This is a genomic window from Streptomyces sp. NPDC021749, from assembly GCF_040640655.1.
In the GTDB taxonomy this organism is placed as follows: domain Bacteria; phylum Actinomycetota; class Actinomycetes; order Streptomycetales; family Streptomycetaceae; genus Streptomyces.
On the sequence record NZ_JBFACE010000044.1, the window covers coordinates 1 to 57,671 of the forward strand.

The following is a 57,671-nucleotide window of genomic DNA, read 5'->3' on the forward strand; positions in this document are numbered from 1 at the left end:
GTCTCCTGGCTCGCCGGATGCCGCCGCCTGCACCACCGCTATGAACGCAAGGCCGAACACTTCCTCGCCTTCGTCGGCATAGCAGCGACCCTCATCGGCTACCGCCGCCTCACCAAGTGAAACGACGTCTAAAGGTGGACGCCTCGCTTGTGCGGGGAAGGCCCGGGCTGCTGTTGATCACGGACAAGGGCTTCGGGTCCAAGCCGTTCGAGCAGTCACTGTCCGAAAGGGCCTCACTCTGCTACGGCCGTCGACGAAACGCGAGGCCGCCCGCCCCGGCGAGCCGATGCTGAAGAAGGCCCGCCGGCTGATCGGGTCGGTCAACGACGCCCTCAAAGGCCAGCTCGACCTGGAACAACGCGGCGGAGCACCGTTGAAGGCGTCCGTGTCGCCCAACGCGTCCTCGCGCTGACCGCAGCGATCTGGCACAACGTCCGCGCCGGTCAGGCGATCAGCCGCTCACTGACCGCTTACGACCACTGAACGCGTTCGGAAACGCTCGTCCAGGTGCGTTCACCGGGCGTCCGACTGCCATCCATTCGCCGTCACCTTGCGGAACCCCGAAGTTGCGCCCGATGCGCCCCGGCCAAGAACGCTTAGGTACAGTGCAGTCCAAGCAATGGCCATGTTTGCGTAAAGGCCTTGGATGGCGCTGGTATGGGGACCGGGGCAGACCACGGGGAGGACAGGAATATGGGCGGCACGGGCTACGACGTAGAGAGCAAGGCTCTCCGTCGCTATGCGACCGCGGCGGATCAGGCCGCGGACCAGGTGGAGAAGATCCGCACCCGGATCAACGGACTGAAGCTGTCCAGTGGCGTGTTCGGCCAGCTGTCGGAGTCCGACAGCCTCAAGGCCGACTACGACAAGCAGTCCGAGGAGGCGGTCGAGGACCTTCACGACGTCAAGGAGTCGCTGGGCAGCATCGCCGACGCGCTGCGGCTGACGGCAGAGGCGTACGACAACAACGAAGAGGCCCAGGTCCAGGCGTTCGGCGGGGAGGCATGAGCCAGGCGCTGGAACGCATCGGGTTCGACGTCGACTGGAGCAATCCGCTGGCCGGGGCGCTGGACTCCGTCATCCGCGGAGCCATCAAGGAACTCGGGCTCGACGAGTACCTGGAGAAGGTCAGCGGCGACAACGAGAAGATGTTGGAAACCGCCCGGGAGTGGCGGGCCGCGGCGCGTGACCTTCAGGGCGTGCTCGACGACCTTCAGGCCGAGCGCCGCGCGCTGCAGCACTCGTGGACCGGTGAGGCGTCCGAAGCCTTCGGCAAGACCATGTCCGAGTTCGAAACGGCCCTGCACGGCGAGGCCGAGGACATGATCACGGTCGCCGAACTCCTCGAAATGGCCGCCGAGTCGTGCGCCGAGGCCGAGGAGATGATGGTCGAGCTGATTACCGAGATCGTCGAGGCGCTGCTGGTCGCGGCCGCGACGGCGGCGATCGTCGCGATTCTGACCGCCGGTGTCGGCGCCGCGATCGGCCCGCTCATCGCCGCCGGCGGTGCGGCGCACCGCGCGATGAAGGCCGTGCGGATCACCGCCAGACTGGCGGACAAGCTCAAGGATCTCGCCGACCGGATGCGGGCGCTGCAGAAGCTGCGGCGGGCGCGCATCAGGGCCAAGGCGCTGTGGCGCAACAAGAACGCCCGCAAGAAGGTCAAGATGGGCGTCAAGCAGGTCGTCAAGAGGGCCGCGGGCGCCAAGGCGGCCGGTGCCGCCTTGGACGCGGCGCCGCTGGCCAACAGCGTCTTCGAGCACCACACCGGCATCGACGTCGCCCAAGAGGTCTCCGAGAGGACCGCCGGGGTCAGGGAGAAGGTCGGCGAAGCGGCCAACTCGGCCGAGCGTGCGATCCATGACGCCACCGGCCTCAAGGAGGTCCGCGTCGGCGACAAGCGCTGGGACGTCGAGCACCAGAGCCCCGTCGTTCCGGACGCCCCCAAGGAAAAGCCGCTGACCGAGCAGCAGAAGCAGTACGCCGATCGACCCGACTCCGAGCGCTTCACCGACCGCCTGGCCGATGGCGCGGCGCGGTCCAAGCCCGTCCGGGAGGTCTTCGGATGAGTCTGCGCGTTGCCTGGGGGAAGGTCCCGTACGAGGAGGCGCGGGAGCGCGCGGCGCAGGCGCTGCCGGCCGGGGAGCGGTTCGTCCAGAACGAAGTCGCTTTTCCCGCACGGAAGCTGCCCAAGCCGTGGCGGTGGAACCGCCCCCGCGTCCTGGTCGGCCACCGGCTCCCAGGCGACCGCTGGGAGGGCTTCAAACGCTCCTTCTGGCGCATCTACTGGCTGTACGACGCCATCGTCGCGCCGATCCTCGATCCCTTCGGGTGGAGCCGCAAGAAGGGCAAGCCGCTCAAGGGCGGCTGGGGGAGCCTGGCTGGCGGGCTGGCCACCGCGCTGTGGCCGCGCGTGCCGACCACGGACGCGCTGCCGGTGCTCCAGCTCACCGACCGTCATCTGCACGTCAGCTATGTCCAGCGTGGCCGCCGCCGCGGTGAGCTGGGCACGGTCGAGCCGGGCTGGAGCGTGGCGGCCGGGCAGGTGGCCTGGGTCCGGCACCGTGGCGACATCGACGCCGACACCTTCGAGTTCGGCTTCACGGACGACTCCTGGGCGCGGGTGCAGCTGCGCAGCCAGCACGCCGTGTACTTCACGGAGTGCTTCCCGAAGGGACCGTCCCGCACGTAACACGGTGCGCACGGCGGGCGCCCGGGGTCGTGGACCGGCCCAGACGCCCCGCCCCTCACCCGTTCGGCTGGGCTGTCGGCCCCGTAGCTGCGCCATATGCAGGTGGGCCCCGAACCGCGTGCCGGTTCGGGGCCTGTTGTGAGGTGGCGGAAACGGGTGCGTTCCGCGCACCGGGCGCAGGAGTGGGGCCCGTGGGTACCGCGGGTGGGGCGCATACGCGCATGGTGGGTTCGGGATCAGCAGGGCGCAGGCGTACCGGCTGATCGACATCGTGGAGTCGGCCGGGGCCCTGGAGCGGGCGTTTGGCGTGGACGGTCTTGTCTCCCGGGGCCGCCGGAGTCGGAACTCCGGCGGCCCAGACCGCACTATCGCTGGATGAAGTATCCGCCGTGCCCGCCGACGGCCGAGACGGCCGTAGCGATCAGAGCTCATTTCCCACCCGCCGCCAAGCCACAACAGCCCAGCCCATCAAGGCGGCACGTGGGGCGTCCAGCCGGCCGCAATTACCCCTTGCTGGTGCTGATGAATCTCGCGAACATCGCGCCCCGGACTCTGCCGGCTGTCTCTCTTACGGGGCTGCAGTCCGAACTGGTCCCTCAGTCAGGCCAATGCCCCCAGGCGGAAAAGAAGCGGCTCCAGCCCAAAGCGGGCTGGAGCCACCACCACAACTACCTCCGGTCACCATCCCGCCGGCCAACGAGCCCGCTCAACGCCACGCCTGCAGCAGCGACGCTGGCCGCACTGCCGGCTACCTGGAAGACCTGCACGAGCGACGGGAAGAGCAGTGACAGTCCCCCGCAGCCCACTGCTGCGACAGCCAGTGCCGCGGCAGTTGCTGGGCCCCGCGAGCGGCGCGCGGCCACGGCCGGCGCCGCCGTCGGCGGCACGGGGCCGGCCTCGCAGGGCGCTGTCGCACCGGGGGCGACCGCATAGGCGGTCGCTGCGCCCCCGTAGGCCACCGCGTAAGCCGTCACCGGCGACGACCTCGGCTGTGGTGGCCTGCCTGGTGGGCGGGTGGCTGCATCGCCGGGGCCGGCCGCGCCGGTGGACCATGGCAGCGCCGCGGCCGCTGCTCACCATCGGACTCGGCACAGTCGCCGCCGGAGCCGCGGGCCTTGCCGGAGTGCTGGTGTCGGACTGGCTGCCCTCCCACACCTCGGTGCCCGATGACTGGTGGCTGCGGCGGCTGAAGTTCGACCTGCCGCTGTCGGCCGCCCTCGCCGCCGCGATCGTCACCTGGCGCTGGCGCGGCACCACCCCCGGCAGCAGGCGTGCCCCCGCCGCCGGACAGAAGTGACCCGGTCGGGTCCCGCGTCCCCTGCACCCCTGCGCCCCTGCACCCCCTGCACCCCTCGACCAAGAAAGGCACACAATGATCACCATCATGGGCGCGACCGGCGCCACAGGCGGAGCGTTGCTCCGGCGACTGGTCGACATCGATGTCCCCTGCCGCGCCATCAGCCGCCATCCCGACACACTGCGCGCCACGCTCGGTGCGCAAGCACCGGTCGAGGTCGTGGGGGCAGACGCCGCGGATCCCCGCGCTCTCCGCACTGCCCTGGCCGGATCCACGCAACTGTTCCTCGCCATGGCCAACAGCCCGCGACAGGTCGAACTGGAGATCAACGCGGTGGACGCCGCGGCCGCGTGCGGAGTGCGACACGTCGTCAAACTTTCCGCCCCGGCAGCCGAGCCGAACTCACCGGTCACGGTCTCACGCGGACACGGGCGGATCGAGTCACACCTCAGAAGCACCGGCATGGTGGGCACAGTGCTTCGCCCATACGCGTTCATGCAGAAGCTGCTCCTGAACGCCCCGGCGATCGCGGAGGGCGTTCTCATCGGTGCACTGCGCGACGCGCCCTGCAACTACATCGACGTCCGGGACATCGCCGACGTCGCGCTGGAGACACTCCTCCGTCCGGGCCTTGCCGGCTCCACGTACGCGCTGACCGGCCCGCAGGCCTTCCGTCAGCCCGAACTGGCAGACACATTCACCGAGTTGACCGGCCACCCGGTCCGCTACATCGACCTGCCACCGGACGAGTTCCACGCCCACCTCGTCCGCACCGCGCACATGCCGGACTGGCTTGCCAGCCACGTCGTGGAGATCCAGCAACTGGCCATCACGCGTCCGGAAGCACCCAACGGCACCGTGGAGGCCATCCTCGGACGACCGGCCCGCACGCTCGACGCCTTCCTCCGCGAGCACCTCGACGCCTTCGCGACAGCCCCGTGACCGAGGTCCCCTGACGACCGGCGTCCGCGCCACCACCACCGGACCGGCCGCCACCACCGGAACGGCCGACACATCGGGTGGCCACACATCCGGTGCCGCACACCCGGTGGCCCCACATCCGGTTCGCGGTCTCAGCTTGTGGTGAAGGCGAATGCCTGGCTGGCGGCTCCGGTGCAGTTCGCCTGCACGGCTTCGGCGCCGTCTGTGGCCGGGGGCAGGAATCCCACGCACAGGCCGCTGTGCAGGGGCCGGAGCCGAAAGCCGCTGCCGGAGGCTTCCAGGCGGAACTTCTGGCTGTTGCCGCCCTCGCAGTCCCGGGGGGCGAGCAGCGCTCCGGGGGTGGTCGAGGCTCCGTCAACGGCCAGGCAGCCGATGCCCTTGCCCGGGTCGGGGTTGTGCCACTGGATGCGGTAGGTCTGCCCGCTCAGCTTTTCGAGGTAGACGCGGGGCACGGGAGCGTCCGCGCACGAGTGCTGAACAGCGATCTCCCGATCGGTGCGACCGTTGCGTTCGCGTCCCTCGGTGAGGCAGAGGGAGGGGGAGGATGCCGGGTGTATACGGGTCCAGCCGGCGGCCGGCATCCCAGCGGGGCCCCGCGTGGGGGTATGGCTGGGACGGGGATCGGCCGTCTTGTCCTGTCCGGCCGGCGAGACGGTGGGGGACGCTGAAGGCCTCGCGTCGGCCGTCCGGTGCTCGGTGGGCGCAGAAGACGACTCCTTGGCACGTGTGCTGGGCGAGGCCTTACCGTGCGGGGTGCTCGTCGGCGCGCCGCCGGCTCTGTCGTCCGAACCGTCGCCGGACGGCAACAGCGCCAGCGCCACTATCCCCACGACAGTGCACGCGGCGATGGCGACCAGCGGTCCTTGACGACGCCAATTCGACGGAGCGTTTGCAGGGTCGGTGGTGTCATCGGACGGGTCGCCGGAGGCCGGGTCGCCGGAGGCCGGGTCGCCGGAGGCCGGGTCGCCGGACGGGCCGCCGAAGGCCGGGTCGCCGGACGGGTCGCCGGAGGTCGGGTCCCCGGAGGGGCCGCCAGAGACCGGGCCGCCGGAGGCCGGGTTGCCGCACGAGTCGCCGGGCGGGTCGGTGGCCGGGTGGTGCTCTTGGGCGGCTGCTTCCGCGGGAACCGGCACCGTTTTCTGTGGCGCGTCGTCGTCTTCCCGGGCGGCGGTCCGCGCTGCGTTCTCGCCGGCGGACCCGGGTGAGGCGGTGTCGGATAGGGACAGGCGCCGTCGGGCGTCGAGCCATGCGGCCACCGTGTCGTCGTCGCCGCCGCACGCCTGGACGTAGGCGGCCAGGCGTGCGGCGCGGGGCAGTTCCTCGCGGCTCAGGGCGGCGGAGATGGTCGCGCGCGGCAGGACGTTGCCGGCGTCGGTGGCGTTGCGTTCCAGCTGCCGGTAACTCAGGTCCGCCCAGCGGCGTAACTGCCGCATCAGCTCCATGAATTGTGCAGGGCTTTCTGCCGCTGCCGGGTCGGGCCCCTGTCCCATCGCCACTCCCTTGGCTCGTGAGTACCAAGGGAGCCTAAAGGCAGTTGATCCGTACATCAGCGCTCTTTCCAGCATCCGTCTGCCACCTTCGGGGTTCGGGGTGGGCTGCTGCCCAGTACCTGCCATCCGCACCGATTGCGGATCATTCACCGGCGTATGTGGCGGTATGCGACGACGTGGGCCGGGTCCGGGAGGGGCGCGACGGTGACGACGGTGCCGGGCCGGGGGGCGTGGATGACCTGTCCGTCACCGATGTACAGGCCGACGTGCCCACCGCCGTAGGACAGGACGAGGTCACCGGGCACCAGGCGGCTTCGGGTGGTGGCGGTCCCCGCGTGGATCTGCCCCCACGTGGTGCGGGGCAACGTCACCCCGGCCGCCTGCCAGGCCCGCATCACCAGGCCGGAGCAGTCGAAGCCGCCAGGCCCGGCACCGCCCCACACATAGGGCTTGCCCAACTGCACCCGGGCGTAGGCCACGGCGCTCGCCGCGGACCTGGTCGGCTTGGCGGGCCTGGAGGTGGGCTTCGTGCTCGGCTGCCGGCCCGGCGCAGGCGCGGTCACCGACGGCGCGGTCACCGACGGCGTGGTCGCCTTGGGCCGGGTGGAGATGGAAGCGTCCGGCTTCACGGGAACGCGCAGCGGCTGCCCGGCGTAGATCAGGGTCGACGACCCCAGATCGTTGAGCCGCTGCAACTGCTTCACGGTCGTGCCGTGCGTGCGCGCCAGCTCCCACAGCGTGTCACCGGGCAGCAGCACGATCTTGTTGACCTTCGCGGGCTTGGCCTTGCCCTTGGCCTTGGCCTTGGCCGAGTCCGGCTCGGCGGGCTTGGCCGGGTGCGCCTTGGCGGGCCGGGGCACCGCCGGTGCTTCCGGCCGCAGCGTGAGCGACGGTCCGCCGGCCGCGGACGAGTCCGACGGGCCGTGCACGGCCAGCAGCACGCCCGCCAGCACCGAGAGCACGAACCCCACCGCCAGTCCCGCCACCGCGGCCATGCCGTTGCGGATCTTCTTCGCGCCCACGCCGGGGGTGCGCGGCCTGCGGTGCGACACCGGCGCCGACCGGCGCCCCTTCCTCGCGGTCTGCTTCTTCGGCACCTGCCGCCGGGGCAGGAGCGTGTGCTCTCCCATGACGCCTCCTCGAAAAGACCGCGGAGTTCGCGGCCCGGCAAGGAGGTTGTTTCGTCTGCCAGGTGTCCCGCTAGATCTTCGCCCGTCCGGGACAGTCCCGGTCTGTCCACGCTCAGAAAACCCCCTCAGCTCTGGCGTCCACACATCCTCGGGACCACCCCTGACCAGCGAAGACAGGCCCGGACTGTCCCAGACGCCGCAAGCTGTTGCCCAGCCCGCCCCGCCCGGCGACGCTTCTTGCACCGCCGGGCACCGCCGGGCGACGCCCCCAGTCGAAGGCGTTGCCGCGCCGCTGCCGGGCCCGCCCTGCCACCACCGGTGTCGACGACCGCGGGCAGCGCGACAGCAGCCGAGGTGCCCCTGAAGAAGGAACCCGGCCGCATCCCACTCAGTCCTCTTGAAGGAGCATCACCGTGCGCTTCACCCGAACCCGAAAGCCCCGCACGCTGGCGGTAGCCGCTGTCGCCACCGGTCTGCTGGCCGGCGGGATCACCGCCGGCACCACCGACCTTTTCCGCGGCGAGGCCCCGCCCACCACCGACACCATCACCCAGGCCGGAGCCGCCCGGTCGGCCAAGAAGTCCAAGGCTCAGGGCATGTCGTGCTCGACCGGCGCGGTGCAGATCAGGAACAAGAAGTACGTCAAGACGGTCTACGAGTGGCCCGACACCCCCGCCGCCCAGACCAGCATCCCCGGCCCGGGGAAGAAGATCTTCGAGTTCAAACTCGAAGTCTCCAGCAAAGTCAGCGCCACCTTCGGCGCAAGCTACGAGCAGGTCAGCGCCGGTCTGGGCTTCGAGGTCAACAGGACCCAGACCGTCACCGACAGGACCGAAATCGAGCTGCCGGAGAAGGTGCAGTACCGGGTCCGGGCAGGGATGATCTACAAGCAGTACCAGTTCGACGTCTACCAGGAGCGCGGCTTCTGGAACTGGCACGGCGACTACCTGGTCTGCTCGTCGAACGAGAAGCAGGAGTGGGTGAAGAAGGGCACAGGTACCGCCCTCAACCCCTGGATGGATACCTACAGGGTCACCAAGGCACCCAAGCGCAAGGCTCACTAGCCGCGGCTTCTGATGCCCGATAAGTGCACTTACCGGGCACCAGAAACGTGTGACCGCGCCCCCGCCGTCCGCCAGGGGCGGACGACGGGGGCGCATCGACGAGTGCGGATCCACGGGTGCGGATCGACGGCGAAATCCTAAGAGCTGCCCCGTAATTCACTGGGGACTGTGCGGAAGATCCTTCGCTCGCGCTGCGGCGAGGACGTCCCGTTTGCGGATGGAGCCGCCGAGGCCGGTTCCCCTGATTGCGGCAATGTCCACGCCATGCTCCTCAGCCAGCTTCCTCATCAGCGGAGTGGCGTAGGAGGGCGGTGGCTTCGCGCCCAGTTGTTCGTATCGAGCCTGCACCGCCGCCCGCCGGGTCTTGATGTCGCGGTAGCAGTACGCCGTGATGGTCAGGGAAATCACCACGAGGTAGGGCCACCCCTCGGAGAGGCCCCGAGGGAGATTTTCCCGGAACGCGAACATAAGCCCTGCGAGCTGCACAGCGAGGGCTGCCACGGCCGCGTACCCCGTCCCGCGCGTCAGGCTTCTGGAGTCCGGCCTGAGTACCGCCGTCAACGCCCAGGCGACCACCAGGTCGACCAGGGTCCCGGTCTGCGACCGTGCGGCCAGAGAGGCGAGGAGGAGCGCCCACAGGCATACCGGGAGGACGAACCGTCTCGCGCGGCCACGGCGTGACAGGGCATACGCCGATGCAGTGTCCGGCGGGGGGAGGCTGCTTGCTCTGCGACGGTTGGGGGCCACGGGCGAGAGCGGATCCGTCGCTGTCAGGGTGGGGGGTTGGGTGGCCCCTCCTGCTGGTGGCGTGGGGCCTGCGTCCGGCTCGGATGTGCGGTCGAGGTGTCGTATCGCCTGGGAGAGGTCGGCGGCGTTCGGGTACCGCTGGGCGGGATCCTTGTGCAGCAACCTCAGCACGAGGTCATCCCATGCGGAGGGGATGCCCGTGGACACCGAGCTGGGGGCGGGCGGCTCCTGGGTGAGGTGTGCGGTGAGATACCCCACAGCGTCGGGGGCCTGGAACGGTAGACGACCCGTGACCAGCTCGAAGAGCACGCAGCCGAGCGCGTACAGGTCGCTGCGCGGTTCCGGGAAGCCACGCGCTTGTTCGGGTGCCATGTACGGGGGCGTGCCCACGATGAAGCCGGTCTGGGTGAGGCGGTCCGCAGTCGCGTAGGGGTCGGCCGCCCGCGCGATGCCGAAGTCGAGGACTTTCACGGTGCCGGAAGGCGTGATGAGGATGTTGGACGGCTTGATATCCCGGTGCATGATTCCGGCTGCGTGCGCGTCTCCAAGCGCGTCAGATATCTGCGCGCCCCATCGGGCCGCGTCCGCCAGAGCGACTACACCTCGGCGCAGCATCGTATCCAGGCCTTCGCCTCGGACCAGCTCCATCACCAGGAACGGGGCCTTGTTGTCCTCCTCGGTGCCGGTCTCGCCGAGGTCGTGAAGGGTCACGATGTTGGGGTGCTGGAGTTGGGCGGTGATCCGTGCCTCGCGCAGGAATCTGGCGCGGGCCTCGTCGCCGTGGCTTCCACCACCGGCAAGCAGGGAGATTACCTTGACCGCGACGGACCGGCCCAACACCTCGTCCCGCCCCTCCCACACCTGCCCCATTCCGCCCTCGCCGAGCTGCCGCACCAACCGGTAACGGCCCCCCAGAAGTTGATCCCGCACTGTCACGCCCCCCGTTTAGAACATTCCTGTACCTGCGGCTGGCGAAGCGGCTCGGTGAGGATCACGACGCGACCGCGAGAACGCCATGCAGGTTATCCAGAAACCCGCTAAACAGCAGGGGTATCCGCCAAGACAGCCGCGCGGAACGAGGACGAATCCGCGGGAAGCGGAACGCCGGCACCGTGACGCCCGGGCGTGCCGACGGCCCCTACCTACGCGCATACAAACCCTTCTCCAAGCGCCGGACGGTCGCCGAGCACACCATCGCGCGCCTCAAGCACTGGCAGATCCTCCGGCAGTGCCGACGCCGGGGCAACGGCATCGACCTCGCGGCCCTCGGGGGCGCCGTCTGCACAACCTCAAGATCCAGCTCGTGTAATTACGGGGCAGCTCTTACACGTCGTTTCAAATGGTGCTGAGGCTGAGACGAGACCGGACCATGGGCCCTGTTGCGAGCACGAGCAGCGTGAAGGCAGTGAGCCGTTGCAGGCCCGGCTGTGCGAAGAAGTCGTTGTGTTGGATGCCGTAGGCCGCATACCAGTTGGCCATCAGGTCAGTCGTCATGACCACGCACGTGAGGTCCACGCCCACTTTTCTCCCGCTGACCAGGAGCAGGGCAGCCAGCGAGTCGGATACCGCTAGCGAGGACCAGTACAGGTTCAGCCAGTCCGGAGCCCAGCCGTACGGATGCAAGCCGCTGCGGACAAGGTCGGTGATGTGTGAAGTGGCGCCCACGCAGACCAGCACGACGACATACACGGCCACCAGCGCCACCACCCACCGTGGGGCCCGAGGTATCCATCGGATCACACGATCGATTCTCTCAGCGTGGGAGGCCGGGCTGCGTGCGGTTCAGCGTGCGAGGCGGCGGTAGTTGATCAGCGCGTCGGCGATGCCAACGAAGCCGAGAAAGTGCTCAGCCTTGCGTTCGTAGCGGCGGTGCAGGCGTCGGCAGCCTGCCAGCCAGGAGACGGTCCGTTCGACGACCCAGTGGTGGCGGCCCAGCCGTTGTGACGACTCGACGCCTTTGCGGGCGATGCGGTGGGTGATACCCCTACTGCAGAGCCATCGGCGCAGTTGGTCGTAGTCGTAGCTCTTGTCCCCGTGCAGCTTCGCCGGCCGTCGGCGACGCGGGCCGCGAAGGGACCGGGTGGGCGGGAGGCCGCGCACGAGGGGTTCCCGTCCCTGGCTGTCGTGCATGTTCGCGCCGGAGATGCCCAAAGACAGCGGAAGTCCGTTCCGGTCCGTGATCAGGTGGATCTTCGATCCCAACTTGCCGCGGTCGGTCGGATTCGGTCCGGTCAGCGGCCCCCTTTTGCGGCCCGGAGGCTGACGGAGTCGATCGCACACCGCGACCAGTCCAGTTCGCCCTGGGCACCGAGTTCGTCGAGGACGACACGGTGGAGCCGGGCCCGGACCCGGTCCTGGCTCCACTGGGCGAAACGCCGATACACCGTCTGCCAGCAAGGGCCGAAGACCGGAGGTAGCTGCCACCAGGTGCAACCAGACGTGGCTACAAACACGATCGCGGCCTGCTTCGCGGTCACCCGCCCGCCGCCGACCTCTTACGTCCGTCGCTGGCCCACCCGCCGAAACAGCATCCACAAGTCGTCTGGCACCAGACGCTCAACCCGATGCGTCACACACCACTCAACGGCCAACAAGAACCATAAGAAACGGCGCCTAAGTCTGCATTCTCCTGGTGAACGGACGTGTAGCCGCATGATCATGACAGCAAGTCACCACCAGACGGTTCCACGTGGCGGGCTTCGGCTGAAAACCCGCGTACGCGCACATCACAAACCCGCGTACGCGCACATCACCCCGGCATGAACCTGCTCCCAAGGACGTCACAGCTGAATCGACCGGAAGAGGAGCTGTCTGCTTCGCGAGGCTTTCGCAGACCGAGCCCCGGCGGCGACGAACTGCGGCTGACATGCCAGCTGGAGCCGCGACGCCCAGCGTGAAGAGCGTGCGGGCAAACGGATGAGTTCTCATAGACGTCAAGGCGGCTGCGTCCGCGCGCCCGGACGCGCGCTGCCGCGCCACAGACGCACCGCCCAGCGCTGAGGCTCGCTGCCGGGGCCCTGCCGGTCAGCGGCGCTCGTCGAGCTTCTGCTCGGCGGGCCGAGCAGAAGCCGGCGGACTCGTCCTACTCGCGGCGCTTGTCGGCTCGCTCGGCGAAGTCACGTCGCGGAATGGCGGGTTCGCCGCTATCCAGTGGTCACGAGTACAACGTTCAATAGGGGCACCATTAACCCCAACGGGGTTGGGAGCCATGGAGGCCATCAAGGCGGCATTGTTCCGCAGACCCGAAGGGCTGCAGTCCCCCGCCTCCATCGACAGAAGGGGCATCCAGTGATCACCATCAGGAAGTTAGCCACAACTGCAGCCGCCGCCACAATGAGCGTTGGCGTACTGACAGTTCCCGCAGCGTCCGCCCAGGCGACCACGAGATCGGCATACGATTGCCCCGGTGGCTTTACCTGCCTCTACAGCAAGAATGGCGGCTTCGGAGAAAGGCTCATCTACCAGGACGAGGGCTACTGGCAGAATCTCCGATTCACGGCAAAATCCATCTACAACAACCGCGGGAACGACGCAGCGGTTGCCCTACAGGCAGGTGGCCAGGGGGGCGCATTCTGCATCGATTCCGGAGATAAGAACGGCGACATCCGAGCGAAGTCAGTGTATCTGGCACGTAATGGCGGTAACTGCTGATCTCGACACGTCACCACGTTGCCGGCCGCGGCGATGACAGTACCGGCGGCCGGATCGGTCACCGGCATGGCTCAGCGTTATGCCGTGAACCTTCCCATCAAGCGGGTGGAACCCGGCGGGCAGGAACTTCGAAGACGAGTTCGCGACCGTCCTCCTCGTCCCACTGCTCTGCGACCTCAACGAAGCCGAAGCCCGAGATCGTGGCCAGGGAGGCCACGTTGTCGGGGCTGATCGTCGCCCGCACAGTCGTGACTGCGGTTTCGGCCGCTGCCCGGCGGAGCAACTCGATCAGCACGGATCGGGCATATCCCTGGCGACGGAAGTCGGGAGCAATGGAGTAGCCGATCTCGACCATGCCGACCTCATCAGGCGGTCCGTGGAACCCGGCATGTCCGACGACAAGACCCTTGTCGCCGACGACCGCCTGTCGCACCATCCACCGCGCCTGGCCGGGATCGGCGGCCATCTGGCCGAGCCGGAACCGCCACAGCCACCGTGCTCTGTCGATCACGAAGTACTCGGTCAACGAAACCCCGGCCGCCCTGCTTGCTTGGGACAGGTCACCATCGAGCAAAGCGGACATCGCCCCGCCGGACAGCTCGACAAAACGTACACACTTCGGGCTCCGCGTGAACGGTCCCCCATAATCGGCTTCATCTGTCACTGAGCTGCCCCGAGTTTCGTAGAGTCCGATCTTGATGGTTCAGGCGGACTGTGGGACTTGCTCCTGGCTCCGCCAGAAGGCTTGCTCGTACTCGGCGGGCGGTACGTAGTCGAGTGCGGAGTGGAGGCGTTCTTCGTTGTACCACGTGATCCACTGGAAGATCGCCCGCTCGACCTGGTCGACGTCCTTCCAGGGGCCCTGCATCTCGATGAGCTCGGCCTTGAAGGTGCCGTTCAGGGCCTCGGCCATCGCGTCGTCATACGAGTCCGCGACCGAGCCGACCGATGCTGAAGCGCCGATGTCGGACAGCCTCTCGGTATACCGAATTGACACGTATTGCGACCCGCGGTCGCTGTGATGAATGAGGCCGGAGTTCTTCTTGATCCTGCGCCGCCACAGTGCCATCTCCAGGGCGTCCAGCGGGAGTTCGGTCCGCATGTGGTTCGCGACCTGCCAGCCGACGATCATCCGTGAGTACACGTCCAGGACGAACGCCACGTATGCCCAGCCGGACCAGGTGCGGACATAGGTCATGTCCGCCACCCACAGCTGATCGGGCCGGGAGGCGGTGAAGTCGCGGTCGACCAGGTCCGGCGGCCGGGGCGCCGACGGCTCCGGGATGGTGGTGCGGCGCCGCCGGCCACGGATGACGCCCTCGATGCCGAGCTCGGCCATCAGCCGCTCGACGGTGCAGCGGGCCACGTCCACGTCCTTGCGCCGAAGCGCGCGGGTGATCCGTCGGGCGCCATAGGTGCCGCCCGACTCCGCGTGGACCTGCTCGATCAGCGACATCAGCTGCTCGTCGCGGAGCCGGCGGGCCGACTTCGGCCGCTCCTTGCGGGCGAAGTACGTCGACGGTGACAGCTCAAGAACCCGGCAGACGGGATCGACCCCGAGGCCTCTGTCACGCAGGTGGTCGATCACCTGCTCGGCCTCGTCCGGGGACGGTCGATCTCCTGGGCAAAAAACACCGAGGCGGCTTTGAGGATCTCGTTCGCCCGCCTCAACTCCGCTACTTCTTTGCGGAGTTGTTTGAGCTCGTCCTGCTCGGCGGTGGTCAGCCGGTCGTCGCGTTCGCCGCGGTCGGCCTCGGCCTGGCGGACCCAGCCGCGCAGGGCCTCCTTGTGGATGCCCAGGTCCTTCGCGACGTGGGCGATCGGTCGGCCGCTGGCGCGGACCTCGCGGATCGCGCGCTCGCGGAGCTCATCGGGGTATTTACGGGGTGCTGCCATGGTGCTGGTGGTTCTCCTTCGCCAGGAAGGTAACCCTGGCATCAGGGACTCCACAAATCTCGGTACAGCTCACCAGGCACCCAGATGCCGTCTCCACTGGTCCCGCTGGCGACGTCGCCACCAGGCCATCGCCCGCTACTGCCACTACCAGCACCGCACGCACCCCGATCGGGTGAGTCACGAACCACCGCCGCCCTGACGGCGCATCAGCCGATTACACTCCAAAGAGGTCCCTGACCAGGCATATGGAGAACCGCGACTGGAGTATTAGTACTCCAGCGGTAGATCGTGATCTTGCTGGTGGGGGGCTCGCCGTGCTCCGCGTTGCCAGGAGCAGGCCCGCCGCGGCCGCCCCGAGGCGGCCTTCCGCCTCATCGGGCGCCGCTGGACGACGCGGCGCGACAAGGCACTAAAGAAGTGATCCGGGAAGCTCTCGAACTGGCCGTGCTCTCCGACCGGTTGCCCCGGGCAGGGGTCAAGGCGCTCGGCGGCTGGTGGAACCGGCAGTTCGTCCCGGAGCTCAACCCGGTCGGCGCGGACCGCGCACCGGTGGCTCGCGAGGCCCGATTCGTCGGCTCGGTCAAGTGGCTGGGCACCCCCTTCGATGCCCACGGCCCGTGCGCATTCTTACGCCGCGCCGCCTCCGCGTACCAGGCTTCGATCCCACCCGCACCGGCCTCGCCACCGCCCCCCTCTCCGGCACCGCCACGGATCTGGACACCGCCCCGCTCGACCTGCTGTGGACCCCGGACGACATCCTCGCCGGCTGGCGAGGCTGACCTGCCCGCCGGGCCAGCGACACAAAAACGGCCCGAGTATCCGCGATGAGAGCGTGCAATCGCTTGGCCGAACGGCGGCGGAGGATCAGCGGGTGACATCAGCTGTCGGCGTGGTCGGTGAGTGCCTCGGCGCAGACCTTGTGGGAGGGCTTGCCTTGGTCGTCGAGCAGGTGGGTGGGGCGACGGCAGTGTCTGCAGGGCTGGGACTCGAAGGACCAGTGCTCATCCGAGTGCCAGTCCAGTATCCGTGCGGTGGCACCGGTCACCGACTGCTCGGTGGATCCGTTAGGGGCGGGCGGGTGCGTGAGGGCGCGGTTGGGCCGGCACGTCGGTGGTCGTCGGCTCGCACGGGACGGTGCGGGGCCTGTCTGCGGAGCGGGTGGGAGGGTGCTGTCGTCGTGGGTGAGGTCGTTGAGCCGGTCCCGGTCGGCCCGGGTGACCCAGAAGCGGTGGGTGCGGGAGCCGGTCTTGTGCTGAACGGGGACGACGAGGCTGGCGGCTGTTTTGCGGACGAGGTCGTCGAAGAGGATGTCGCGGGGTTTGGGCGTGACGTGGATCTTGCCGCAGCGGCTGGAGGTGTGGGGGCAGCGGTAGAGGGCGCGGGTGTCGCAGCGCCAGAAGTCCAGGGCGCGGAAGCCGGAGACGACGCGCAGGTCGCCGTTCTTTGCGATGACGCGGGCGGGCAGGCGGTCGCTGCGGGTCCAGTGGGTGTCGTGGCGGTGGGCGTAGTCGGCGCGGTCGGTGTGCCAGGCGGGGGTGATGCCGTGGCGGGCGGCGCGGGCGGCGCGGGCCCGGACGCTGCGTGGGCCGTGGGCGCCGGCTGCCGACAACTGCACTTCCCAGCCGATGCGTAGGCCGCCTTCGCCGCACACGAGGGTGTCGGTCTGGATCCAGCTGCGCCGTCCGGTGCGGGTGCGGACCTCGCAGTCGGCGCGGAACCCGCCGGTCTCGGCGGCCCGTACGATGCGCTCCTGGTAGGCCCGGTGTTCTGGGGTCATGGCCGGGGCGTGGCGCTGTTCGTCCTCCGCGTGTTCGTGGACCGCTTCGCGTCGGCCGTCGGCGCGCTGGCGCAAGTACATCCAGGCGGTGATGCCGGCCTCTTGGCAGACGCCTGCGCACTGCAGGTCCCGGGCACTGACAGGGATGTTCCGCGCGGCATACAGGCGGTCGGTGTCGTAGACGATGCTCCACAGGTTCGGCAGGTTGGGGTGGCCGAGGTCCTCAAGGGTCAGATCGAGGTAGATGCCGAGCTTGGTGTGCCACACCAGATTCGCCACGTGCCCTCCCCCTTTTCAAGGCAGCTTGTCCTTCACGGTAAGGGAAGGCAGTGGCAGTGCGGCAGACCGCACGACGAAATGGGTGCGCGCAGAGGGTAGTTGGCCGGTGAACTCCTCCGGGGCTGGGCGGGCGAACGCCTCCGGGGCTGGGCAGAGAACTTCAGTTGTGCCCGCAGGGGTGAGCCGGAGGCCTCGGTCATGCCGTCGAGGCAGAGGCCCCGGCGCGCGGCGGGGCGTCGCCCTGCGCCGTGGGCGAGGTGCGGCCCCGCCCACCCGACTCCAGGCGCGCCGGGCCGGCCCTTCCTGGGCGAGCGGGAGCAGACCGGCGAAGCCGAGCCCGGGGCCCGGGCGGCGGCCACGAGCACCTCGGAGGAGGCCTCCTCGCGTCCACGCTCCACGCCTTCTACGGCACGGTGACCGGTGCCGCCTTCCCCTCTTGCTCCGCTTCACGACTCCCCGGACAGGCCATGGGACCTGCCCGACGACCGCGGGCCTGATCCGTAGACGACCATTCCTGGCGACGCGGGGTCGGGGCCTACTCGGGCGAATTCCGCGATGAGGATGGAGATTCGCAGAGCAGCACTGACATCGCAATAATATCCGATTAGTCTGAGTCATAGCCGATTTGGCAGTTTCTTATCTTTTGCGATGTCTGGGCGGTCCCTGATGGTGATACCTGCACCGGTGGCGACATGCCAACGGTGGAGGCGAACCGCAAGAGACAGGAAGCCCTTCACATGGCTCCGATCCCTGTAAAGCCGGGTATCTACAAGATCCACGCCCACCTCATCGGCCCGACCTCCCTGGTAACAGCCACCGAGTACGCCACGAAGAACGGCGCCCCGGTCATCACCGACCGGCTGAACCCCCTGCCCATCGAGCAGGAATGGATCATCGAACCCACTGAGCCCGGGCCGGGGGCACCGTATGTGATCCACCTCGCCTATCACGAGGGAGCTGGACTCGTGACCCCCGAGGACAGGCTCTGGGTCAACAGCGTTCCGCGCGCCGAATGGGCACAGTTCACGTTCGAAAGGGTCATCGGCGGGGTCAAGATCCTTTCGGGTAACGGGCTCGCCCTACGCTCCGGACACCGCGGCGCACAGATCGAACTCGTCACACCCACACCCGAGTTCCAAGAGACGTGGACCCTGGAATTCGTCAAGCCACTCGACGAGGAGTAGCAAGCAGCCCATGGGCGACCCGGAACAGGCAGCCGGGTCGCCCCCTGGGACGTCTCACCAGCAGCGACACCGGCAAGTGCATCCGGTGCAACAACCCTCCACGACCCACCGGACAGGCCCTAGGAGTGCTGCCCTGTTGCAGCGTCTTCTCCTGGGTGCCGCAGGCGTCGAACGGGTCCGGGGCCCCCTGCCGAGAGTGCCCGGGTGGTCCTGCGGCGCATGCAGGTGGACGGCGCTGCGCCCGCACCGAATGACTCACCTGGCTTACGTCCGTCGTCGGTCACATGTGTTCGTCTCCTTCCGCTGCCTTCCCGTCCCGTAAGCCTCCGTCAGTTGACGGATGTAACGGAGGGCGGACACCCGTACGTTGGCACCGCCGCAGCGGGCCACAGCCGTGAGACAGAGTGCTCCCTCGTCTCCTTCTCGGAACAGGTGGGGGAAGAGGGTGCTGCGTTGCTGCGGCGCAAGGGGCCGGTCGTCGAACCGGTCTCACAGGCAAGAACTGCCGAAGGAGAACAGACCAACCATGATCACCGAGTCGACCCCTCACCGGCCAGTGCGGCGGACGTTGGCCGCATTCGCCGCGGTCGCCTTCGCCACGCTCGCCACGTCGGTGTCTCCGCTGACGACCGGAACGGCCCATGCGGACACCTCCGCCTTGGCGGGCCTGTCCCTGTCACCGCGGTTGCCCCAGGCTGACGGCCTCGCGCCGTCCCTGGATCTGGCGAAGGACTCGCCCGACTACGGGACCGAAATCGTCGTCAACAAGACGCCGATGGCGAACTGGAGCATCCTGCCCAACGGTGACGGGAGCTTCCTGATCCGTAACGACAAGACGCAGAAGTGCCTCGACTTCAACACCGACAACAACCATCTCGTCGAGCCGGTGTACTGCGACCAGACCAACACCAAGCAGAACTGGTATCTGCAGCCCTCGGGCGGTGGCGGCGGCTACTACCTGATCCGGAACGTCAACACCAACCAGTGCATGGACGTGTTCGGGGGAAGCGGCAACGACGGCGCGACGGTCGGCCTCTACAACTGCAACGGCAAAAACAACCAGGAGTGGATCATCGGGCCGACGCCCAGCCCCGGGTACACGGGCCCCACCCTGTCGGATCTGGCCACCGCGTACGCCCTCAAGCAGTGCAGCAACAGTTCCAGCGTCATCAAGGCCTGTGACTACGCGGTCACCGGCGACAGCGTGGCGTCCGTGGGGAACCTCCAGCGGGTCAGCTCCAACGTGTGGAACAACAGCACCGATCCGGCGGACCGGACCATCACCTGGACGCAGACCTCGTCCGAGACCAACACGGTGGGCAGTTCCATCACCGTCACCAGCGAGGTCGGGGTCAACATCGAAGTCGTCTCGGCCAAGGTCAGCAGCGCGATCAGCGCACGCTACGAGCACTCCTGGACCCAGACCAACACCGTGAGCGACGCCAACAAGATATCCGTGAAGCCGAACAACTACAGCTGGGCGATGCGAGGCCAGCTGATGAAGACGGTGACGGGCAGGTGGACGTTCACCAACGACCTGGGTGACAAGTGGTCCGGCGACGGCACCGCCACGCTCCCGGCCGTCGACGGCACCGACGATCTCAGCAGCAACCTGGTGCTGTGCACGAGCGACAGCCTCGCCAAGGAGTGCGTCGACAACCGGTGACCGGCGCACCGCACGCCACCTCGTGAGCTGACGGCACACCGCCGTCGGACGGTTCCCCGGCCTCCGCGAACGGAGCCGGGGAACAACGTGTCGTCCCGCGGCCCCTACGCCCGGTGCCGGCGGGTCACCTCCGCGGCGATCTCGACCCGCGAGGTCATCGCCAGCTTTCTGAGGATGCTGGAGACGTGGGTGCTGACGGTGCTTCGGGCGATGGACAGCCGAGTCGCGATCTCGGGGTTGGAACACCCTTCGGCGACATGCTCCGCGACCAGGCGTTCCGTATGGGTGAGTGCCTGCCAGCCGTCGCGGGCGCCGGTTCGGGCCCGGTGTGAGCCGCGGCGGACGGCGACCGCCCGCAGCCGGGATGTCGCCTGTGCCGCGTCCCAGGCCGCGCCGAGCTGCGTGAACGTCTCCAGCGCCTGGTCGAGCAGGACGCGGGCGTCGTCCAGGCGCCCTCGGCGGGCCAAGGCTTCGGCCGCATCAGTACAGGCGTGTGCCGCGTTGAGCGGCCGCGGTGCGTTGCGGTAGCAGCGGACCGCCTCCAGGAGCAGATCGGGGTCCGAGCTGAGCAGACCTTCGCAGCGGTAGGCGTCGCCGAGGTGGTAGAGGCCGCCGCTGTCCTCGGCCCGTCGCTGCGCTGCGGCGGCGTAGTGCCGTGCGCTGTCGTGATCCCCCTGGGCCAGGGCGAGTCGGACCAGGTCGGGGGTCAGGAAGCCCAGGATCAGCTGGCCCGGCAGATGGCCGACGCCCTCGTCGAAGGCCTCGGCGAGCCGGGAGTACGCGCGTCGGTCGTCGCCCCGCGCCTCGTCCAGCAGGGCGGCCGCGCACATCGGCAGATACTCGTAGAAGGCGGCGACCGTCGCGTTGTCGAGCTCGGGCAGCACGGCCGTGAGGTGTGCTTCGGCAAGGGGGTGCCGGCCTCTGTGTGCCGCGATCACCGCCGCCATCGCCCGTAGCGTCCGGCTCATCGCGGTCTGGTCTCCGCAGTCGAGACCGGATTCGATCTCCGCCAACGCGTCGTCCCAGCGTCCCGTGTGGAACGCGAGGAGCGCGCAGGAAAGGTGGTACCAGGGCAGGAACACCCCGCCGATGTGCTCCGCCGGTCTTCGTACGGCGGCGAGGGTCCGCTGGGCTTCGGCCCCGAGGTCGAGGTCGATATAGCAGTTGACCAGGGAGAGTTGCAGCCCGAGCCACTGCGCGGGGTGCATCGTGTCGGGGGTGATGCGCGAGGCCTGCCGCGCCAGTTCGACCGCTTCGGCGTCGGGTGTTTCGATGAAGCGCTTGGCGGCCAGTACGTGCAGGGTGCTGGCCAGGGCGGAGCTGTCGTCGGCCTCGTCGGCGGCGGACCGGGCACGTGAGGCGACCGCGCCGGCCTCGGTGAGGTCGCCCAGCGCGAAGAGGCACACCGCGCTGAACGCCTGGAGCCGGACCCGCTCGATCGCGGGTACTCCCGGGCTCCGGCATCCGGCGCGCGCCTCCGCCAGCGCCAGGTCGGGTCGGCCGCGGGCGAACGCGGCCTGTATGACGATCCAGCGCAGTACGGATGCCAGCCCGGCGTCTGGTGCTTTGGCCAGAGCGGAGCGGGCGCTCTCCTCCGCTTCCGCGAGGTGGCCGCAGGAGAGCTGTGCGACGGCGTGGTGCAGACGGAGGTTGCCGTACCCGGCGTCCGTGGGGTCGCCGATTTCCAACGCCGTGGTGAGGAGCCGCAGGGCCATGGCAGGGGCCCGCGTGGTGAGCCGGGCCGCGGCTCCTTCCAGCCAGGTGATCAGGAAATCCGGGCTCGGCACTGCGTTGAGCAGGTGCTCGGCAACGCGTTCCGGAGCCGCGCCGGCCTCGGCGAGCCGCTGCGCCGCTTGCATGTGCAGCATGGCCCGGACCGACCCCGGCACGGCGTCGTACAGCGCGTCCCGGATGAGCTCGTGCCGGAAGCGCAGGCATTGGCCGGTGTCCCTGAGGATTCCGGACGCCTCGGCCTCCGCCATGGCGGTCAGCAGGTCGCGTAGCGGGATGTCCATGACCGCGGCGAGTTCGACGGTGGTGCAGCCGGCGCCCAGCACGGAGACGATGCGCAGCATCTGCAGCACGTCCTCGCGCAGGTAGCGGAGCCGGTGCCCCACCAGCGCAGTCAGCGGCGGCAGCGCACAGCCCGCGGCGATCTCCGCGGTGGCCCCGCCGGTCCCGATGGCGTGCTCGCGCTGCAGCGCGGCGATCAGCTCCGTGAGGTACAGCGGGTTTCCACCGGCCCCCTCGGCCATCCGTCGCAGTCGCGGGCCGGCCTCCCGGCCGCACAGGTCTGCCAGCAGGGCCGTCACGGCCTGGGTGTCCAGTGGTGCCAGTTCCAGCAGGGTGCGGTTGCCGGCGATCGGGCTCCGAGACAGATGGGCGACGTCCCCCGCTCCGGGCACGGGCCGGTGGGCGCCGACCACCAGGAGCGGCAACTGATGCACCGAGCGCACCAGCTTGTGCAGCACGGCCAGGCTCGCCGGATCGGCCCACTGCAGATCGTCGAGGAACAGGGCCAACGGCCCCTGCGCGCAGAGGTCTTCGACGAGCCCGACCATCGCCTCGATCGTCGCGGCATCCGCACCCTCGACCTCGCTCCTGGCGCCCGCGACACCGTAGCGAGCGTCGCCGCGCAGGACCTCGGCGACCTGCGCCCGCCGGTCGTCCGACGGGGACTCTTCCAGCCTCAAGCAGCTGGAGATGACGGCGAACGGGCAAGGCTGCGCCAGGTGCTGGGCGCTCGCGGAGAGCACCTGTATCCCCCTGCGCCGGGCGTCCGCCATGGCCTGCTCCAGCACCGCGGTCTTCCCGAGACCGGTCTCCCCCACCACGAAGGCGGCCTGTCCCACGCCGGCGACTGTGGACTCCGCCAACCGGGACAGCTCCGCCAGCTCGGCCGCCCGACCCAGAAGACGACCTTCGAATGAAACCATTCGCTCCCCCGCGCGCCATGCAATGACATGGATTTAATAGCACACGGCTTGGATATGCCTAGTGATGGACCATCCCTTGGACAGATTGACGGTGCCTGCGTGCCGGCCTCACCGTCCCCGCCAGGAGGAGTGTGCGCGCATCGAGACGCCGGCGAGGGTCAGGGCGGGGGCATGGGGTAACGGGTGACGACCAGCCCCTCGGACCAGGACGAGCTGGGCCTCCAGGCTCCAGATGCTCGTGCCCACCTTCAGCAGAGCAGGCACCAACTACGAGCGCAGCCGTGAGGTCGTCACCAACTACATCGAGGTGGCCGAAGCCATTTCCGTCATCGGCCTCATTGTCGACGGCCTGGAAGGCAGCAACGCCATCGTCCACGCCGACTTGCGGCGAGGCACTGTACGTCGCAATGCAGCCTTGGCAATGGTGCGCCCCACAGGCGACCGGAACGAGCGGGTCCGCCTCACCGCGACCGACGGCGGGTTCGTCCTCCTCACCGGCGACTTCGAACGGAGCGAAGCCGCGTCATCCGATACCCGCACCGCCTTCACGGCCCCCTACGGTCCCCTCGCAACGGCACGGATCCGCTTGTCCTGCCGTACGGCGGGCCTGCGCGCGCAAGAGGACACGGAGCCGGAACCCGGCCCCTTCTTCGCCCTCTGCCTGGGCAAGGTCCACGGTTGGAGTCCCACGGAAGCAGTCCTGGACGTCCGTCCCCTGGCCATCTTCAGCTGACCGAGAACCACCACCCGCCTGGGAACGGGCCGAAGAGGAAGTGCACGGTGCCGAACCTGCCCTGCCCGGGACTCCCGTGATCACTCACAGCCCTCACCAACTGAAACTCCTTGCCCGGTGCGTTCTTTCGCAGGGGGCGTCGGCCTCGGGGAGGCCGCTGCCCGGCGTGGGCAGCGGCGAGGCGAGGGAGTCAGCAGTCGGGGAGCAGCGGCGGGGTGGCGGCACAGTTGGCCGGCGAGTTGTTGGTAACCGGGCTCACGAGCAGCAAGACGCTGCCGGCGTTCTTGTAGATGCCGCCGCCGGCGACGGTGGCGATGTTGTCGTGGACGGTACTGGCGCTGACCACCAGCGAGTTGTCACTGTAGATCCCGCCGCCGTACGAGGCCGCGCTGTCGCGAATGGAGCTGGCGGTCAGGTTCACGACGCCCCCGAGGTTGGCGATCGCGCCGCCCACACCGAGGCCGGCGTTGCCGCGGGTGAGGGTCAGCGTGTTGAGGCTGAGCTGGCCGTGGGCGGCCGGGTCGTGCGACGGACCGTCGACCTCGAAGATCCGGAACGGGGCAGCTCCCGGCGCACGGACGATCTCCGTGACCAGCCCGGTCATGGAGATCGGAGTGGTGATGTTCGGAACTCCGGCCGGTCCCCCGGCGCCGCCCGCACTGTGCGCGCTGGTGAGGGTGTAGGTGCAGAACGGCGCCAGGTTCAAGCTGCCGCCACCTGCGGCGTTGGCCTCGTTGACCGCGTCGACCAGAGCCTTCTCGCTGCAGGCGACGACCGTCGAATCCGCTGCCTGCGTAGGCGGGGCGTTGACCGCGCACAGCGTCAGTGCACTGGCCACGGTCAACAGTCGGAGCATACGGATGGCTCGCACAGCGCCTCCTGGGACGTATGTCTGAGCCACCCGCACGGGCCGAGGTCTCCGAACGAGACCTGGCAGCTGATGTCCCCTCCGACAAGGCGCTGCAGTGCGCCGTGAACCGAGGCCCCTCGGGGACCGGCGGCCGCACTTCACTCCCTGACGGAGGGATGGGCAGCCCACCTGGTCGGACACCGGAAGTAACTCATCCGGGCGATACGGCCAGCAAGGAATAGGGCCGACGGTCACCCTTTCGGCGGAGCGTGCACGGCGTTCACCACGCCCACCGCCCGGCCCCGCCGCCTATGACGGCCGGTCACGGAACCCGTCCCCGGCGGCATGGACGGGTGGGAGTGGCTGGCGGCCCGGGCTTCCCTCTTGGCGTCGCTGCGTCCGGCAACCGGTGGCGAGGCCTCGACGATCAGGTGTAGACGAAGGCCCCGGGGGCGGTGACGGTGCCGCCCGTCGTCGTCACGAGGACGTCCGCCGGGCCCGGGGCGGTCGCGGGGGGTGTGACGGCGGCGATCCTGGTGTTGGAGATGACCCCGAAGGCCGCCGCGACGCCGCCGATCGTCACCGACTGGGTGGACGCGAGCTCGGTGCCCACGATCAGGACCGGGATGCCGCCCGCCGTCGAGCCGGTGGAGGGGGTCACGGAGGTGATCCCGGGCGGCCCCACGTAGGTGTAAGTGGACCTCCCATAGGAGTTGCTCCGCGTGACCACGGTGACCAACACCGGGCCGGCGGTGTCCGCGGGCGGGGCCGTGACGGTGACCCGGTCGTCCAGGATGGACGACGGGGTGACGGCCACGTCGCCGAAGCGCACCGACGTGGTGGTGATCAGGCCCCGGCCGGTCACGGTCAGGGTGTTCCCCCCGCTCAGCGGGCCCGATGCCGGGCTGATCCTCATCAGCACCGAGTCCGGGAGGTAGTAGAAGCGGCCGACGGTCCGGGGGGTGTTCTGTCCGAGGGTTGCGTCGATCTTGACGTCGGTGATGAGGCGCGGCGAGACGGCCAGGATCTCCTCGTCGTTGAGTACCGTGAACGAGGCGGCCGGTGCGCATCCGAAGTGCACGGCGGTGGTGTTGCCCGGTCCTTCCCCGATGATTTTCACCGCTGTCCCACCCGACAGGGCCCCCACGTCGGGGTGCGCACCGGACGGCGTGGGCAGCACGCCCACCGTCTCGTTGCCGTTGTTGACCACGTAGACCTCACGGCCGTCCGGCGCGACCACCAGCCAGGCCGGCGCGTGGAAGCCCGGCACCGTATCGATGATCTCGTGGTGGACGAGGTCGAGGACGGAGAGGCTGTCATCGCCGTCGCGCGCGATGTACGCCAGCAGTCCGTCGGGGCTGATCGCCACGCCGAAGGGGATGGGCAGCCCGGAAACCGTCTGGTGTGCGTGGCCGTGTCGATGATGACCAGTCTGTTGCCGCCGTACTCCGTCACATAGACGCGCTGCCCGTCGGGCGAAACCGCCACCCCCCGCGGGAAGACCAACCCGGGGAGGGTCGCGTTGACCGTGTTGGTGGCGGTGTCGATAACCGTGACCGCGTTCGAGCCCTCCTCGGTGACGTAGACCTCCGTCCCGTCGGGTGTGACCGCCAGATTGCGCGGCCCGGTGCCCACCGGGACCGAAGCGATGAGGGTCTGGGCGCCCGTGCTGATCACATCCACCCGGTTCCCGCCCTGGCTGGCCACGTAGAGCCGGGAGCCGTCGGGTGACACTGCCAGGCCGAGGGGCTTGTTCAGCCCCGGGATGCTGGCGGTGACGGTCCTGGCGGCGGTGTCGATGACCGCCACACTGTCGGTCCCGAAGCAGGCCACGTAGGCGCGCAGCCCGTCCGGGGTGATCACGATCCCCCACGGCCCGCTGGTCACAGCGATGGTGGTGATAACGCTCCGGGTGGTGGTGTCGATGACGCTGACGCTGCTGCTCCCGAAGTTGGTCACATAGACGTACCGGCCGTCCGGGGTGATCGCCGCCATGATGGGGGCGTGCCCCACGGGGATCTGTTCCACCAGCGACAGTTCTTTTGTGTTCATGACACCATTCACCTTGGAGTGTCGTCGGCATGGGCGGGTGACGGAAGCCCCCGCCGGAGCGCCTTGGGGTGACGGCTGCCACTGAGGGGCGCCAGCGCGGTCGTGCGGCGCTCTGTGCGGTGAGGAAGAGCGTGAAGACCTCTACGCCAGGGGCTCAACACCTGGCAGGCAGGTCATTCGACGTGACGCGCATGGGCGCCGGGCTCTGCGGCGCGACCGTCATGCTCACTTCGAGTTGAGTAAAGCAGTGGCGTGGTAGGCGCGACAGGTGCAACCGAAGCACTCAGGTGTTGGTGCGAAAATCCACTTAAGAGCCCAGAAGGGGATGCCGTGCACCGGGGTGCGCCTGCCGTCGGCGCCCGCGCGATCCGCCCCCTCCGCTCCACCGCGCCCCGCTGGACGCCGAGGCGCACCGGCCGGACACTCACCTCCGACCCCTGACGGGGCTCCGACGCTGGGCGCGGAGTCGGCCCTCGTGGGGCGGCGGACGCCGGGAGCCAAGGCGCCTTGGGCCGGCCGGAGGAGCCGCCTTGCGGCCGTCGACCGGAGCAGGGGCCGGCCGAGCGTGGGCTGTCCGCCGATCTCTTGAACCGACCCTGTCGGCTGGATCGCAAAACACACGCAGGGGCGCGCAACAGCGCACGAAGCCGAGGAAGGCACTCTTAGCCTACGGTCATACAAAGCCCTCAGTGCGCCAGTTTCACCTGTCGCCCTCTTCACCCCATGGCTTTAATCAAGGCAAGCGAGATTGACGGCGCCCCGTGATGTGGCGCCGCTTCGCTGCGCAAGGACGACCCGCCCCCGGGCGCCGGCCCCGAGGCAACGGATCTCCCCATGCCTTCCGCCCCACTGCCCACTGGGACCTCCCTTGCGGTTGCGGGCCGCGTCAGCCATCCGCCTGCTCGTGCAACCCAGCAGAGCGGCACGTTCGAAGGAGAAAGACCATGGCAACCATCACCTCGTTAGTGGACACGACCACCACCACCAACCAGGGCAAGCCCGGGGACACCGTCCAGATCAACGGAACCGGTCTCTCCGCCACCACGCGGGTGAACTTCGGTGCGGCAGTGGTCGCCCCGACAGGCGTCACCGCCACCCAGGTCACCTTCGTGATCCCCAGCGCGGCGCCCTGCTCCGGCCAGGTCTCGGTCAGCGTCACCAGCAGTGCCGGCGCCACCAGCAACGCGCTGCCGTTCTTCGTCGCCGCCACGCCGACCACCACGGGACTGAGCGTCACCTGTGTGTCTGCCGCCACGGGTGGGCCCGTGACACTGTTCGGCACCAACTTCCTCACCGGATCGCAGGTCGGGGTGGGCACCGTCGGCAACGTAGCGGTCTCCCCCACCCAGTCGAGCCAGGTCACCTTCACCGCACCGGCCAACCCGGGCCAGGTCGGTACGGTATCGACCCAGCCGGTGACCATCACCACCGCCGGCGGTACCAGCACCTCGGGCACCACCCTGATCGACTACTACCTCGCGCCGACCATCACGTCGGTGCTCCCCACCTCGGGTACGGCGGGGGACCAGATCACCATCAACGGAACCGGCTTCATCGGCGTCGACACCGTCACCTTCACCGACAGCGCCGCCGCCACCGCCACCGCCCTCTTCACCCCCGTCAGCGACACCCAACTCGTCGCCACCGTGCCCGGCGGACTCGCCACCGGCGCCGGGACCATCACGGTCCACACCTGCGGCGGCAACTCCAACGCCCAGGCCTTCACGATCACCTGACCCTCGGGGACTACCGGGCTCCCGCAGCACGACCACCACGTCGCCGCCCGCCCCGCAGCGCCGCGCGCTGACGGTTGGCCACCCGAGCCGCGCCCTGGCCGACAACTGCCGGCCAGGGCGCGGTCCTCTCAGGCTTACGAGAAGGAGAAGAGCATCATGGCCCCCGTAGTGACCAGCGTCAGCCCCAGCCAAGGGCCCCCAGCGGGAGGCACCAGCGTCACCCTCACCGGCTCCGGCTTCACCGGCGCCACTTTGGTCAGGTTCGGCCCCACCGGCACCAACTTCGTCATCGTGAGCGACAGCCAGATCACGGCCAAGACCCCCGCAGGAACCGGCACGGTCCAGGTCACCGTCACGGCGCCGACAGGAACCAGCACCCAGAACGTGCTCTTCACCTACGCCGCAGTCCCCTCCCTCAGCAGTCTCAGCCCTGCCTCGGGCCCCGCCTCGGGCGGCAACACGGTGACCCTCAACGGCACCAATCTTTCCGGGGCCATGGCGGTGTTCTTCGGTTCCAGCCCCGCGACCATCCTCACCAACACCGCGACGCAGATCACGGTCGTTGCGCCGGCCGGACCGCCCTCTTCCGTCGGTGTCACGGTCATCACGGCCGGCGGGATCAGCAACGCCCTCAGCTACACCTACGTCGCCGCTGCGACGCCGGTTCTCAGCAGCCTCAGTCCCACATCAGGCCCCACCTCAGGCGGCAACACGGTGACCCTCAACGGCACGAACCTCACCGGCGCCACGGCAGTGTTCTTCGGTCCCAACCCCGCGACCATCCTCACCAACACCGGCACCCAGATCACCGTCAGCGCACCGGCCGGACCGCCCTCCTCGGTCACCGTCACCGTCACCACCCCCAGCGGCACCAGCAACCCCCTCACCTATACCTACGTCGCTGCTGCGACGCCGGTCCTCAGCAGCCTCAGTCCCACATCGGGCCCCACCTCAGGCGGTAATACGGTGACCCTCAACGGCACCAACCTCACCGGGGCCACCTCGGTGAAGTTCGGCACGAACCCGGCCACCATCCTCACCAACACCGGCACTCAGATCACCGTCAGCGCACCGGCCGGGCCGCCCTCCTCGGTCAACGTCACGGTCACCACGGCCGGCGGCACCAGCAACCCGCTGCCTTACTTCTACATCGCCGCGCCCATCGTGAACGATCTGTCCACGCATCTCGGCCCGGCCACCGGAGGCAATACCGTCACCGTCTTCGGCAGCAATCTGACGCTGACCAGCGCCGTGAACTTCGGGGGGAATCCGGCCACCGGCATCACCGTGGTCTCCGACAACCAGTTGACCGTGACCGCTCCGGCCGGATCCGGCACCGTCGCCGTCACCGTCACGACACCGGGCGGGACCAGCACGACGGCCACCGGGAACCCCTACTACACGTACCTCGCAGCGCCCGTCCTGACCAGCCTCACCCCCTCCCACGGCTCTGACCTCGGAGGCGACGCGATCGTGCTGGGCGGCAGCAACCTCACCTACACCGACGCGGTGACCTTCGGCGGCGTACCCGCCACGTTCGCGGCGATCTCCGACACCCAGGTCGTCGCCACCAGTCCGGGCGGAGCGCCCGGCACGGTGAATGTCGTGGCGCACACCCCGGCCGGGAACAGCAACGCCCAGCCGTACGTCTACGACCCGTCCTGAGCCACCGCGAGCTTGTTCCTTCGGTTCCGCAAGCAGCAACTCCCTTCCTTCCTCCGACAGTTCGTGGTTCCGCGCCAGCCGCGGGCCGGTCGTGGGCCGGTGTCTGCCGGACATCGGGAAGTCGGGCGCCCCGCCCGCCCGATGGCCGGTACGACGCATCGGACGTCGACGCCTGCAGACCCTCGACGGTGAGTTGGGGGGTGCCTGACCTGCCCTCAGCAGACTGCGGCCCAGGCCCGCTTCGGTCTCACGTCACATGTGATCCGTAACCCTGCACGACCGAGCGATGTAGGGTGCTGCTTCATTATGAAGGAGGTACATAATTCACCGGAACTGACCAGCGACCCCGACGGTTCCCTCTACGATCCCGGGGTCCGAACGTCCATGCAGGCCTTCGCCGGGGGCGGCGCGACCCTCGCACTGGAGGCGGCCGCTGCCGTCCGTTCGGCTTCGCAGGCCATCGACCGACTGCGTTCGCATGGCGCGGGCGGGCGGGGTCTCAGTGCCGGGGCGCTCGATTTGCTCGCACGACTGCCCACGGCCTCCGAGGAAGGGCTCAGCATCGGGGAGCTGGCCCGTGCGTCCGGTGTCAGTTCGCGCAACATCACGGGACTGGTCGACACACTGGAGCGCGACGGCCTGGCCCAGCGGGTCCAGAACCCGCGCGACCGCAGGTCGGTGCGCGTCCGGATCACCCCCTCCGGACGGGGTGGTTGGATGCCTTCAGGCAACCGACCCAGCGTGCCATGTCCGCCGTCTTCCGGGACTTCAGCGAGGACGAACTCGTCCACATCCGGCACCTGTGCCTGCGCCTGGCGGAGAACCAGCACAAGATCGAGCGGTACCTGAACAGCGTCCCGCCGGACGAGCCGGCTTCCTGAACCGACCTTTGGAGCACCACGTGCCCACTGGCTCACCCGTCCGCGAGACCGTCAGGGCCTACGCCGACGCCCGGTTCCGCGGCGACATCACCGCGGCCGCGCTGACCGGCGACGGCTTCGTCTTCCGCAGCCCCTTCATCACGTCCGGCAGCCGGCACGGCCACCTTGACGGACTCGAAGTATGCACCGACCCGGCTCGCCGGCACGCTGATCTGGGCCGACACATGGCCAACGATGCCTCACCGCAACGCGCACCCCTGTCGCCCGGGGGCCACGCATGACCAACTTCAGCGCGCCGAAAACGGCATTCAGGCATCCTCCGCTCACGGCGTGAGACGCGTCAGACCCAGCTGACGTGTCCTCCAGGCGCCGGCTGGTACAGGCACCAGACCACGAAGAGCCGTAGGGCGATCAGGCCGTTCGCAGCGTCGCGGAGAGGCGGGGGCGACCGAAGAGGGGGGATTCTTAGGCCGTTTGGCGCCACGCCATGACGGCGATGGCATCTGCTCCGCACCGGCGTGCTTCCATGCCGTCACGGAGGTGTTCACATGGTGGCCGAAGACCGACAGCAAGACAGCTACCCGCACGGGGGCGCGCCGCGGCGGAGTGTGCTTGCCGCAGCCGCCCTGGCTCCGGTGCTGGCCGGCGCCCCGTCCCCGGCTCGTGCCCTGTCCACCGGGACGGCAGAGGTGAACAGCCGTGGCCTGATGAAGCCGGTCTCCACTGGCCTTTCGCACTGGAAGAGCGTGGCCAAGACGTTGGGCCGGGCAGGCGACATGAAGCGCAAGATCATGTATCACACCGCCTTCCCGCGCCACGATCTGCGGGTGAAGTCGCGTCACGTCGTCGTCAAACCGGCGCTCGCCCTCGGCTCGCACGTGTCCTTCGTCCGTTACGCCGACAAGAGCACGATGATGATGGGTGATGTGGTCGTCACCGAGCATGAAATGCAGCCGTTCACCGATGCACTGTACGAGCACAAGATCGGGCTGACCGCGATCCACAAGCATCTTCTTTCTCAGAATCCCCATATCTGGTGGATCCACGTTCATGCACACGGTCACCACCCACTGGCGCTGGCCCGCGGTCTCCGAGCAGCCTTCAACCGCACCGATACCCCGCCTCCGCTGCCGTCGACCCGGCGGCAGCACATCGACCTTGACACCGCTGGCATCGATGCCGCGCTGGGCGTCAAGGGCTCCGCCGACGACGGCATCTACAAGTGCGTCTTCGTCCGCCGCGAAACCATCACGGACGGCAATCGGGTACTCCCCCCGGGCCTGGGATCGACCAGTGCGTTCAACTTCCAGCCGCTGGGCGACGGCCGAGCCGCGATCAGTGGCGACTGCGCCATGATCGCCAAGGAAGTCCAACACGTCTTGATGGCGCTGCGGCGTGCCGGGGCCGAGCTCGTCGAGCTGCACAACCACGGCTTGACGGACGAACCTCGTCTGTTCTTCGTCCACTTCTGGGCCGTCGGCGATGGCGTCCGGCTCGCCCGGCGCCTACGCGCCGCGGTGGACGCCACCAACGTCGTGCCGGCCGGCTGACCCCGGCAGAGAAGGGTTCGCGGCCCGGCGCGACCGGGCTTGGGGCTGTCTGTCGTCATCTACACCGCGCGGGTCACAACCGTATTGATGGGTTGTTGGGGGACGAGTCACGGCGATGAACTCTTTCCCTCGCCGGGTGCCGCGAGTGCTGCCCAGGCCTCCGGCTGACGCGGGCAGAGTTTTTCGCCGCCGGCCAGCCTCCTCGACCTCCGGCCCTCGGGCAGGCCGGCAGGTCGGCGCCAAGCCCCGGCGAACAGCGCAGAAGTGCCGGAAGGGGCCTCCCCACGCCGCCGGCCGACCATCGACCATCGATCATGGCCAGGCAGTGACAAGCCACTGGTGTGGCCGCGTGGGTGTGAGGCGGACGACCCGGACGAGCAGGCTCTGCTTCGTGGCCTGCTACGGCGTACTGGCCGTCCTGGCGGGACCGATGGCGGGCGACGCGGCGGCCTCACCGCCCTCTGGGACACGCTGGCCGCAGTCCGCCTGGTCTGATCCTGATCCTGATCCCGGACCAGGGCTGGTGCTTCCGTCGCCACAGTGCCCTGGCGGTAGCCGCCCGGTAAGAGTGGCCATTTCGCGGGCAACCGCACGCAGGCGTTCTGTCCTCTGCATGGGCGACACTGTCCGATCGCCATGGAGGAGCCATGAACGCAGCGAGAACACGCCAAGGTGCCCTGGCCGGCGCGGCGTTGGCCGGAGCGGCGCTGGTCGCCATGACGTCCCCGCCCGCCGCCGCGGTCGTCGGAGGGGACCGGGCCGCCATCACGAAGTACCCCTGGACGGTCGCCCTGACGTCGTCGGACGACATGAAGACCGCGGAATGCGCGGGCACGCTCGTCGCGCCGGACAAGGTGCTGACCGCGTCACACTGCGTGAAGCAGGCCACCATCGACAGTGTTCGGGTGATCGGCGGGCGCGAAGACCTCCGGCAGACCGGCAAGGGCGGGGTCCGCAAGGTCGCGAAACTGTGGATCCATCCCAAGGCCCACACCCGAGGGAACGGCGCCATCTACGCGCACGACATAGCCGTCCTCACCCTCAACTCCCCCATGCCGTACCGGACTCTGCCGCTCGCTACGCCGGCGCAGCAGAAGCTGTACGAGGAAGGCACGCCCAACCGGGTCCTGGGCTGGGGTTCCACCACGGGCCGCGAGGACGACGACCGGGTGCCGCCGTTGCAGACGGCGCTCCTCCCCAACCGGGGCGACGAGAGTTGCGTCACCGCGTACGGCAGCCGCCGCTACGACAAGCGCTACACGATGTGCCTGGGCTACCCGGCCGGCGGCGTCAACGCCTGCTACGGGGACAGCGGAGGACCCGTCATCGCAGGTGGGCGGCTGGTCGGCGTCATCAGCGGCGGTGGCAGTTGCACCGACCGCCTCTACCCGGGCGTCGCCAACAAGACGGCTTCTTACTACGCGCTCCTCCAGAGCCAGATAGCCGGACGGACAGCGGGACAGGAAGGAGGGTCCCGATGACGGAACGACACACCTGGGCGCGTGTGCCCGCCCTGGTTGCCGGTCTCATGACGCTCGTCGCACTCGGCGTCGTCGTCCTGCCGGCACCGGCCGCCCACGCGATCGTCGGCGGGCGGAAGACGAGTACGGCGCAGGCACCCTGGACCGTCGCGATCAACCTGTGGCGGCAGACCGATACGTACCCGCGCTCGGGGCAGTTCTGCGGCGGCACCCTGGTCACGCCGACGAAGGTGGTCACGGCCGCCCACTGTGTGGTCGACGAGGCGCCCACCGATCTGGGGGCCGTCGCGGGCCGCACCGACCTGCGCCGCCATGACGGCACGCTGCGCAAGGTGACCAAGGTGTGGATCCACCCGCGGTTCGGCCGCCATCTGGAGAACGACGTCGCCGTCCTCACACTCGACACACCCATGCCGGGGGCCTACACCCCGCTGCCCCTAGCCAAGACTTCTGACACCGGTCGGTACCGTCCGGGTACCCGCGCACGGGTCTACGGCTGGGGTCTGCTGGACTACGAGAACCGTGCGGCGAACGCCCTGCGGTCGGCGACCTTGCGCGTCCTGCCCGACAGGACGTGTCAGCGGCTCAACCCCGGCGGCGGCTTCGATCCCCGGATGCACGCCTGCGCCAACGACCCGGTCACCGGCGCCCACCACGCCGAAGGTGACAGCGGCGGCCCCCTCGTCGCCGACGGAAAGCTGATCGGGATCGTCAGCTGGCTGGCCAACAGCAACACATCCACCCCCACCCCCGGCGTCTACACACGCGTCTCGGCCTTCTCCCGCGAAATCGCCGATCAGCTCCGGCGGTGAGGGGGATTTCTTGACACGACCGCCGATGGTCTTGGCCCCACTTCGTGCGCCGTTGAAGAGTAGCGGCCAGGCGTCGAGGTCGTCCGCCGGGACCGCGCACCATTCTTCGCCGAGGGCGCCACCGCCGGAGCGCCGCAGGCGCTCCAGGTCGCGGACCGGTGGCATCTCCGGCACAACCTGAGCGAGGCCGCCGAATTTCGCGTCATCCATCCACGTCGTGGCCCAGACCGGCTCACACGGAAGCGCGGACAGCTTGGCCCCGTGCTGAGGATTCATCCTGGTCAGCAGCGGGTGCGCGTCGACCTCACGTAGATCGGGGCCGATCGCACAGGTCGGATACTTCGGGTACTGCTGCGGCTCCGGCCCGAACGGGATATGTGGTCCGTCGACTTTACCGAGCGCAGGAGCTCGGATACCGGCTCTGAACTGCGACTATGCATAGTTTACAGGTCCGTGACGGTGGATGGGGGGCGGTGCCGAGCTCGTCCGGGTGGTCTCATGGGAAGGCCCGTCCACCGGGACGGTGGACGGGCCGTGAGGGTGGTCAGCGAGGCAGGACCACATCGCTGATCCCGGTCGGGGACGCGGGCTTCGAGGTCGGCCACGCGCCGGTCTTGGAAGCGGAGGTTGGAACGGGCTGCCATTGGTCTTGGTAGTCCTGGCCGAAATGCTGGGCTATTTGATGCGGTCGAGGAAGTCCAGCACTCGATCGGTGACCTGCGTTGCGGCGTGTTCGTCGTGCGACGGCAGGCTGCTGTCGGTGAACAGGTGCCTGTCGCCGGGGTAGAGGAACAGTTCGGCATCCGCCGCCATCTCGACGAGCGCCCGGGCTGCGTCCACATCGCCCTCCCTCGCGAAGAACGGATCCGCGTCCATGCCGTGGACGTGGACCGGGACGTCGCCGGGCCAGGTCCCACCGAACTCCGCGACCGGGACGCATGCCTCCAGCAGCAGCGCACCCTTTGCGCCGGGGCGGGTCTGGGCCAGCTTCTGCGCCGGCAGGACGCCGAGCGAGAACCCGAGGTAGACGAGTTCCGCAGGCAGCCCCTCGGCGGCGGCGGTTCCGCGCGCGATGACCGTGCCGAACCCGGTGTCCTCGGCGTAACCCATGCCCTCCTCAAGTCTGTCGAATACCTGCCCCTCGAACAGGTCCGGGACGTGGACGGTGTGTCCGGCCCGTCGCAGCTGCTCGGCAAACTCACGGACGCCGTCGATCAACCCGTGTCCGTGGTGGAAAACCAGCACCTCAGCCATATCGCTCCCCTCGTGCTGCGGTGCCGGTCGGCGCCGCAGCACGAGTATGGCCCGCACCACTGACATCTGCGGGTCGTAGCCGGACGGGATCAGATCGTTGAGGCCGGATCTGTGAGGCGGGCTTCGAGGTCGGCCACACGCCGGTCTTGGAAACGGAGGTTGGAACGAGCGGCCTTGAGGCGTTCGTCGAGGGTACGGTTGTCGGCAGTGAGCCGGCGGACTCGCTGCTTGGGGTGGTGTTCTCGGTGGTGATCCGCTGGCTGGCTTCCTCGGTCCACTCTGCCTGCAAGTCTCGGATCTCGCCGTGGAGTTCACCGATGCGGGTCCGCTGGGTGAGGATCTCGGCGTGAGCGGCCTTGAGGGCGTCCAACGCAGAGTGCGCTTTCTCACCACCCTGGTCGATGCCGCGAACAGTCCTGAAGGCCACGCTTGATCTTTTGAGCGCCACCGCTGCCGGTGAATTCGGTTGCGCCGGATCGGTGTGCCCAGTGGGGTAACTCCATGAGCGGTGCCACGGAGCAGGAGCAGGAGCAACGGGCGACGGCAGGAAGACCATGGGTTCACGCGGCGACCGGCTCCATGGCGCAGGTCGGCGGTGCTCGTGGCCCTGATGCTGGCCGCGTTCACCTTCAACACGGCGGAGAACTTGCCGATCGGCCTGCTGGAACTCATCTCGGGAAGCCTCCGGGTGTCCGTGCCGGCGGTCGGTCTCCTGGTCACCGGTTACGGCGTGGCGGTGGCCCTCGCGTCCCTGCCGCTCGCCCACGTCACGCGGGCCGTGCCCCGACGTCATGTGCTCACGGGACTGCTGAGCGCGCTCGTGGTGTCCAGTGTCGCTGCGGCGTTGGCCACCTCGTACTGGCTGCTCCTTGTGGCGCGGTTGGTGACCGCGCTCGCTCAGGCGTTGTTCTGGGCCGTGATGGGGCCGGTCGCGGTGGGCCTGTTCGCGCCCGAGGTCCGTGGGCGGGTGGTCGGGGCGCTGTCCGCCGCCGGTTCGCTGGCCTTGGTGGTCGGTGTTCCAGCCGAGACCTGGCTGGGCCGACAGAGCACCTGGCAGGTGCCCATCGCCATGGTGGCGGCTCTGGGACTCGTCTCTCTGGTGACGATCGCCGTTGTGCTGCCGACCTCGCGTCCGGAGGAAGAACCCGCCGCCCACGCCACCAGTCCCGACGTCCGCCGGTTCGCGACGGTACTTGCGGCCGGGACCCTGTCCGCCGCCGGAGCGTTCGCGGGATACACCTACGTCGTGACGTTCCTGGGCGACGTGAGCGGGTTCTCCCCCGGCACGGTCAGCGTCCTGCTCGTGATCTTCGGTGTCGCCTGTCTGGCCGGGGTGAGCATCACCGGGGTGTTGCTGGACCGCTTCCCGAGATCCGCGCTGCCCACGGCCGTAGCCACGCAGGCGGTGGGCATGCTCGGCCTCTACGCGGCCGGCACTCATCCGGTGGCAGCGGTGATGTTCTTGGCCGTGATGGGCGGTGCGCTCGGGCCGGTGTTCATGGTCACCCAGCACACGATGCTGCACTGCGCGCCGGGCCGCACCGATATCGCCCTCGCGGCCAACTCCGGCGCCTACAACGCCGGCATCGCGGCCGGCGCCGCCCTGGGGGCACTGGTCCTGCCGCTCGCCGGTGTGCGAGGCACCTTCCTCGTCGGCGGGCTGCTGACCGTGATGGCCTGCGCAGTACAACTCTGCGGCGGGCTGCTACCTGACAGACCGGTCCAGCCCTCCCAGGGCCAGATCTCGGTGGACAACCTGCCTTGACGACACCGCCCTTACGTTCCTGCGCGACTCACGCTCGTCAGAAAAGCGCGCGGCACAGCGACCGCCGCCGAAGCGTTCCGGCCCCTTCCGGCCCCCGGTCGGGCGGGAATCCTGTCTCCGGAAAGCCTGAGGTTAGAGTGAAGGTGGCATGGCGCGACCCGGGCTTGGGGCCGCGGAAGGGGGGCCGATGAGTCAGGCGTTCGGCGGGCGTACTGAGGGGGCGGGCGAGCCTGCCGAGTACACCTCCAGCCGCGGCGCGGCAGTGGGTGCCACCGCGGCCGTGATTCCCCTCTTCGGTCTGGTTCCCGCGCTCTCGTCGTCGGACAGTCCGATCACCACCGTCCTCGCGGCTGCCTGTGCCCTGGCTCTCTTCGTAGTCTCCCAGGTGGCCATTTCGTGGTCCTACCACACGGCCCGGCTCGACGAGCGGTTCCGACTGGCGCTGCTGGTGCCCCTCGCGGCGCTGTCCGTGGTGCTCCCGCTGTGGCTCGGCAAGGACTGGACGATCCTGCTGACGTATGTGGCGGCTGCCTGCGCGGTGGCCGTGCCGCCCAGGCTGACTCTGCCTGCGCTGGCCACCTCGGTCTCGCTGGCCGTCTTCGTGGCCGAGCACGTCGAGGGAACGGACACCACCTCGCTGGTGGTGATGACCGCCGCGGTCGGCCTCACCATGACCACCTACCGTCGGATCCTCGACCTCAACGCCGAACTGCGACGCACCCGCCGCGAACTGGCGCGTGCCGCGGTCACCGAGGAACGGCTGCGCTTCGCCCGGGACATGCACGACTCGCTCGGCCATGACCTGCTCCAGCTCACCCTCCACACGGAGGTGACGCGACGGCTGTACCGGGCTGGTGAGACGGACGTGGAGGCAGAGCTCCAACAGATCGAGGACATGGGCCGCCAGTGCCTGGAGCGGGTGCGGGAGGCCGTCACCGGCTACCGACGGCTCAGCGTTCCCACGGTGGTGGAGGAGGCCCGGCCGACGCTGGCCGACGCCGGTGTCCTGGTGACGTTCGAGGCCACCACAGACCCGTTGCCGCAGGAAGTGGAGACGGCACTGGGCTGGGTCGTCCGTGAGGCGCTGACGAACGTGGTCCGGCATGCCCGTGCGGGCCACTGCCGGGTCACCCTGTCCGCGGAGGGTGGCCGTGCCGTCCTGGAGGTGCTCGACGACGGCAAGGGGCCCAGCGGGCGTGCGAGGCCGGGGCCGGGGCCGGGTGGGAACGGCCTGACCGGTCTTACCGAGCGGGTCGCTGCCCTCGGCGGCGTCCTCCAGACCGGCGCTGCGCCTGGCGGCGGGTTCCGCCTCCTGGCCGTCGTCCCGCTCACGGGTTCCACGGCCTGTGCAGGCTCTACGGACTGCGGGGGCTGTACGGATTGCGGGGGCTGTACCGACTGCGGGGGCTCTACGGACGCCGGGGTCTCCACGGACTCCGGAGACTCCACGGACGCCGGGGTCTCCACGGACTCCGGAGACCCCGGAGGCTCCACGGCCACGACCTCCCTCACCAACTCCCTTACGAAAGGCATGCCGTGATCCGGGTGCTCGTCGCCGAGGACCAGGCCATGGTGCGCAGCGCCATAGCGACCCTGTTGGGCCTGGAGACGGACATCGATGTGGTGGGCCAGGCAGGTGACGGGCCCGGGGCGGTGTCAGCCGCGCGAGAGCTGCACCCGGACCTGTGTCTGCTGGACATTGAGATGCCCGGGGGCAGTGGGCTGGACGCCGCAGAGGTCTTGCATGCCGAGCTGCCCGACACGAAGATCCTCGTCTTCACGATTTTCGACCGCCCCGGCCATCTGCAGCGCGCGCTCGCGGCGGGAGCCAGCGGCTTCATCGGGAAGAACCGGCCGGTGGACGAGCTTGCGGTGGCGATCCGCGAGGTGATGGCCGGGAAGACCGTGATGGACCCCGCGCTGGCTGCCACGGCACTGCGCGCCGCGCCCAACCCGCTCACCCCCAGGGAGCGGGAGGTCCTGGCCGCGGCGATCGACGGGTCACCGATCCCCACCATCGCGAAGCGGGTGCACCTCTCCGAGAAGACGGTGCGCAATTACCTGTCCTCGGCCATCCAGAAGACGGACTGCGCCAACCGTTTCGAGGCGGCGCACACGGCCCGCGAGAAGGGGTGGTTGTAGGGCCGACGACCGCAGGATCACAAGGGCCGCGGCGGCGAGGCGGTCAGCGGCGCGCTGGAAGGTTCCGTCCGGTGGCAGCCCCGCTGCCGGCGCAGCTGCCCGTCTCGTCGTCCTCCTCGGCGGCGTCGTGCGCACCGACCAGGAGCGGTGCGAGCCAGTCGGGCTGAACGGCGGCGGCCAGAGCGGCCGCCTCCGCGAGCGGAAGATCCAGGAGGCTGTAGTGCTGGCGCCCGGCCGCCGTGGCCATGGTGAGGTGGGCCACCCCTGACCGGCGCTGGATGAAGGACTCGTGGAAGACCCAGCCGACAGCCGCGTCACCGGACAGGACCTGGCGACGCCTCACCAGCGAACCCTGACGGATCACCAAGTGGCCTCCTTCCAGGAGGGCGTGGCCGAGATTGCGATAGCGGTCCCGGCCCACCCACTCGGCGAGCGGGAGCAGCACCAGGGATGCCGGGCACAGCCAAGGGGGCCACCCGGCCCACAGTGACAGCGCACCGGTCAGGGCGACGGCCGCCACGGCCGCGGTCCAGGCCCTTGTGAGCCGGCGGCGCCTGGCCCCCTCTCCGTGCGGGGTCAGCAGACAGTCCATCGGCGCCGCATTCCCGTACACCGCCGCACCGACCTCGCGGGCGCGGGCGAGCGGCACCGGGGGCAGCAACAGCGAGCCGGCCTCCTCCCCCCTCCGCCCGCCGCGCAGGCCGGTGGCGATGGCCGTGCAGCGGGCGCCACGGACGAGACGCAGCGGCAGGGTCTCGCTGATCTCGACCCCTCTGAGCCGACGCTCCTCGATGGTGACCGAGCGTGTGGTGACCACGCCGCGGGTCAGGTGCAGCGTGCCGTTACCGCGCCGGGTGAGCCGGAAGTTCCCAAACGACACCACGTAGCCGAGGGTGCCGAGCAGCGACACCGCCACCACTGCCAGTACGGCGACCTCCCCCACCGCCAGTGGCGTCGGCAGTGAGGAGAGCTGCCGCAGGAACAGGCGTACCGGAGGGAAGCGCTCGGGGCCGAGCTCAGCGGCGTTGAGGAACGCGACGGCCGACGTCAGCAGCACACCGAGGCCCGCCAGTCCACTGAGGGTGAACGCGCCGAACCGCGCCCATGCCGGCCGGAGCACGGCGATCACCTCTTCCCCTGCAGCGTCCGGTTCCCCACACCCCTCTCCATGCCTGTCGTCAAGGCGTTGTTCACGCCCCTGCTCCGAGCGCGAGGGGCGCGGCTTCGCGGCGCAGGTACGGCCGGGCCGTTCGCCCCCGTCCGGGTGGGGCCGCGATGTCTCGGCGTCGACGTCCTGGGCCGAGTCGGACTGCGGCGCGGTGGGCGCGAACCGGTCAGCACGGTGCAGCAGTTCACTGCGCAGTCGCTCGGCCGCCGAGGCGTCCAGTGCGTTCAGCACCAGCCCCTCACCACCTCGACCTGACCGCCCCGTGCCGATGGCCAGCCTCCGCAACCCCAGCACCCGCTGCAGCACACCAGCGCTGACATCGACCGACCGGATGCGCTCCCGGCGAACGGACAGCACCTCCCGGCGCAGCAACCCCCGGCTGACCTGCACGTGATCGCCCGTCACCCGATACCTGGTGGTGAAGTAACGGCCCAGCCCCATCGCCAAGGCCGGTGCGAGACCGATCAGGCTCCAGGGTTTCTCACCACCGTGGCCGAGGATGAAGACGCCCAGAACCACCGGCAGCAATCGGAACGTCTCGTGGAGGGGATGGACGGCCAGCATGCGCGGGCTCAATCGCCGCCACGCACGTTCCCGCTCAGCGTCCTTCGCCGGCGCTCCCCCGGCGGATACGTTGGCCTGCTCCTTCATGTCGCGTCTCCCGGAGTTTCGCCGGCCTGGACGGTGAGTTCCTCCACCAGACGTGCCGCCACGTGCTGGTCCAGTGCTTGGATCCGCACCGGGCCTCGCGCCGAGGCGGTCGTCACCGTGACGTCGACCAAGCCGAAGAGGGATGCGAGCGGCCCTTGTCGGGTGTCTACGGTCTGGATGCGGGTCACGGGGACAATCCGCCGCTCTTGGTTGAGCCAGCCTGTCCGGGTGTAGACGGCCACCGGCGCCGCCTCCCAGCGGTGCACCCGGAACCGCCAACGGGGCATGACGGACAGGTGGAGGGCCGCCAGCATCACCGTCACCCCCATCAGCAGGCACTGCGGGCAAGGCAACGACAGATGCGGCACCCTCTCAAGCGGGTCGCTCAGCAGCCATCCGGCTTCCACAAGCAACAATGCGGCCCACCCCAGTCCGGCGCGGACCGCCCAGAACAGCGGGGCACGGCGGCCGGCCGTCCCTCTGGGCGTCCGCAGGCGCACTCCGGCCCTTCCGGCAGGGCCGGTCATCCTGTCCACGGTCGTCTTCATCACCACGCCACACTGACCCCACCACCGCCCCGGCCCCCAGAGGCCCGTGTCCCGACTCACCCAGGACACCTGTCCCGGAGGGGACGACGGGCCGACGGGCCGGCCTTGGGGCTGCCCCGACCGCTCCTGCGGCACCAGTCGCACCTTCTTGCCAGATCCAAGGGATCTGGACCTGTCGGGCCCCTCCCTTGAGGGCCTGCATGGTGGCCCGCAGGTCACCGAGTCGATCGCGCTGACGGCGCAGCCGGCCAGTCCTCGTCCGCCGATGCGGTCGCCAGGTTTGCGCCCGGTTTGTGCCGGGTTTGCCCCGCCCGAGGGAGCGGGCGCTCCGGGCGAGCGCCGCGGCCGCTCGACTGGCGCACGACCATTTGAGAGTTTCCGCTATGTCCGGAATATTCATAACGGGTGTGCACGGTGTGCGCGTCTTCCCGTGGCTACGTTCTGTAGCGCCACGCCCTACCACTGCTACCACTGTGATCCCCCCGGCGTCCCGTCCAGGAGGAGTTCCGGCATGACCGCAACCCGGGTGCGCCCTGAGTCGCCGCCCGTCATGGAACAACTCCCCCTCCCCCCGCTGCGAGCGTCTCGGGAGATCCAGGAATGCAACGAGGAGTACCCCCTGCGCGCGGGCGCGGCGAGACGGCCGGCTCCCGCGTGGACGGCCACCGCATCGTGCGCCGGGGCATCTCCTGCCGACGGAACTCGGCCTGGGCCCGAAGGGCGACCTCACGAACATGGCGCAGTTCCTCACCGCCAAGGGCTTGGTCTACGCCTTCACCCCCTCCCTCACCACGCTCCGCCACCTCGCCGCGGGCGATCCACTGCCCCCAAACCGACGGGCCCCTCCCTCCGGTTCATCCGGCATTCCCCCACCTCTGACGTAGGAAGCGACGCATGGACAACAGCCCCTTCACCGTCCCCACCGTTCCCCCGTCCGGCAACGGCCACGGCCCCGAACCCGAACCTCCCTCGGAACTCCACCGGCAGCTCGCCCGTGCCCTGCTCCTGATCGGCCCGAACGACGAAGACCTCAAACTGCGCTATCTCAAGACGCTGATCGACAACGGTCTGCCCCCGACCACCGCCGCCGAGAGCAAGCGTGTCCTGATCGTCGGCGCGGGCATCGCCGGTCTGGTCGCCGGTCACCTGTTGAAGAACGCCGGCCACGAGGTGACCATCCTGGAGGCCAACGCCAACCGGGTGGGTGGCAGGCTGAAGACCTTCCGTACCGAGGACCCGAAGAAGCCCGCGTTCTGGGACGAGAAGCAGTACGCCGAGGCCGGGGCGATGCGGATTCCGGACTTCCATCCGCTCACCCTGGCCCTCATCGACAAACTCGGCCTGACCCGAAGGCTGTTCTACAACGTCGACATCGAACCGGGCACCGGCTGCGAGAACGTGCCCGTCCCCCCGGTCGTCTACCACTCCTTCAAGAACAACGAGAAGTGGCAGTACGGGAACGAGAGCTCCGAATTCAAGGCGCCGAACAAGGCCAACCGCACCTGGATCCGCACCAACCGCGTCCAGGCCCGCAGGAGGGACTACGCGCTCAATCCACGCCCCGTCAACGAGGGCTTCAACCTCTCCGGCAGCGAGGCGTGCACGCAGGTGTCCCAACTGGTCCACCAGGCACTGGAACCGGTCCGGGACTACTACTCCGTCCTCAAGACCAACGGCGAGCGCGAGAACAAACCGTTCGAGGAGTGGCTGGACGGCTGGGCCAGGGTCGTCCGGGACTTCGACGGCTACTCGATGGGCCGCTTCCTCCGGGAGTACGCGGGCTTCAGCGACGAGGCGATCGAGGCCATCGGCACCATCGAGAACATGACCTCCCGCCTCCACCTGGCCTTCTTCCACACCTTCCTGGGACGCAGCGACATCAATCCCAACGCCACCTACTGGGAGATCGACGGCGGCAGCTGGAAACTCCCCTACCGGCTCGCGGACGGCCTCAAGAACAACATCCAGATGGGCCAGCGGATGACCCGCCTGGAATACCTGGACCCCTGGAGCGACGCCGCCACCAGTCGGGTCACCCGGTCGTCCGGGCACCGGGTGGAGATCGAGACGGTGAGCGAGCAGGACCCGCAGGCCCCGCCGCTGACCTGGGAGGGCGACCTGGCCATCGTCACCGTCCCGTTCTCCAGCCTCCGGTTCACCCGGGTGAACCCGCCGTTCTCCTACAAGAAGCGCCGCGCCATCATCGAGACCCACTACGACCAGGCCACCAAGGTACTGCTCGAATTCTCCCGCCGCTGGTGGGAGTTCACCGAGGAGGACTGGAAACGGGAGCTCGGCGAAGACCTGTACCGGTGGTACCAGCAGCAGGGCGAGGACGAGGCCGAGGCCGCACGGGCCATGCCGGAGCACCTGCGCAACGCCCCGCACGGGCCGCTCGGCCTCCTCAGCGGGGTGGCGGACACCGAGATCAGCGAGGCACAGCTGAAGCACTACCGCAACTGGACGCTACAGCAGGCGCCGGTCCGGGAAGCCAGCCATGTCATCGGCGGCGGCTCCACCACCGACAACCCCAACCGCTTCATGTACTACCCGTCCCATCCGGTTCCCGGCAGTGAGGGCGGCGTGGTCCTGGCCAGTTACAGCTGGTCGGACGACGCGGCGCGGTGGGACTCCATGGACGACGACGAGCGCTACATCTACGCCCTGCGCAACCTCCAGACTCTCCACGGCCGCCGCATCGAGGCGTTCTACACCTTCCACGGCCGGACCCAGAGCTGGCTGCGCGATCCGTACGCCTTCGGCGAGGCCGCCGTCTACACCCCGCACCAGATGACCAGCTTCCATCTGGACGCGATGCTGCCGGAGGGCCCGATCCACTTCGCCGGCGAGCACATCTCCCTCAAGCACGCCTGGATCGAGGGCGCGGTGGAGACCGCCGTGGCCGCCGCCATCGCGGTCCACGAGACGCCGCGGCCGGCCGACCTCGCCGCCATGGAACCCACAGCAGCCGACCGTCCGCAGGAGGTTCTGACGTCATGACGACCACCAAGCACGGCGCATGGAACGTGGGCCGCTACCTCGCCACCCGTCTCCAACAGCTCGGCGTCAGCCACCTGTTCGGGGTACCGGGCGACCATCTCGGCCCCTTCCTGTCGATCATGCAGGAGACCACCGACGTGCAGTGGGTCGGCACCCCCACCGAGGTGGGAGCCGGCTACGCCGCCGACGCCTACGCCCGGGCCAAGGCCGCCGACGCCGACCCGGACAAGGGCGAGGTGGCCATCGGCGCGGTCGCCGTCACCTACAGCGTGGGCTCCTTCAACCTCCTCAACCCCATCGGCGGCGCCTACGTCGAACACGTACCGCTGGTCGCCATCAACGCGGCCCCGTCCTACGAGCAGTGGCTCAACTACCAAGCGATCGGCCTGCTCACCTCCCACATGAGCCAGCGTCGCGAGAGCAACCTGGACGTCTACCGCCAGGTCACCGTCGATGCCCAGGTGATCTCCAACGCCGCGCTGGCTCCCGTCCAGATCGACGCCGCGCTCACCGCCTGCCTGTCCGAGCGCCGGCCGGTCTACCTGGAGATCATGGACGATGTCTGGAAGGCGCCCTGTCCCGAACCGACGGGCACGATCGAACGCCGGGTGCGCCCGTACACCGCCCGCGACGACGAGATGTGCCGGGCCGCGGTCAAGGCCACCGTGGAACTGATCGACCGGCACCGCAACCCCATTCTGTGGGCCGGTGAGGAGATCGAACGCCAGCGGCTGGAAGGAAAGTTCACCGCACTGGTGGAGAACACCGGGATCCCGTTCTGCACCACCATCGGCGCCAAGTCCGTCGTCTCCGAGAACACCCCGGGCTTCTCCGGCGTCTACAACGGCAAGGCCAGCGATCCCAAGGTGCGTGAGACCTTCAAGGCACACGGCTGCCGGATCGGGCTGGGCACCTGGTCGACGTCGAAGAACCTCGGCGGCGAGCAGGCGCTCGGCGATGACTGGGCGGTCGCCGTGCGCGACGGCGTCAGCGTCGGCGCCAGGTACTTCCCCAGCGTCCAGCTCCCGTACTTCATCGAGGAGCTGGAGAGGGCTCTGAGGGAACGCTACGGCCACCGCGGTCTGGCCGCCGACGCCTTCGCGTACGCCCATGACCGGGGCCTGGACGTACCGGCGAGCACGGATACCTACCTGTCCGGCCTCAGCTCCTCGGCCCAGCCGGCGGACCTGCCGGTGACGTACGACAGCTTCTTCGAGCACATCAGCGCGTTCCTCCAGGAGCAGACCACCGGCTCGGGCACCGGCGCCACCACGCCCTACACCGTGGTCTCGGACGCCGCGTTCGCCCTGATCGGCTCGATGAACCTGCGCATGCCCGAACGCGCCTCGTACATCGCGCAGAACAGCTGGCTGTCCATCGGCTACTCGGTCGGTGCCACCACCGGGATCGCCCTCGCCAGGAAGCGGCGGAACAAGCGCCCGCTGGTGTTCGTCGGCGACGGATCGTTCCAGGAGACCTGCCAGGAACTCGCCACCCACGTCCGCCAGTTGCTCAACCCGGTGATCTTCGTGCTGGACAACGAGGGCTTCTACGGCATCGAGCAGATGCTGGTCAACCCCTGCTACTTCAAGGGCCGGACGTCCGACGGCGCCGACTTCTACAACGTCCTCCACCCCTGGAACTACGACCGCCTGGCCGAGGTGTTCGGATCCGAGAAGACCCCGATGACCGGCGAGCAGATCCACAACCACGGGCAGCTGACTGCCCTGTTGAACCGCATCGCCAACCCGGACGACACCATCAACACCGGACCGACCCTGGCCCAGATCAGGCTCGCCCGCCACGACTACCCCAAGGCCATGACATACAAGATCAAGGAGAAGTGCCCCGACTGAGGACCGACGGCGGGGACCATACCGGTGGTACCGGTCGAGCCAATGGAGCCGGTCGGGCCGGTCGGGCCGGTCGGGCCGGTGGTACCAGTCGAGCCGGTCGATTGGTCCCCGCCTACCTTTCACGGGAGCAACGCACGCTGCCCAGTCGACCGCGCAGCGGGACCAGTCCAGCTCACCTATGAGATGACCTCTGGGGCAGCGGTGGCGTGCGTTGCTCATCGGTCACCTGGGAGGGGGCTTGGCACGGGTGGGCGGTGGCGGTGCCCTGGTCGACCAGGTCCTCGTAGACCGCGACCTTGTGCCCGATCAGGTCCAGGGACTGGGTGAGCCGGCCGATCTCGGCGGCGACGCGCGCATGGTGCTCGCGCATGAGCGCGAGGCGTTCCTCCTCGTTGTCTGCGCCTTCTCGGACAAGGTCGGCGTAACGGCGCAGCGCGGGCAGGGGTATGCCCGAGGCCCGGAGGATGATGCAGATGGTCAGCCAGTCCACGTCGTCCTCGCTGTAGACACGGCGCCCGCCGGGGCCGCGGCGCACGGCGTTGAGGAAGAGGCCCTGAGGCCTCGCTCCTGCCCGTCTGCGAGCGACGCCACCCTCGACCGGATCGACGCGATCGTGCCGCCCGGGGCGAACCGGTACAACCCCAGCGCCTCGTTCCCGCCGCGCTCTCTGACCGACACCGCCTTGCGGCGCCGGCCCCTCGCCGAACGCGCCGCGGCCTGAAGAGTCGGCCTACGGGGCCAGCCCGGGGCGGCGGTGGGCCAGCGCAGCGCGCATGAGGCGGCGAGCGCGGCGCGCGGCGCCCTCGTCGCCGAGGAGTTGGATCTCCTGATTGGCGGCCATGGCGAGGCCCGTCAGGGTGGACACGAGTTCCTCGGGGTCGAGGTCCGGGGCGAGGTCGCCGGCGGCACGCGCGGTGGTGATCTGCTCGGCGAGGAAGCCCCGCCAGCGGGTCACCGCGTCGTACAGGCGGGCGCGCAGCTCACCCGGCTGCCCGTCGAGTTCGCATGAGGCTGCCGTGACGAAGCAGCCGTGGGGGAACGGGCTGTCGGCCAGGTAGGCGCACCAGGTGTCGATCACGGCGTGCAGGCATGGCAGACCCGGCTCCGCAGCGCGGCCGGGGGCCGCCACTGCCTCCGTGAACAGCTCAACTGCCCGGTCCAGTGCGGCGAGTTGGAGCCCGGCCCGGGAGCCGAACGGGCCGACGACGCCGGCCTTGCTCATGTCGAGCGTCTCCGCCAGGGAGCCGATGGTCAGCCCGGACAGTCCCGCGCTGGAGGCCTGGGTCACCGCGACGCTGACGATGCGGTCGCGGGTACGCCGGGCCTCCTCCGCCGATTTCCTCATGCCCTCGATCTTATCGATCGACCGTCTGCTAAGTTGGCGAACGATCGTACGGTAAGTGGGTCATGGGGCCGATGGTGAGGTGTTTCGTATGCGTACGCGTACGCGTACGCGTACACGTATGCGTATGCGTATGCGTATGCGTATCCGCCGGCTCGGCCGGGCCGGGGGTGGAGCTCGAAGCGCACGGCGAAAGCCTGGTCATCGACCTGCTCGGGCGGCCCGAAGGCAACCCGATGGCGGCCCGAAGGCAACCCGATGGCGTTCTGGAGGGGACGCCCGCGGCCGTTCGACCAGGGAATCCCCGAGGCGCTGCGCCCACTGACCGCACGCATCTCCAGAACCCACGAGTAGAGAGGGACCGCCCCCATGCGTGTTACTCGTACACCACAACCCACCGCTACCGCGCCACCCGAGTGGGTCAACGGCGCGGCAGGGATCGAAGAGATCGTTGCCCTCGGGGGATCGTCGCGCTTCCGGGTCGACAGCGTTCACTTCGCACCCGGCGCCCGCACGGCATGGCATCGCCACCCCCTCGGCCAGGTCCTTCACGTCACCGCGGGGACTGGGCTGGTTCAGTGCCGCGGCGGAGAGGTGCACACCATCCGCACCGGCGACACCGTGCACATCGCGCCGGGCGAGTGGCACTGACACGGAGCCTCCCCCACCACCCCCATGACCCACCTGGCCCTCCAGGAAGTCGCCGAGGACGGCACCGAAGCCGAACGCGGGGCCCACGTCACGGAGGCCGAATACCCCAGCAGCCCGCCGACCCCCTGACCGTCATGACGGCGGGCACCACCACGTTGGCGCTCGACTGCCGCGCCGGGCGGCCGGCACCGACCGAGCAGCCGGCACCGACCGAGCAGCTGGCACCGACCGGGTGATCCGCACGAGGTACTCCAGTACGCCGACCGGTCACCTCCCGGAGGGTCCCGGCCGTCGGCCCGACTCTGGTCCAGCCGTCAGTGCAGGTGCCGGGCCTCCGGACCCGCCCGGCTCGCCCGGCCCTCCCAGCCCTCCAGACATGCGCATGCCCTCCTACGCTCGCACCACCCAAGCCACCAGAGCTACGGCAAGTCCAGACCGCCGGGACCTGGGCGAGCGCGGCGGCCGGCACCGGCCCCACCCGGCCGGCCACGTCCGCCGCCGTCCGGTCGCCGCGCAGACCGCGGCGTCACGCCTTGCCAGCCCCCGAGCGTCGCAGGATAGAAATGGACCATGACCGGACATTCAGGGCGCTTCCGGCGTTGGTTGAGCCGCGCGCCCAGCCGTTCCGCTTCCCGGGGTGTCTCCGTTACCGAGAGCGATCCGGACGACCGGCAGGGCGAACACCCTGCGGGGGCCGGGGGCTCGCACGGCCTGCGGGCCTGGTTGACGACACGCAGTGTCGCCCGGGAGGTCTTCCTGCTCCAGCTGGTGCTCGTGGTGCTGCTCATCGCGGCGGCAGTCGTGGCCATCGTCGTCCAGACGCGGCGCGACACCATGACCGACGCCCGGCACCGGACGCTCGCCGCCGCTGAGTCCTTCGCGCACTCCTGGGGGCTCCAGGAGGCGCTGAACAGCGACGATCCGACCGCCAAGCTCCAGCCCCGCGCCGAGGCGGCCCGCAAGGCCTCCGGCGTCGACGCCCTCATCGTGTACAAACTCGACGGGATCACCCTCACCCACAGCGACCCGCGGCAGATCGGCAAACACGTCATCGGCCCCTATGCCGACGCCGCCCGGGGCAAGCCCTTCACCAGGACCTTCCAGGGCGCCCTGGGCCTCTCCGTGATCTCTGCGGCCCCCGTCACGGACTCTTCCGGCAAGGTGATCGCCATCGTCTCCGCACCGGTCACGGTGGAGAACGTACAGAAATCGGTCAACCAGCAGCTGCCCCTCTTCATGGGCACCGCAGTTGGGGCGCTGGCGCTCGCCGGAGGCGGCGCGGGGCTGGTGAGCCGCCGGCTGCGCCGGCAGACCCACGGTCTGGGACCGGCCGAGATGACCCGGATGTACGAGCACCACGATGCGGTCCTCCACGCGGTGCGGGAGGGCGTCCTCATCGTCGGCCGCGGCGGACGGCTGCTGCTGGCCAACGACGAGGCACGGCGGCTCCTGGACCTGCCGGCGGACGCGGAGGGACGCTACGTCGGCGACCTGGGCCTGGACACGCGGACGGTGGACCTCCTGACGTCGGACCGGACCGCCACCGACGAGGTGCACCTGGCCCAGGACCGGCTGCTGGCCCTCAACAAGCGGTCCACCGCCCCCTACGGAGCCCGTCACGGGAGCGTGGTGACCCTGCGCGACACCACGGAACTGAGGTGGCTGACCGGGCGTGCCGAGAGGGCGCGGGAGCGGTTGCGGCTGCTGTACGACGCCGGGGTACGCATCGGTTCCACGCTGAACGTCGAACGCACTGCCTCGGCCCTGGCGCAGGTGGCGGTCCCCCGGTTCGCCGACATCGTCGCCGTCAAGCTGCGGGACCCGGTCCTGCGGGGCGAGGAGCCCGCCGCGGCAGGTGCCAAGCTGCACCGCGTGGCCATCGAGGGCCTGGCGGCGGACCATCCGCTCCACTCCGTCGGCGAGCTGATGGGGTTCGTCCCTGGCACCCCGGTGGCGGCGGGTGTGGACCAGGGCCGCTCCATGGCGGTGCCGGACCTGGCCGGCTCTTCCGAATGGCGGTCCCAGGACCCGGAACGCGCCCGACGCGTCCTGGACCACGGGGTGCACTCCTTGGTGGTCGTACCGCTGCTCGCCCGGGGCGTGGTGCTGGGAGTGGTGGACTTCTGGCGGTCGGGAAGCTCCCCTCCGTTCGACGACGAGGACCTGTCCTTCGCCGAGGAACTGGCGGGGCGGGCCGCCGTGGGGATCGACAATGCCCGGCGCTACACCCGGGAACGCACCATGGCGATGACGCTGCAGCGCAGCCTGATGCCCCGCGGTCTGCCCGAACAGGACGCCCTGGAGGTGGCGCACCGCTACCTGCCCGCCCAGGCGGGAGTGGGCGGCGACTGGTTCGACGTCATCCCGCTGCCCGGCGCCCGGGTGGCGCTGGTCATCGGGGACGTCGTCGGACACGGCCTGCACGCCGCCGCCACCATGGGCCGGCTGCGCATCGCCGTGCACAACTTCTCGGCCCTGGACCTCTCCCCCGACGAGCTGCTGGGCCACCTGGACGAGCTGGTGGCCCGCATCGACGTCCAGGACGAGGACACCGAGGCGGGGCCGGTCATCACCGGCGCCACCTGCCTGTACGTCGTTTACGACTTCGTCTCCGGGCGGGTCACCGCCGCCACGGCCGGCCATCTGCCGCCGGCCGTGGCCTACCCCGACGGCAGGGTGGAGTTCCTGCACCCTCCGGTCTCGCCGCCGCTGGGCCTGGGCAGCGGCCTGCCCTTCGAGCCCACTGAGCTGTCACTGCCGGAGGGCTCCCGGCTGGTGCTCTACACCGACGGGCTGGTCGAGGACCGCAGCCGCGACCTGGACGAGGGGCTGGAGGCGCTGCGCGCCGCCCTCGCCGGACCGGACCGTACGCCGGCGGAGACCTGCGCCACCGTCATGCACGCGCTGCTGCCGACCAGGTCCGCCGACGATGTCGCGTTGCTGGTGGCCCGGACCCGGCGGCTGGACCCGGCACGGGTCGCCGAGTGGGGCGTGCCCCGCGACCCGGCGGCCGTGGGCCCGGTCCGCAACGCCTGCGTCCGGCAGTTGACGGACTGGGGCCTGGCGGACCTCGCCTACGGCACCGAGCTCATCCTCAGTGAACTGATCACCAACGCCGTTCGCTACGGCTCCGAGCCCATCCACGTGCGGCTCCTGCACACACGGAGCCTGATCTGTGAAGTCTCCGACGGCAGCAGTACCTCCCCCCACATCCGCCAGGCGAAGGACACCGACGAAGAAGGCCGTGGCCTCTTCCTCGTCGCGCAGTTCGCCGAACAGTGGGGGACCCGCTACTCCCCCAGGGGTAAGACGATCTGGGCCGCTCAGACGGTCGGCCTCGAAGCCCCGGCTTCGGACGAAATGCCGTGGGAGCAGCTCCTCGGCCATCAAGGGCACAGCGGGGAGGGATGAGGCCGTGGCGTGGCGGCCGCACCGGGGACGGGGGTGGTGCTCGGTGGTGCCTGCCACCCGCGTGTCGTCTGCTCGCCGCTGTGACCTGGCCCGATCGCCGTCCTGACCGAAGTCCGCAAGGGTGCGGAGTACTCTGGTTCGGACCATTGCTCAAGGGAGAAACGTCGGACAGTGGCATGTCGCCTCGGCGTGGCGCCGGGGTCACCCGCATGCCAAGTCGTCGGCGGCCTCCCGGGAGTACCAGGGACACCCGCTCGGCAAATCTGCCGGGTCCCTCGGTGTACCGCCCCACCTCCGGGTGTGCGCCGTCCTTGGCGGTCGGGCCGCTGCACTGGCCGTGCTGCGACAGCACCCCACGTGGCCGGCCCTGTCTGCTCCGCCGGCCACCGGCGGACCGCCCCACCCTGCCTTGCTGGAGGCGTCGTGGCTACACACCATCGGGTCCGCGCAGGCGCTCTCGTCTGCTGTCTGGGACTTGCGGCACTCGGGCTGAGTGCCTGCCAGGGAGGGCGAACCACCCGGCCGGTCGAGCCGGCCCGGGCCGAGTCCGTCGCGGAGGCGGGCGGGACGGCGGCGCTGGTCAAGGCGGCGAAGAAGGAGGGCAGGCTCAACGCGATCGCGCTGCCGCGGCCGTGGGCCAGCTACGAAGGACTGATCAACGGCTTCGAGAAGAAGTACCGCATCAAAGTCGTCGTCGACAATCCGTACGGCCACAGCCAGCAGGAGATCGACGCCATCAAGCGTTACCGCGGACAGGAGCGTGCCCCCGACGTGCTCGACCTCGGGGATTCCTTCGCCCAGTCCGCGGCGCGGCAGAACCTGCTGGCCCCTTACCGGGTCGCGCAGTTCGACCAGATTCCACCGGAACAGAAGGACCCCAAGGCCCGCTGGTACAACAACTACGGTGGGTACATCTCCATCGGCTGCGACGCCGCCCGCGTCCGGACCTGCCCCTACTCCTTCGCGGATCTGCTCGGGCCGGAGTACAAGGGACTGGTCGCGATCCAGGGCGATCCCACGATCGCGGGATCGGCGTTCGCCGCCGTGTACGCGGCGGCACTCGCCAACGGGGGGTCGTTCTCCGACATCCAGCCGGGCATCGACTTCTTCGCCCGGCTCGACAAGATCGGCAACTACAACCGCGCCGACCCCACCACGGCCGCCATCGCCCAGGGCAAGACACCGATCAGCATCGAGTGGGACTACCTCAACCTGCAGCACGTCGACCAGCTCCGTGGGACGGGCGTGGACTGGAAGGTCTCCATCCCGTTCGACGGCAGCTTCTCGCAGTACTACGCACAGGCGATCAACAAGCACGCCCCCCACCCGGCCGCGGCACGGCTATGGGAGGAGTACCTCTTCAGCCCGGAGGGCCAGAACCTACGCCTCGTGGACTACGCCCGCCCGGTGCTGATGGACGTCATGGCGAAGAACGGCACCCTCGACAAGACCCTGGCCTCACGGCTGCCGACGGTCGAGGGCACACCGCAGTTCCCCACCGAGGCCGAGCTGAACCGGGCGTTGCGCACCGTCCGTCACAACTGGCCCCAGGCCGTCGGCGGCTGATCCGTCCTCGCCGGGCCCGGTGCGGACGCAGACGAACCCGCCTGGCACCGTCGACGTCCACTCCCTGTGCTCCTGGCCGCCGCCCGCACAGCGGATCGCGTCAGCGCAGAACCGGACGAGCGCGGACGGTGATGATGGGGTGGGTGCCCCGGCACCGCGCCCTCCCGAGCGCTTCTCGCTCGACGCTGTTCTGCAACGCGATGGCTGCCTTGAGCGTGGTGGTCGCCAGTGATCGCCGGGTCGGGCCGCCGGGCGCCTGACGCCGGACGCCGGACGCCGGACGCCGGACCATGTCACCACCGACGCCCCCGCCCTTGCCAGGCGATACCGGGCCGAACGGGTGACGATGGAAACGACCCCGTCCGACCACATCGTCCCTGGAAGGGTGATCTGGAATGGCCTCCCCCTCAGATTCCACCTCAGGCACCGGCCCTCCCCGCCCGGAAGGCACCGAGCCCCAAGGCGCCTCCGCAACCGAAACCCTGGGGGCCCTGGCGAACGCGGGCTGGCAGATCGCTCTCACCGCGGGCGTGGCCGCGATCGCCTTGGGCGTTGTGGTCCTCGTCTGGCCGAAGGGGACGCTGCAGGTCCTCGGCGTGCTCTTCGGCATCTACCTGCTGCTCGTCGGGGCCTTCCAACTGGCCGCCGCGTTCGGCGCACACGTTCCCGCGCATCTTCGGGCACTACATTTCCTCGCCGGAGCGGTCTCCGTCCTGCTCGGACTGATCTGCTTCCGTGGGACGCTGCAGTCGATCCTGCTGCTCGCCCTGTGGATCGGCTTCGGCTGGCTGATGCGCGGCGTCATGGTGACGGCCACGGCGGTCTCCGCCCCGGCCATGCCGGCGCGGGGCTGGATGGTGTTCTCAGGAATCGTCGGCATGCTGGCGGGCATAGTGCTGATCGTCGCGCCGTTCGCCTCGATCGCCGCGCTCACCCTGGTGACGGGCATCATGGCCATAGTCCTCGGAGTGGTTGAGGTATTCCACGCCATCAGAATGCGGGTCGAAGTCGGCCGTCTCCTTCCCCGCACCCCGCCCAAGCGGCGCCCCCTGTTCCACTCCACGCCACATCCACAGCACTGATCACTACAGCTCGGCGATCGCAGAGCCCAGGCCCTGAAAGCACGGGCGGCCCTGCTGCACGACAAAGCGAGCGCCTACCTCTGGAAGAGGTAGGCGCTCACCCCGGCCGGTCACTGCGCAGCCCCAGCACGCCGCCTGGTGACCAGATGAATTCTCAGCCCCCGGAAACGCTCACCGAGATCGAACAACTCACCAGCCTCCACACCCTCGCCGCAGGCATCGACCGCGACCGCGACGCTGTCATCGCCGTCATCACCGGCCTCACTCCGCCCTGGAATTCGGCGTCTTTGAGGGGCACGTCAACCACATCAAGATACTCACATGCCAGATGTCCGGCCGCGCCGGCTTCCGACCCCCTGCGAAAGCGTGTTCTGTTCGCGTGGCGGAGAGCATCCGTGTCACGAAAGGCGAGCGCGCCTAGAAGTGAACGAAGCCCTGCCCGGGGCCGGTTCCGGCCGTCATGTCACTGTCGCGCATTCTTCCGGTCGCCATTCTCTGGGCACTTGGGGAATATTGCGGATCCCGCTGGACTCCAGGCGTTCCACTGGTGACGGCGTGACTCCAGCGGATAGGATATCGCGCGCTGCTCGCGATGATGGTCGGCGAGGTCGGCGATGGGGGGGGTGGGGCACCGTGATTGAGTGGCAAGAACACACAATCCAGAGCTGCCCCGGCCAAGACCCTGAACACGCGTTCGCTTTTTCTGGCCTGCGACGCTTACCACTCGCCCGCAATACCTCAAGCGATCACGCGATCACCACAAAGCGGTCCACGCAACGGCGTGGGCCCTCTTTCTTTCCGTGGTGTTCGCGCCGACCTCCACGTCCGGGGCCACTCGGTGGACGGGCAGCGAGAAGCGGGCGCTTCGTTTTCCTGACAAGAAAAGTGAGGAGTGTGATGCCATGAACCGAGTCGGAAGAAACTCTCGCCGGTCGGCCTGGAGGCTTGTGGAGCCGCTGGCGCGCGGGGGGTTATCCGTTCTCTTACTGGCAGGCGGCGCCGTGGGAGCGACGGCTGGACCGGCCGCCGCTTCGACCGCCGACGGCACGTTGACGGTTGAGGTGCTGCGCGACTTCTTCGGCACCGGCGTGCTCAACGCGACGATGGACGTGCCGCAGCGGGGCATGAAGGTGGAGATCTCCGACCCCGCTGGGCACCGGGTCAACGGCGTCACGGATGCCACCGGAAAGGTCGTGGTGCCGGGGTCGACCGTGCTGAACGGCGGCCGGTACCGCGTCGACGTCAGCGTCCCGGCACCGTACAGCGACTATCTGCGGGCGGCGCCTGCGTCGACGGCGGAGAACCACTTCGACAGCTTCACGTCGTTCGTGGATGTGTCGGACGGAAAGAACGCCTCGGTGGTGACGGGGGTGTGGGATCCGGCCGACTACACGCTCCCGGAGTCGCGGTATTTCGTACCGGTGCACAATGGCGGCAACGGAACCGACACCCGGGCCTTGGTGGCGTTCGGGACGAAGAGCCGAGGCACGTGTCCCACCGGTGTGGCGTGCCCGGCCACGCTGGCGACACAGGCCCAGGTGGGCACCACGTTCGGGTTGGCGTACGACAAGTACCGGACCCGGCTGTTCCAGAGCGCGTTCGCCCGCCGGTACGCCCCGTACGGGCCGCAGGGCGGGGGCGCGATCTACACGGTGCCGGTCAACGGCTCGGGTGCGCCGGAGCCGTTCGCGCGGGTGCCGGACGCCGCGGTGACGCGGCACGACACCGCCCGCATGATCAAGGATCCCGGGTTCACCGACGCGCCGGGCAAGGAGAGCATCGGTGGCCTGGCCCTGTCGGAGGACGGCTCCACGCTGTACGCGGTGAATCTGCGGACCCGCAGCCTGGTGAGCTTCGACGCGACAGGGGCCACCGCCGCGGCGCCCAAGTCGACGGTCCCGATCCCGGACCCGGGGTGCGCAAGCCCCGACGACTGGCGGCCGTTCGGCCTCCAGACCCACAACAACACGCTGTACGTCGGCGGCGTGTGCAGCGCGGAGAGCACGCAGCAGCGCGCGGACCTGAAAGCCTTCGTCTCCACCTACGACGGCAAGCGGTTCACCACGGTGCTGAGCCATCCGCTCACGTACGAACGCGGCACCGTCTTCGGTTCCGGTGACAAGGCCACCCACTGGAACCCGTGGAACACCAGCCTGGACACGTGGGACGACCGCAAGGCGGGCGGCGTCTTCATCGATCCGCAGCCGGAACTGGCCTCCCTCGCCTTCGCCCGAGACGACTCGATGATCCTGGGTTTCCGCGACCGGTTCATGGACGTGGTCAGTTGGGGAGGGCTGGACCCCCGCCCGGGGAACGACACGGCGGAAAACGGCATGTCCGGTGGTGACATCACCATGGTCTGCGCCACTCCCACCGGTGAATACCAGTGGGAAGGTACCGGGAGCTGCCCCAACCACGCCACCCCCGCCAACAATGGCGGCCAGGCAGCCCATGTCGTCGAATACTTCCCGGGCGACTTCTACGCCAACGCGCACCAGGAGACCGCCCTGGGGTCGGTGGCCTATATCCCGCAGCAGCAGTGGGTCGTCAGCACGGAGTTCGACCCGGTCGTCGACGTCGCGACCTCAGGGACCGGGTACCACGACCTCACGACCGGTCAGGGCCCGGGCAACAACCCGACCGCCAACGGGTTCCAGTTCGTCAGCCGGGAACAAGGCGGATTCGGCAAGGCCGGCGGGCTCGGTGACATCGCGTACGCGGCGG

Annotated in this window: 43 protein-coding genes and 8 pseudogenes (1 of these 51 running past the window's edge); 33 read left to right on the forward strand and 18 right to left on the reverse strand. The window is 69.3% G+C overall.

Translation table 11 applies throughout. The annotated features are described in order from the left end of the window. From AB0G35_RS31080 to AB0G35_RS31110, 7 genes and pseudogenes are all read left to right on the forward strand, one after another. Window positions 1-120, forward strand: a pseudogene (locus tag AB0G35_RS31080) (IS5/IS1182 family transposase); the annotation flags it as partial. A gap of 166 nt (window positions 121-286) precedes the next feature. Continuing rightward, complete coding sequence (locus AB0G35_RS31085; protein WP_360956364.1) at window positions 287-412, forward strand: hypothetical protein; 126 nt, start codon at window positions 287-289, stop codon at window positions 410-412. Window positions 413-693: 281 nt separating this feature from the next. Continuing rightward, complete coding sequence (locus tag AB0G35_RS31090) at window positions 694-1,008, forward strand: hypothetical protein (RefSeq protein ID WP_360956366.1); 315 nt, start codon at window positions 694-696, stop codon at window positions 1,006-1,008. After that, entirely contained in the window at window positions 1,005-2,069 is a 1,065-nt protein-coding gene (locus AB0G35_RS31095; RefSeq protein WP_360956368.1) for a WXG100 family type VII secretion target, read from the forward strand. The genes AB0G35_RS31090 and AB0G35_RS31095 overlap by 4 nt, the downstream gene beginning before the upstream one ends. Continuing rightward, the gene (locus AB0G35_RS31100; RefSeq protein ID WP_360956370.1) at window positions 2,066-2,692 is read left to right on the forward strand and encodes a hypothetical protein; all 627 of its coding nucleotides are present in this window, start codon (window positions 2,066-2,068) and stop codon (window positions 2,690-2,692) included. The genes AB0G35_RS31095 and AB0G35_RS31100 overlap by 4 nt, the downstream gene beginning before the upstream one ends. Before the next feature lie 1,051 nt (window positions 2,693-3,743). After that, complete coding sequence (locus tag AB0G35_RS31105; protein WP_360956372.1) at window positions 3,744-3,989, forward strand: hypothetical protein; 246 nt, start codon at window positions 3,744-3,746, stop codon at window positions 3,987-3,989. A gap of 75 nt (window positions 3,990-4,064) precedes the next feature. Further along, window positions 4,065-4,931, forward strand: a complete 867-nt coding sequence (locus AB0G35_RS31110) for an NmrA family NAD(P)-binding protein (RefSeq protein ID WP_360956374.1) — start codon at window positions 4,065-4,067, stop codon at window positions 4,929-4,931. A gap of 131 nt (window positions 4,932-5,062) precedes the next feature. Here AB0G35_RS31110 and AB0G35_RS31115 read toward each other — a convergent pair whose 3' ends face one another. Together AB0G35_RS31115 and AB0G35_RS31120 are read right to left on the reverse strand one after the other, a co-directional pair. Further along, a complete protein-coding gene (locus tag AB0G35_RS31115) occupies window positions 5,063-6,421 on the reverse strand; it encodes an RICIN domain-containing protein (protein WP_360956376.1) in 1,359 nt (452 codons plus the stop codon). 146 nt (window positions 6,422-6,567) lie between these two features. Further along, the gene (locus AB0G35_RS31120; protein WP_360956378.1) at window positions 6,568-7,551 is read right to left on the reverse strand and encodes an NlpC/P60 family protein; all 984 of its coding nucleotides are present in this window, start codon (window positions 7,549-7,551) and stop codon (window positions 6,568-6,570) included. 413 nt (window positions 7,552-7,964) lie between these two features. On the opposite strand from AB0G35_RS31120, the gene AB0G35_RS31125 reads away from it, so the two are divergent. Then, window positions 7,965-8,615: a hypothetical protein gene (locus AB0G35_RS31125; protein WP_360956380.1), complete on the forward strand. Its 651-nt coding sequence runs from the start codon at window positions 7,965-7,967 to the stop codon at window positions 8,613-8,615. A 156-nt stretch (window positions 8,616-8,771) separates the two neighbouring features. Here the strand turns inward: AB0G35_RS31125 and AB0G35_RS31130 are convergent, their stop codons facing one another. From AB0G35_RS31130 to AB0G35_RS31140, 3 genes and pseudogenes are all read right to left on the reverse strand, one after another. Continuing rightward, a complete protein-coding gene (locus tag AB0G35_RS31130) occupies window positions 8,772-10,298 on the reverse strand; it encodes a protein kinase (RefSeq protein WP_360956382.1) in 1,527 nt (508 codons plus the stop codon). 399 nt (window positions 10,299-10,697) lie between these two features. Then, a complete protein-coding gene (locus tag AB0G35_RS31135) occupies window positions 10,698-11,066 on the reverse strand; it encodes a hypothetical protein (protein WP_360956384.1) in 369 nt (122 codons plus the stop codon). Window positions 11,067-11,144: 78 nt separating this feature from the next. Next, window positions 11,145-11,893, reverse strand: a pseudogene (locus AB0G35_RS31140) (IS5 family transposase). 757 nt (window positions 11,894-12,650) lie between these two features. Between AB0G35_RS31140 and AB0G35_RS31145 the strand changes: the two are divergent. After that, window positions 12,651-13,013, forward strand: coding sequence for a peptidase inhibitor family I36 protein (locus AB0G35_RS31145; protein WP_360956386.1), 363 nt, complete (start codon window positions 12,651-12,653; stop codon window positions 13,011-13,013). A 97-nt stretch (window positions 13,014-13,110) separates the two neighbouring features. On the opposite strand, the gene AB0G35_RS31150 is transcribed toward AB0G35_RS31145, so the two are convergent. Continuing rightward, window positions 13,111-13,596 (reverse strand): GNAT family N-acetyltransferase, encoded by a 486-nt coding sequence (locus AB0G35_RS31150; RefSeq protein WP_360956446.1) that lies wholly within the window; start codon window positions 13,594-13,596, stop codon window positions 13,111-13,113. Between the two features lie 120 nt (window positions 13,597-13,716). After that, window positions 13,717-14,909: pseudogene (locus AB0G35_RS31155) on the reverse strand (IS3 family transposase). A 617-nt stretch (window positions 14,910-15,526) separates the two neighbouring features. Here AB0G35_RS31155 and AB0G35_RS31160 point away from each other — a divergent pair. Then, entirely contained in the window at window positions 15,527-15,688 is a 162-nt protein-coding gene (locus AB0G35_RS31160) for a hypothetical protein (RefSeq protein WP_360956388.1), read from the forward strand. A 98-nt stretch (window positions 15,689-15,786) separates the two neighbouring features. On the opposite strand, the gene AB0G35_RS31165 is transcribed toward AB0G35_RS31160, so the two are convergent. Continuing rightward, window positions 15,787-16,965 carry a hypothetical protein gene (locus tag AB0G35_RS31165; RefSeq protein ID WP_360956390.1) on the reverse strand — a complete coding sequence of 393 codons (1,179 nt, stop codon included), beginning with the start codon at window positions 16,963-16,965 and terminating at the stop codon, window positions 15,787-15,789. 737 nt (window positions 16,966-17,702) lie between these two features. On the opposite strand from AB0G35_RS31165, the gene AB0G35_RS31170 reads away from it, so the two are divergent. Beyond that, complete coding sequence (locus AB0G35_RS31170; RefSeq protein WP_360956392.1) at window positions 17,703-18,149, forward strand: hypothetical protein; 447 nt, start codon at window positions 17,703-17,705, stop codon at window positions 18,147-18,149. 526 nt (window positions 18,150-18,675) lie between these two features. Next, the gene (locus tag AB0G35_RS31175; RefSeq protein WP_360956394.1) at window positions 18,676-19,815 is read left to right on the forward strand and encodes an RICIN domain-containing protein; all 1,140 of its coding nucleotides are present in this window, start codon (window positions 18,676-18,678) and stop codon (window positions 19,813-19,815) included. A gap of 104 nt (window positions 19,816-19,919) precedes the next feature. Here AB0G35_RS31175 and AB0G35_RS31180 read toward each other — a convergent pair whose 3' ends face one another. Continuing rightward, window positions 19,920-22,751 (reverse strand): AAA family ATPase, encoded by a 2,832-nt coding sequence (locus AB0G35_RS31180; protein WP_360956396.1) that lies wholly within the window; start codon window positions 22,749-22,751, stop codon window positions 19,920-19,922. A gap of 232 nt (window positions 22,752-22,983) precedes the next feature. On the opposite strand from AB0G35_RS31180, the gene AB0G35_RS31185 reads away from it, so the two are divergent. Further along, a complete protein-coding gene (locus AB0G35_RS31185; RefSeq protein ID WP_360956398.1) occupies window positions 22,984-23,484 on the forward strand; it encodes a hypothetical protein in 501 nt (166 codons plus the stop codon). A gap of 190 nt (window positions 23,485-23,674) precedes the next feature. Here the strand turns inward: AB0G35_RS31185 and AB0G35_RS31190 are convergent, their stop codons facing one another. The 3 genes and pseudogenes from AB0G35_RS31190 to AB0G35_RS31200 form a co-directional block, all read right to left on the reverse strand. Next, complete coding sequence (locus tag AB0G35_RS31190) at window positions 23,675-24,322, reverse strand: hypothetical protein (RefSeq protein WP_360956448.1); 648 nt, start codon at window positions 24,320-24,322, stop codon at window positions 23,675-23,677. 439 nt (window positions 24,323-24,761) lie between these two features. Next, window positions 24,762-25,703, reverse strand: coding sequence for an IPT/TIG domain-containing protein (locus tag AB0G35_RS31195; protein ID WP_360956400.1), 942 nt, complete (start codon window positions 25,701-25,703; stop codon window positions 24,762-24,764). Between the two features lie 56 nt (window positions 25,704-25,759). Then, window positions 25,760-26,386: pseudogene (locus AB0G35_RS31200) on the reverse strand (beta-propeller fold lactonase family protein); the annotation flags it as partial. Between the two features lie 944 nt (window positions 26,387-27,330). Between AB0G35_RS31200 and AB0G35_RS31205 the strand changes: the two are divergent. From AB0G35_RS31205 to AB0G35_RS31240, 8 genes and pseudogenes are all read left to right on the forward strand, one after another. Next, on the forward strand, window positions 27,331-28,122 hold the full coding sequence (locus tag AB0G35_RS31205) for an IPT/TIG domain-containing protein (protein WP_360956402.1): 792 nt from the start codon (window positions 27,331-27,333) through the stop codon (window positions 28,120-28,122). 156 nt (window positions 28,123-28,278) lie between these two features. Further along, on the forward strand, window positions 28,279-29,787 hold the full coding sequence (locus AB0G35_RS31210; RefSeq protein WP_360956404.1) for an IPT/TIG domain-containing protein: 1,509 nt from the start codon (window positions 28,279-28,281) through the stop codon (window positions 29,785-29,787). Window positions 29,788-30,171: 384 nt separating this feature from the next. Next, window positions 30,172-30,432: pseudogene (locus AB0G35_RS31215) on the forward strand (MarR family transcriptional regulator); the annotation flags it as partial. A 101-nt stretch (window positions 30,433-30,533) separates the two neighbouring features. Beyond that, window positions 30,534-30,668: a hypothetical protein gene (locus tag AB0G35_RS31220; protein WP_360956458.1), complete on the forward strand. Its 135-nt coding sequence runs from the start codon at window positions 30,534-30,536 to the stop codon at window positions 30,666-30,668. Window positions 30,669-30,688: 20 nt separating this feature from the next. Beyond that, a complete protein-coding gene (locus AB0G35_RS31225; RefSeq protein ID WP_360956406.1) occupies window positions 30,689-30,949 on the forward strand; it encodes a hypothetical protein in 261 nt (86 codons plus the stop codon). Between the two features lie 267 nt (window positions 30,950-31,216). After that, the gene (locus tag AB0G35_RS31230; protein ID WP_360956408.1) at window positions 31,217-32,218 is read left to right on the forward strand and encodes a DUF1259 domain-containing protein; all 1,002 of its coding nucleotides are present in this window, start codon (window positions 31,217-31,219) and stop codon (window positions 32,216-32,218) included. Window positions 32,219-32,865: 647 nt separating this feature from the next. Continuing rightward, window positions 32,866-33,699, forward strand: a complete 834-nt coding sequence (locus AB0G35_RS31235; protein WP_360956410.1) for a serine protease — start codon at window positions 32,866-32,868, stop codon at window positions 33,697-33,699. After that, a complete protein-coding gene (locus AB0G35_RS31240; RefSeq protein WP_360956412.1) occupies window positions 33,696-34,511 on the forward strand; it encodes a serine protease in 816 nt (271 codons plus the stop codon). The genes AB0G35_RS31235 and AB0G35_RS31240 overlap by 4 nt, the downstream gene beginning before the upstream one ends. A gap of 198 nt (window positions 34,512-34,709) precedes the next feature. Here the strand turns inward: AB0G35_RS31240 and AB0G35_RS31245 are convergent. Beyond that, window positions 34,710-34,925: pseudogene (locus AB0G35_RS31245) on the reverse strand (hypothetical protein); the annotation flags it as partial. Window positions 34,926-35,186: 261 nt separating this feature from the next. After that, window positions 35,187-35,765 (reverse strand): dienelactone hydrolase family protein, encoded by a 579-nt coding sequence (locus AB0G35_RS31250; protein ID WP_360956414.1) that lies wholly within the window; start codon window positions 35,763-35,765, stop codon window positions 35,187-35,189. 304 nt (window positions 35,766-36,069) lie between these two features. Between AB0G35_RS31250 and AB0G35_RS31255 the strand changes: the two genes are divergently transcribed. From AB0G35_RS31255 to AB0G35_RS31270, 4 genes are all read left to right on the forward strand, one after another. Continuing rightward, complete coding sequence (locus AB0G35_RS31255; RefSeq protein ID WP_360956416.1) at window positions 36,070-36,198, forward strand: hypothetical protein; 129 nt, start codon at window positions 36,070-36,072, stop codon at window positions 36,196-36,198. A gap of 177 nt (window positions 36,199-36,375) precedes the next feature. Further along, window positions 36,376-37,530 carry an MFS transporter gene (locus tag AB0G35_RS31260; protein WP_360956450.1) on the forward strand — a complete coding sequence of 385 codons (1,155 nt, stop codon included), beginning with the start codon at window positions 36,376-36,378 and terminating at the stop codon, window positions 37,528-37,530. Window positions 37,531-37,717: 187 nt separating this feature from the next. After that, window positions 37,718-39,070 carry a sensor histidine kinase gene (locus AB0G35_RS31265; protein ID WP_360956418.1) on the forward strand — a complete coding sequence of 451 codons (1,353 nt, stop codon included), beginning with the start codon at window positions 37,718-37,720 and terminating at the stop codon, window positions 39,068-39,070. Then, window positions 39,067-39,672: a response regulator transcription factor gene (locus AB0G35_RS31270; protein WP_360956420.1), complete on the forward strand. Its 606-nt coding sequence runs from the start codon at window positions 39,067-39,069 to the stop codon at window positions 39,670-39,672. The genes AB0G35_RS31265 and AB0G35_RS31270 overlap by 4 nt, the downstream gene beginning before the upstream one ends. Window positions 39,673-39,715: 43 nt before the next feature. On the opposite strand, the gene AB0G35_RS31275 is transcribed toward AB0G35_RS31270, so the two are convergent. Next, on the reverse strand, window positions 39,716-41,404 hold the full coding sequence (locus AB0G35_RS31275) for a PH domain-containing protein (protein ID WP_360956422.1): 1,689 nt from the start codon (window positions 41,402-41,404) through the stop codon (window positions 39,716-39,718). 83 nt (window positions 41,405-41,487) lie between these two features. Then, a complete protein-coding gene (locus AB0G35_RS31280) occupies window positions 41,488-42,039 on the reverse strand; it encodes a PH domain-containing protein (protein ID WP_360956452.1) in 552 nt (183 codons plus the stop codon). 894 nt (window positions 42,040-42,933) lie between these two features. Between AB0G35_RS31280 and AB0G35_RS31285 the strand changes: the two genes are divergently transcribed. Both AB0G35_RS31285 and AB0G35_RS31290 read left to right on the forward strand, forming a co-directional pair. Further along, a complete protein-coding gene (locus tag AB0G35_RS31285) occupies window positions 42,934-45,039 on the forward strand; it encodes an FAD-dependent oxidoreductase (protein ID WP_360956424.1) in 2,106 nt (701 codons plus the stop codon). Beyond that, window positions 45,036-46,895 (forward strand): thiamine pyrophosphate-binding protein, encoded by a 1,860-nt coding sequence (locus AB0G35_RS31290; RefSeq protein WP_360956426.1) that lies wholly within the window; start codon window positions 45,036-45,038, stop codon window positions 46,893-46,895. The genes AB0G35_RS31285 and AB0G35_RS31290 overlap by 4 nt, the downstream gene beginning before the upstream one ends. 172 nt (window positions 46,896-47,067) lie before the next feature. Here the strand turns inward: AB0G35_RS31290 and AB0G35_RS31295 are convergent, their stop codons facing one another. Further along, window positions 47,068-47,430, reverse strand: a complete 363-nt coding sequence (locus AB0G35_RS31295; RefSeq protein ID WP_360956428.1) for a MerR family transcriptional regulator — start codon at window positions 47,428-47,430, stop codon at window positions 47,068-47,070. A 48-nt stretch (window positions 47,431-47,478) separates the two neighbouring features. On the opposite strand from AB0G35_RS31295, the pseudogene AB0G35_RS31300 reads away from it, so the two are divergent. Continuing rightward, window positions 47,479-47,616, forward strand: a pseudogene (locus AB0G35_RS31300) (aldo/keto reductase); the annotation flags it as partial. 9 nt (window positions 47,617-47,625) lie between these two features. Here the strand turns inward: AB0G35_RS31300 and AB0G35_RS31305 are convergent. Next, window positions 47,626-48,240, reverse strand: coding sequence for a TetR/AcrR family transcriptional regulator (locus tag AB0G35_RS31305; RefSeq protein WP_360956430.1), 615 nt, complete (start codon window positions 48,238-48,240; stop codon window positions 47,626-47,628). 366 nt (window positions 48,241-48,606) lie between these two features. On the opposite strand from AB0G35_RS31305, the pseudogene AB0G35_RS31310 reads away from it, so the two are divergent. The 5 genes and pseudogenes from AB0G35_RS31310 to AB0G35_RS31330 all read left to right on the forward strand — a co-directional run. Continuing rightward, a pseudogene (locus AB0G35_RS31310) lies at window positions 48,607-49,017 on the forward strand (cupin domain-containing protein). A gap of 582 nt (window positions 49,018-49,599) precedes the next feature. After that, on the forward strand, window positions 49,600-52,299 hold the full coding sequence (locus AB0G35_RS31315; protein ID WP_360956454.1) for a SpoIIE family protein phosphatase: 2,700 nt from the start codon (window positions 49,600-49,602) through the stop codon (window positions 52,297-52,299). A 423-nt stretch (window positions 52,300-52,722) separates the two neighbouring features. Beyond that, on the forward strand, window positions 52,723-53,865 hold the full coding sequence (locus AB0G35_RS31320) for an extracellular solute-binding protein (protein WP_360956432.1): 1,143 nt from the start codon (window positions 52,723-52,725) through the stop codon (window positions 53,863-53,865). A gap of 395 nt (window positions 53,866-54,260) precedes the next feature. After that, entirely contained in the window at window positions 54,261-54,947 is a 687-nt protein-coding gene (locus AB0G35_RS31325) for an HdeD family acid-resistance protein (RefSeq protein ID WP_360956434.1), read from the forward strand. Window positions 54,948-55,948: 1,001 nt separating this feature from the next. Then, window positions 55,949-57,671: the 5' portion of an SdrD B-like domain-containing protein gene (locus AB0G35_RS31330; RefSeq protein WP_360956436.1), read on the forward strand. It continues 725 nt past the right edge of the window; only the first 1,723 of its 2,448 coding nucleotides appear in the window; it begins with the start codon at window positions 55,949-55,951; its stop codon lies off the right edge, out of view.

Excerpts from the sequence above, each read along its gene's own strand:
- AB0G35_RS31085 (WP_360956364.1), top strand. The coding sequence starts at position 287 with ATGCTGAAGAAGGCCCGCCGGCTGATCGGGTCGGTCAACGACGCCCTC.
- AB0G35_RS31090 (WP_360956366.1), top strand. The coding sequence starts at position 694 with ATGGGCGGCACGGGCTACGACGTAGAGAGCAAGGCTCTCCGTCGCTAT.
- AB0G35_RS31095 (WP_360956368.1), top strand. The coding sequence starts at position 1,005 with ATGAGCCAGGCGCTGGAACGCATCGGGTTCGACGTCGACTGGAGCAAT.
- AB0G35_RS31100 (WP_360956370.1), top strand. The coding sequence starts at position 2,066 with ATGAGTCTGCGCGTTGCCTGGGGGAAGGTCCCGTACGAGGAGGCGCGG.
- AB0G35_RS31105 (WP_360956372.1), top strand. The coding sequence starts at position 3,744 with ATGGCAGCGCCGCGGCCGCTGCTCACCATCGGACTCGGCACAGTCGCC.
- AB0G35_RS31110 (WP_360956374.1), top strand. The coding sequence starts at position 4,065 with ATGATCACCATCATGGGCGCGACCGGCGCCACAGGCGGAGCGTTGCTC.
- AB0G35_RS31115 (WP_360956376.1), bottom strand. The coding sequence starts at position 6,421 with ATGGGACAGGGGCCCGACCCGGCAGCGGCAGAAAGCCCTGCACAATTC.
- AB0G35_RS31120 (WP_360956378.1), bottom strand. The coding sequence starts at position 7,551 with ATGGGAGAGCACACGCTCCTGCCCCGGCGGCAGGTGCCGAAGAAGCAG.
- AB0G35_RS31150 (WP_360956446.1), bottom strand. The coding sequence starts at position 13,596 with ATGTCCGCTTTGCTCGATGGTGACCTGTCCCAAGCAAGCAGGGCGGCC.
- AB0G35_RS31170 (WP_360956392.1), top strand. The coding sequence starts at position 17,703 with ATGGCTCCGATCCCTGTAAAGCCGGGTATCTACAAGATCCACGCCCAC.
- AB0G35_RS31175 (WP_360956394.1), top strand. The coding sequence starts at position 18,676 with ATGATCACCGAGTCGACCCCTCACCGGCCAGTGCGGCGGACGTTGGCC.
- AB0G35_RS31180 (WP_360956396.1), bottom strand. The coding sequence starts at position 22,751 with ATGGTTTCATTCGAAGGTCGTCTTCTGGGTCGGGCGGCCGAGCTGGCG.
- AB0G35_RS31185 (WP_360956398.1), top strand. The coding sequence starts at position 22,984 with ATGCTCGTGCCCACCTTCAGCAGAGCAGGCACCAACTACGAGCGCAGC.
- AB0G35_RS31205 (WP_360956402.1), top strand. The coding sequence starts at position 27,331 with ATGGCAACCATCACCTCGTTAGTGGACACGACCACCACCACCAACCAG.
- AB0G35_RS31210 (WP_360956404.1), top strand. The coding sequence starts at position 28,279 with ATGGCCCCCGTAGTGACCAGCGTCAGCCCCAGCCAAGGGCCCCCAGCG.
- AB0G35_RS31220 (WP_360956458.1), top strand. The coding sequence starts at position 30,534 with ATGTCCGCCGTCTTCCGGGACTTCAGCGAGGACGAACTCGTCCACATC.
- AB0G35_RS31230 (WP_360956408.1), top strand. The coding sequence starts at position 31,217 with ATGGTGGCCGAAGACCGACAGCAAGACAGCTACCCGCACGGGGGCGCG.
- AB0G35_RS31235 (WP_360956410.1), top strand. The coding sequence starts at position 32,866 with ATGAACGCAGCGAGAACACGCCAAGGTGCCCTGGCCGGCGCGGCGTTG.
- AB0G35_RS31240 (WP_360956412.1), top strand. The coding sequence starts at position 33,696 with ATGACGGAACGACACACCTGGGCGCGTGTGCCCGCCCTGGTTGCCGGT.
- AB0G35_RS31250 (WP_360956414.1), bottom strand. The coding sequence starts at position 35,765 with ATGGCTGAGGTGCTGGTTTTCCACCACGGACACGGGTTGATCGACGGC.
- AB0G35_RS31260 (WP_360956450.1), top strand. The coding sequence starts at position 36,376 with ATGCTGGCCGCGTTCACCTTCAACACGGCGGAGAACTTGCCGATCGGC.
- AB0G35_RS31265 (WP_360956418.1), top strand. The coding sequence starts at position 37,718 with ATGAGTCAGGCGTTCGGCGGGCGTACTGAGGGGGCGGGCGAGCCTGCC.
- AB0G35_RS31275 (WP_360956422.1), bottom strand. The coding sequence starts at position 41,404 with ATGCTGGCCGTCCATCCCCTCCACGAGACGTTCCGATTGCTGCCGGTG.
- AB0G35_RS31280 (WP_360956452.1), bottom strand. The coding sequence starts at position 42,039 with ATGAAGACGACCGTGGACAGGATGACCGGCCCTGCCGGAAGGGCCGGA.
- AB0G35_RS31285 (WP_360956424.1), top strand. The coding sequence starts at position 42,934 with ATGGACAACAGCCCCTTCACCGTCCCCACCGTTCCCCCGTCCGGCAAC.
- AB0G35_RS31290 (WP_360956426.1), top strand. The coding sequence starts at position 45,036 with ATGACGACCACCAAGCACGGCGCATGGAACGTGGGCCGCTACCTCGCC.
- AB0G35_RS31305 (WP_360956430.1), bottom strand. The coding sequence starts at position 48,240 with ATGAGGAAATCGGCGGAGGAGGCCCGGCGTACCCGCGACCGCATCGTC.
- AB0G35_RS31325 (WP_360956434.1), top strand. The coding sequence starts at position 54,261 with ATGGCCTCCCCCTCAGATTCCACCTCAGGCACCGGCCCTCCCCGCCCG.